Source organism: Pseudomonas sp. EMN2 (assembly GCF_009650555.1).
Lineage (GTDB): Bacteria > Pseudomonadota > Gammaproteobacteria > Pseudomonadales > Pseudomonadaceae > Aquipseudomonas > Aquipseudomonas sichuanensis.
The window spans coordinates 1-57,127 of sequence record NZ_VZZR01000054.1; the positions used below are offsets into that span (position 1 = coordinate 1).

A 57,127-nucleotide genomic window follows, 5' to 3' on the forward strand; every position below is an offset into this window, starting at 1 on the left:
GTAGCCGAAGGCGCGAGATGTAGACTTGCGTAGCAAGTCGGAGGCCGCGCGGGCCCGGAAGGCACCGGAGCGAGGGGAACCCGGAGCGCAGCGTAGGGGCCGTATGATGGGAGCGGGCGGCTTTGGTTACTTTGGCCAAGACCAAAGTAACCCGCCGTAAGGGCGGAAAGGTGACTAAAAGTCGCCATCGCCGCTGAATGCGCATACATCTATCAAAACAATCACACTGGGCCCGACCGCCGACCGCAATCTAGCTCCGATAAGCCCGAACAAACACCTCAACCGCCTCCCGCACATGCCCCTCCGCCTCATCCCCCGTAAGCGCCGGCGCACACCCAATCAGCAACCGATAATCCGGCGCCCCCTTCACCAGGCAGAAGAACTGCTCCGCCGCCTTTAACGGATTCTCGATCCGCAGCAACCCCCGCTGGTCGATCCCGCGCAGCAGCGCCTCCATTCCCGCGACCACCCGCTTGGGCCCGGCTTCATAGAAGTAATGCCCGAACCCCGGATCCTGGCTGCTCAGGGCAATGATCAGACGGCTGAGCTGGACCGACTCGTCCGCGCTGATCAGCGCCTGGAACCCACGGGCGATGTTCAGCAGCACATCCATCAGCGCCGCCCCCTCGGGGTACTCGAAGATCAAATCGGGCAATTGCGCCTGGCACGTCGCCATGACCGCCGCACCGAACAGCGTCTGCTTGTCGGTGAAGTGGCTGTAGACCGTGAGTTTCGAAACACCTGCCGCCGCAGCGACCGCATCCATGCTGGTGTTGGCATAGCCAAGGCTGAGGAACAGCGACTTGGCGGCTTGGAGGATGGCCTCGCGCTTGGCCAGATCCTTGGGCCGGCCGGGGCCGATGGGTGCGTCAGTGGGCATGTGCAATCGTTACCTGCTGGGAAAGGTGAGCATCTTACCGGGTCGTGGACGATCCGGCTGTAGCGTGCGTCGCACAGCTATTATGGTTTTTCTCTCGGTAGACCGCTTCCCGGAGCTGATGCGCTGACTTAATATACTCGCCAGTATAAATATTCGTTGCGCCCCTCTGCCAAAGGTCCTTCATCATGTTGCGTCGCACGTTGTCCCTCGCCTTGCCCGCTGCCTTCGTGCTGCTGGCCGCTTGCGGCCAGGAGGCCGCGCCACCTGCTGCGCCGCGCCCGGCCCTGGTGGTCCAGCCCCAGCCTGCGGGCGCGTCGGCAGACAGCTACCCCGGTGAGGTGCGCGCGCGCTTCGAGCCTGAGCTGGCGTTTCGCATCGGCGGCAAGGTGAGCAAGCGCCTGGTGGAGGAGGGCCAGCGGGTCAAGGCCGAACAGGCCCTGGCCGAGCTCGATCCGCAGGACGTGCGCCTGCAACTGGAGGCCAACCGTGCCCAGGTGGCCGCCGCTGAAGCCAACCTGGCGTTGGTGCGCACCGAACGTGAACGCTACCAGAAGCTGCTTGACCGCCAGATGGTCAGCCACTCCCAATTCGATAACGCCGAAAACCTCTACCGTGCCGGCCTCGCTCGCCTGAAACAGGCCAAGGCCGAATTCGAGGTGGCCGGCAACCAGGCCGAGTACGCCGTGCTGCGTGCGCCCCAGGCCGGGGTGATCGCCAAGCGCCAGGTCGAAGTCGGCCAGGTGGTGGGCGCCGGGCAAACCGTGTTCACCCTGGCAGCCGACGGTGAGCGTGAGGTGGTGATCGGCCTGCCCGAGCAACAATTCGCCCGCTTCAGCGTCGGCCAGGCCGTCAGCGTGGAACTGTGGTCGCACCCCAACGCCCGCTTCGACGGGCGTATCCGTGAGCTTTCGCCGGCCGCCGACCCGCGTTCGCGTACCTTTGCCGCTCGCATCGCCTTCACCTCCAACAACGCCCCGGCCGAACTCGGCCAGAGCGCGCGGGTGTTCATCGCCCACGCCGAACACGCGCCGCTGGCGGTGCCGCTCTCGGCGGTCAGCGCCGAAGCCGGGCAGGCCTATGTGTGGCGGGTCGGCAAGGACAACCGGCTGGAGCGCGCGGCGGTGCGCCTGGGGCCCTATGGCGCCGACAGCGTGCCAGTGCTCGAGGGCCTGCAGGCCAGCGACTGGGTGGTCGCCGCTGGCGGCCATGTGCTGCGCGAAGGGCAACAGGTGCGGCCTGTGGACCGCAGCAACCGAGATGTGAACCTGACGGCCAAGGAGTAAGTCCCGATGGGTTTCAACCTTTCCGCCTGGGCGCTGCGCAATCGCCAGATCGTATTGTTCCTGATGATCCTGCTGGCGGCCATTGGCGCCATGTCCTACACCAAGCTGGGGCAGAGCGAGGATCCGCCCTTCACCTTCAAGGCCATGGTCATCCGCACTTTGTGGCCGGGGGCGACGGCCGAAGAAGTGTCGCGCCAGGTCACCGAGCGCATCGAGAAGAAGCTGATGGAGACCGGCGAGTACGAGAAGATTGTCTCGTTCTCCCGACCAGGCGAGTCCCAGGTCACCTTCATGGCCCGCGATTCACTGCATTCCAAGGACATCCCCGAGCTGTGGTACCAGATCCGCAAGAAGGTCGCGGACATCAAGCACACCCTGCCGCCCGAGGCCCAGGGGCCGTTCTTCAACGATGAGTTCGGCACCACCTTCGGCAACATCTACGCGCTGACCGGCGAGGGCTTCGACTACGCGGTGCTCAAGGACTACGCCGACCGTATCCAGATCCAGCTGCAGCGGGTGAAGGATGTCGGCAAGGTCGAGCTGATCGGCCTGCAGGACGAGAAAATCTGGATCGAGCTGTCCAACGTCAAGCTGGCCACCCTGGGTGTGCCGCTGGCCGCGGTGCAGCAGGCACTGCGTGAGCAGAACGCGGTGAGTACCGCCGGCTTCTTCGAGACTCCCAGCGAGCGCCTGCAACTGCGGGTCAGCGGGCGTTTCGACAGTGTCGAGCAGATTCGCCAGTTCCCTATCCGCGTGGGCGACCGCACCTTCCGCATCGGCGACGTCGCCGAGGTGCAGCGTGGCTTCAACGACCCGCCCGCGCCGCGCATGCGCTTCATGGGCGAAGACGCCATCGGCCTTGCCGTGTCGATGAAGGACGGCGGTGACATCCTGGTACTGGGCAAGGCCCTGGAGGGCGAGTTCGCCCGCCTGGCCGAAGGGTTGCCGGCGGGCATGCAGTTGCGCAAGGTGTCCGACCAGCCGGCGGCGGTGAAAGCCGGCGTTGGCGAGTTCGTCCAGGTGCTGGTCGAGGCGCTGGCCATCGTCCTGCTGGTCAGCTTCTTCTCCCTCGGCCTGCGCACCGGGCTGGTGGTGGCCCTGGCGATCCCGCTGGTGCTGGCCATGACCTTCGCCCTGATGCACTACTTCGGCATCGGCCTGCACAAGATCTCGCTGGGCGCGCTGGTGCTGGCGCTGGGCCTGCTGGTGGACGACGCGATCATTGCCGTGGAAATGATGGCGATCAAGATGGAGCAGGGCTACGACCGGCTCAAGGCGGCCAGTTACGCCTGGACCAGCACGGCCTTCCCGATGCTCACCGGCACCCTGATCACGGCGGCGGGCTTCCTGCCGATCGCCACGGCGGCGTCGAGCACCGGCGAGTACACCCGTTCGATCTTCCAGGTGGTGACTATCGCCCTGCTGACCTCGTGGGTGGCGGCGGTGGTGTTCGTGCCGTACCTGGGCGAACGCCTGCTGCCGGACCTGGCCAAGCTGCATGCGGCGCGTCATGGCAGCGACGGGCATGCGCCCGACCCCTACGCCACGCCGTTCTACCAGCGCGTGCGGCGGGTGGTGGAGTGGTGCGTGCGGCGGCGCAAGACGGTCATCTTGCTGACCATCGCGGCGTTCGTCGGCAGCATCCTGCTGTTCCGCTTCGTGCCCCAGCAGTTCTTCCCGGCTTCTGGGCGTCCGGAGCTGATGGTCGACCTGAAGCTGGCCGAAGGTGCTTCGCTGAACAACACCGCCGAGCGGGTCAAACAGCTGGAAGCGCTGCTCAAGCAGCAGGACGGCATCGACAACTACGTGGCCTATGTCGGCACCGGCTCGCCACGCTTCTACCTGCCCCTGGACCAGCAACTGCCGGCGGCGAGCTTCGCCCAGTTCGTGGTGCTGGCCAAATCGCTGGAAGACCGTGAGCGCCTGCGCAGCTGGCTGATCGCCACCCTCGATGAGCAATTCCCCGACCTGCGCTCGCGGGTCACTCGCCTGGAGAACGGTCCACCCGTGGGCTACCCGGTGCAGTTCCGCATCACCGGCGAGCACATCGAGAAGGTTCGTGCACTGGCCCGCGAGGTGGCGGCCAAGGTGCGCGAGAACCCCCATGTGGTCAACGTCCACCTGGACTGGGAGGAGCCGAGCAAGGCGGTGTACCTGGACATCGACCAGGACCGCGCCCGCGCCCTGGGCGTGAGCACCGCGCACTTGTCGAGCTTCCTGCAGAGCTCGCTGACCGGCAGCACCGTCAGCCAGTACCGCGAAGACAACGAACTGATCGAGATCCTCTTGCGCGGCACCCCTGAAGAACGCCGTGAGCTGGGCAACCTGGGCAGCCTGGCGCTGCCCACCGACAACGGCCCGAGCGTGGCGCTGTCGCAGGTGGCCACGCTGGAGTATGGCTTCGAGGAAGGTATCATCTGGCACCGCAACCGCCTGCCGACGGTGACCGTGCGCGCCGACATCTACGACAAGGAACAGCCGGCCACGCTGGTGAAACAGATCCAGCCGACCCTGCAGCAGATCAAGGCCGGACTGCCGGACGGCTATCTACTGGAAGTCGGCGGCACGGTGGAGGACTCCGAGCGCGGCCAGCGTTCGGTGAATGCCGGCATGCCGCTGTTCATCGTGGTGGTGTTGAGCCTGTTGATGATCCAGCTGCGCAGCTTCTCGCGGATGTTCATGGTGTTTCTCACCGCGCCGTTGGGGCTGATCGGCGTGACCCTGTTCCTGCTGGTGTTCCGCCAGCCGTTCGGTTTCGTCGCGATGCTCGGCACCATCGCCCTGGCAGGCATGATCATGCGCAACTCGGTGATTCTGGTGGACCAGATCGAGCAGGACATTGCCGCCGGGATGGAGCGCTGGCAGGCGATCATCGAGGCCACGGTGCGGCGCTTCCGGCCGATTGTGCTGACCGCGCTGGCAGCGGTGCTGGCGATGATTCCGTTGTCGCGCAGCGTGTTCTACGGGCCGATGGCGGTGGCGATCATGGGGGGGTTGATCGTGGCGACGGTGCTGACGCTGCTGTTCCTGCCGGCGTTGTATGCGGCCTGGTTCAGGGTGAAGAAGGACTGAGTCTGGCAGGTAACTGTGATGGCGCGGCCCTGTGGGAGCGGCTTTAGCCGCGAAGCAGACGACGCGGTGGATGGCACCGACTTTGCCGGTGTTCGCGGCACAAGGCCGCTCCTACAGGCTAACTCGACCCCCTGTAGGAGCGGCCTTGTGCCGCGAATGGGCTGCGCAGCAGCCCTGTGGATCTCAGCTCAGAATCACAGCGCCCCAAACACCTTCTTGGCCAGGCTGGTAGCTGCCCCGGCCGGGTTCTGGCGAATGCTTTCTTCCTGTTTGCCGATCATTTCGAACAGGCCGTCCAGCGCCTTCTCGGTCACGTAGTTCTCGATGTTGGCGTCATCCTTGATCAGCCCCAGGCCCTTGGCCTGCCCGGCGAAGCTGTTGTACTGCTGGGCCAGGCCAACCTTGTCGGTGGCCTGCTTGACGATCGGCAGGAACTTGGCGCGGATCTGCTCGCGGCTGCTCTTGTTCAGGTACTGCGTGGCCGAATCCTGACCACCGCTGAGGATGCCCTTGGCATCGGTCACGGTCATCTTCTTCACCGCATCCACCAGGATCGCCTGGGCCTGTGGCACGGCCGCTTCGGCAGCCTTGTTCATGCTGGCTTCCAGGGCGTCCACCTGATCACCCTTGCCGAACATCTTCATGGCCTTGGCGGCCTTGCCGAGGTTGCCTGGCAGCTCGATGCGCACGTCGGGGTTGTTGCTGAAGCCGCCCGGGGTGCTCAGTTGCTTGACAGCGATCTGCGTGCCTTGGGTGAGGGCGTCCTTCAGGCCGCCGCTGGCGTCACTTTGCGACAGGTCGCCCAGCGACAGGGCCATGGCACTGGCCGACAGCAGTACGCCGGCACACAGGGTAGTGAAGCGCAGGGAGGTGCGGATCATGGATATTTCCTTATGGGCATTGAGGAACGGGGGCTCAGCGGACCTGGTCGACCTTGATCCGTACCGGCTGCGCATCGCTGCCGTCGAGCTTCACGCCGTGGTGTTCGGTGTTGATGAACAGCAGCTTGCCGTCCAGTTCGATGCGCGCGCTCACCGCGTAGCGGTGGCCGGGCTTGATCTGGGCCGGGTCGTAGGTCAGGTGGAAGGGCAGTGGCACGTTGCCTTTCACCGGGCCATTCTGGCTGGCCAGGGTGACCGCCGGGGCGTCCATCAGCGACACGTCCTGCAGGGCCACGTTCAGGGTGGCGGCTGGCGGCAGGGCGATGCGCTGCAGGTAGAAAACCTCGCCATCGAGGCTGGCGTGGTTCGACGGGGTGTTGCTGGAGCACGCTGCAAGCAGGGTGGCGCAGCACAGGGTGAAAAGCTTTTTCATGGAATCTCCGGTGTACATGGCGCTGGCTTGTGGCCAACACCGGGGACTTTAGCGGATTTTTGCCTGGCATGCGGCGTTCGGTATGGGGCCGCTGTGCGCCCTATCGCCGGCAAGCCGGCTTCCACAGGGGAGCGATGACTCCTGTGGGAGCCGGCTTGCCGGCGATGGGCTGCGCAGCGGCCCCGGACGCACCAAGGCCAGTTCACTCGGAGGGTGCAGACTCCGGCGTTTCATCGCGGTGCAGCGCCACCTGGCGAATCGACAGACGCAACTCCGCCGACAGCACACGCTTGGCCACGCCTTCGGCCAGCTCGGCCAGTTTGTCGTGGTAACCCAGCTTGCCGTTGCCGTCGGGGCGCAGCACCCCTTCGCGCACCAAGGTCTGGATGAAGTGGCGGAACAGGGTCTTGTCGAAGAACTCCGGGGCGTTGAGCCCATGCAGGATCGACAGGCGCTGGGCCATCATCACGCAAAGCTCTTCCAGCTCTTCGGCAGTCAGCGTGTGCTGCTCGCTGTTGAGCAGCAACGAGGTGGCCATGTAGAAGCGCTGCAGGGTCTGGGTGATGGTGCGCGCCAGCAGCGTCAGCAGCACGAACTGCCGCGAGCTGGGTGCCGGGCGCAGGTACACGCCGTTCTCGAAACGCAGCAGGCCTTGCTCGACCAGCGCCGCCAGCCACTGATCGATGACCTCGTCCAGTTGCTCGGGCGCCCAACGCAGGAACAGCTCGGCCTGCAGATACGGGTACAGCGCCTTGACGTACTGGCCGACCAGGTCGCGGCTCATGCGCGAGCTGCTGAGGAAGAAGCTCGCCAGCAGCGCCGGCAGGGCGAATATGTGCAGGACGTTGTTGCGGTAGTAGGTCATCAGCACCGCGTTGGCTTCGTCCAGATACAGGATGCGGCCCAGCGCGTCCTTCTGCTCGGCCAGCAGGTCCATGCCCAGCACATGCTTGATCAGCGCACTGCCGTCGCCCTCCGGCAAGGTGGTGTGGGGCGAGTAGGGCACCTGGCGCAGCAGGGCCAGGTACAGGTCGAGCACACGGGTCAGGGCGCGCTCATCGAGGGCCATGCGGCTGGTCGACAGCAGCGCCAGGGCCACCAGGTTGACCGGGTTGACCGCCGCCGCCTCGTTGAGGTGGCGGGCCACGGTTTCGCCCAGGCGCGTGGTGGTGTCGTTGAGCCAGTCCGGGCGGAACTGCGGGGCCAGTGGCTGTTCGCGCCAGCCAGGCTGCTGCTCGTCGAGGAAGCCGGCCAGGCGGATCGGTTCGCCGAAGTTGACGTACACCTGGCCAAAGCGTTGCCTGAGGGCACCGAAGACCTTGAAGATGTCGAAAATCGACTCTTTCTTCTTGCTCGCGCCACGCAGTTCACCCAGGTAGGTGCGGCCTTCCAGCACCCGCTCATAGCCGATGTACACCGGCACGAACACGATCGGCGTACGCGACGAGCGCAGGAAGCTGCGCAGGGTGATCGCCAGCATGCCGGTGCGTGGCTGCAGCATGCGCCCGGTGCGCGAACGCCCGCCCTCGACGAAGTACTCCACCGGGAAGCCCTTGGTGAACAGGGTGTGCAGGTATTCGTTGAACACCGCGGTGTACAGCGGGTTGCCCTTGAAGGTGCGGCGCATGAAGAAGGCACCGCCACGGCGCAGCAGGCCGCCGATCACCGGCATGTTGAGGTTGATGCCGGCGGCGATGTGCGGCGGTGTCAGGCCATTGCGGAACAGCAGGTAGGACAGCAGCAGGTAGTCGATGTGGCTGCGGTGGCAGGGCACGTAGATCACTTCGTGACCGGGGGCGATGCCCTGCACCTGCTCGATGTGGTTGACCTTGATGCCGTCGTAGATCTTGTTCCAGAACCAGCTGAGCACCACTTCGAGAAAGCGGATCGCGGTGTAGGTGTAGTCCGAGGCGATCTCGTTGCCGTAGTGCAGTGCCTTGGCCTCTGCCTTGGCGTAGGGGATCTTCTCGCGCTCGGCCTCGTCGCTGATGGCCTGGCGCACCAGTGGGTCGTGCACCAGGCCCTTGACCAGGTTGCGACGGTGCGAGATGTCCGGGCCGATCACCGCGGTCTTGAGGTTGCGAAAATGCACGCGCATCAGGCGCTGGGCCATGCGTACGGTGCGCTCATGGCCTTTGTTGTGGCCCACCAGCTCGCGCAGGTGGATGGGCGCGGAGAACTGCACCCGGGTCTTGCGCCCCAGGATCAGGATGCTCAGCAGCCGACGCAGGCGCCCGGTGACCGCCCAGCTGTCGGCGAACAGCAGTTTCCAGGGGCTCGACTCGCTGGCCGGGGTCTGGCCCCAGAACACACTGACCGGGATGATCTGCGCGTCTTCCTCGGCATGCTGGCTGATCGCCGCGACCAGCCGCTCCAGGGTCGGTGGGGCGCCACGTTTGTCGTGGCGGCCGAGCCAGTCCGGGTCGGGGGTCAGGTAGAAGAACCCGGCAGGCTCCTGCAGCGGGCCGACCGCCACCGGCAATACCGGGCGTGGCAGCCCCGCTTTGGTGCATTCGTGGTCGATCACGGCCAGGTCGGTCAACGATGGCGAGGGCAGGGCGTAGAACACCGGGCGGCTGCGGTCGAGCTTGAGGGTCAGCGAGGACTGGTTGATGGTCTCGGAGCGCACCCATAGGTAAAGCACGCGGCGCAGGGCGCCGAAGATCAGGCGGCGCAGGGGGGAACGGGTCATGGGGTAGTGCCCTGGGTGAAAAGTTTCGGTGTTTTTCTGGACGTTAGTCTGCCGTATCTGCGTAAGTTCAGCAAAAATCGGCAAAAATCAGGGCTGTAATGAATTTTTTTTGTTCCCTGTCATATACTCGGCCTGCCGCTTGCTTACTATTTGAGCAAGCTGCGACGGCAGGGGCGGTGAGCCCATGCCAGCAAGGCGATCTTCAAAATAAAAATCCGGAGTAGTGCAGATGTCGTCTCGTGAGACTGGGAATGTGAAGTGGTTCAACGATGCCAAAGGTTATGGCTTCATTCAGCGCGACGGTGGTGCGGATGTATTCGTCCACTATCGGGCTATCCGCGGTGAGGGGCATCGCACCCTGGTCGAAGGGCAGCAGGTGGAGTACGCACTCGTGCAGGGCCAGAAAGGCCTGCAGGCTGAAGACGTCGTCGGTCTCTGACCGCCGCCACAAGCGGTAAGCCTCAAGCTGCAAGCTGACCGTGGAGCTTGCAGCCTGATGCGCTCGAACTTGAAGCTTGCAGCTCGTAGCTTGCCGCTTCAGTGTGTGCGCCAGGTGATTTCCTCTTCACCGTCGGCGCTGATGCGGATCCAGCGATCGGCATCTTCTTCCCCTTGTTCCTCTGTCCAGCTACCCGGTGCACAACGTACTTCGACGTTGAGTGCGGCGAATGCCGCGTGGGCGCAGGCGATGTCATCGGCCCATGGGGTCTGGTCGCTTTCCAGCAGCAGGCTGTTCCATTTCCCCACAGCCTTCGGTAACCAGGTGACCGGAATGTTACCGGCCATGCACTTGAAGGTCTGGCCTTTCTGCTTCCATTCGCTGCACGGGCCCAGGGCCTCGGCCAGCCAGGCGGCGATCTGCTTGTGATCGACGTCGGCGTCCTTCAGGTAAATCTCGATATCGGGTTGGCGCATAAGGGGCTCCGGAGTGTGCTCAGGCTTGGCGCACGAAATAGTCATAACGCATGGAAACCGTGACCTCGAACGGCTCGGGCTGGTCGATCACCCGGGCGCGTTTCTCGGCGCTGGCGCGCCAGCCGTGCGGGGTCATGGCCAGCAGGTCGGCGCGGGCCTGGGGCTCGGCCAGGCTCAGGCGGAATTCAAGCACTTCACCATGGGCGTGGGCCATGCCCTCGGGGACCAGGGCCAGGTGCTTGTCATCGGCGTAGGGGCGTACTTCATCGTAGAGCACCTCGCGCAGTTCCATCAGGTGGCCGCTGGTCGGGCCGACCCGCATCAGGCCGCCGCCGGGTGCCAGCAGGCGCCGGGCCTCGTCCCAGTCGAGCGGGCTGAACACGCTGGCGATGAAGCCGCAGCTGGCGTCCTGCAGGGGCACGCGGGCCATGCTGGCGACCATCCAGGTGACCTGCGGGGCACGCCGGCAAGCACGCTTGACCGCCTCGCGGGAGATGTCCAGGGCGTAACCCTCGGCCTGTGGCAGCGCCTCGGCCAACTGGGCGGTGTAGTAACCCTCGCCGCAGCCGATGTCCAGCCAGGCGCCTGGCTGGCGCTCGGCGGCCAGTTGCGCCAGGCGGCGGGCCACCGGCGCATAGTGGCCGGCGTCGAGGAAGCCACGGCGAGCTTCGACCATGGCCTGGTTGTCGCCGGGGTCGCGGCTGTTCTTGTGCTGCACCGGCAGCAGGTTCAGGTAGCCCTGGCGGGCACGGTCGAAACGGTGGCCGGCGGGGCAGGCCACGCCGTTGTCGAGCCGCGCCAGGGGCGCCTGGCAGAGTGGGCAGGCGAGCATCAGGCGAGCAACCGCACCAGGGTCTGGTAGTAGATCTCGGTCAGCAGGTCGAGGTCGCTGGCCAGGATGCGTTCGTCCACCTGATGGATGGTGGCGTTGACCGGGCCGAGTTCGACCACCTGGGTGCCCATGGTGGCGATGAAGCGGCCATCGGAGGTGCCGCCGCTGGTCGAGGGCTGGGTGTCGCGACCGGTGGTCGCCTTGATGCTCGAGGCGACTGCGTCGAGCAGCTCGCCCGGCTCGGTAAGGAATGGCAGGCCTGACAGCGCCCAGTCGATCGACCACTCCAGCTGATGCTTGTCGAGGATCGCCGCAACGCGCTGTTGCAGGCCTTCGACGGTCGACTCGGTGGAGAAGCGGAAGTTGAACAGCGCGGTCAGTTCGCCCGGCACGACGTTGGTGGCACCGGTGCCCGAGTTGAGGTTGGAGATCTGGAAGCTGGTCGGCGGGAAGAACGCGTTGCCCTCGTCCCAGTGCTCGGCCGCCAGTTCCGCCAGGGCCGGTGCGGCCAGGTGGATTGGGTTGCGCGCCAGGTGCGGGTAGGCCACGTGGCCCTGTTTGCCGCGGATGGTCAACTTGGCGCCGAGGGAGCCACGGCGGCCGTTCTTGACCACATCGCCGAGCAGGGTGGTACTCGACGGTTCGCCGACGATGCACCAGTCCAGGCGCTCGTTGCGTGCCTTGAGCGCCTCGACCACGGCCTTGGTGCCATGGTGAGCAGGGCCTTCCTCGTCGCTGGTGATCAGGAAGGCGACCTTGCCGCGATGGTTCGGGTAGTCCCGCACGAAGCGCTCGCTGGCCACCACCATCGACGCCAGGCTGCCTTTCATGTCGGCCGCGCCACGGCCGCAGAGCATGCCGTCGGCATCGATCAGCGCCTCGAACGGCTCATGCTGCCACTGCTGCACCGGGCCGGTAGGCACTACGTCGGTGTGGCCGGCGAAGCACAGCACCGGGCCGTCCTGGGTACCGTGGGTGGCCCAGAAGTTGTCGACGTCTTCGAAACGCATCGGCTCGAGCTGGAAGCCGACGGCGCCCAGGCGATTCATCATTTGCGCCTGGCAGTCGGCGTCGACCGGGGTGACCGACGGGCGGCGGATCAGGTCGCAGGCCAGTTGAAGGGTAGGCGAGAGGTCGGCTGGGGCCGTCATGGGGACTCCGAAGGGCAAGGCAAGGCGGGCATTGTAGGGGCGACAGTCTAATGCAAAAAGCGTCAGGGCTGTGGGACGGGGGCGGCGTGTGGCTTGGGAAAAGTTCAAGTTTCAGTAGGAAATTTCCGTGTCTCGCTGGGAAATAGCCAGTGATGTGGCCCAAGGCCGGGTCCCTACCATGAGCCCTGTGTTTCCTTCCACCACTTCACTGGCTCGATTGGGTTACAAAATGAAAAATCTCGTCCCCCTGCTTACCTTGTGCGCGACTTTGGTTACCAGTGCATCTGCCCTGGCGGCTTCGTCCACCGATGTATCTGTCACCGGCATGATCACCCCCGCCGCCTGTACCCCCTCCCTGAGCGGGGCGGGCAGCTTCGATTTCGGCAAGATCTCGGCGCAGGATCTGAACCAGGACAGAAACACCTCGTTCGAATCCCCCATGCAGCGCCTTACCGTTGCGTGCAGTTCCCCCACGCGCTTCGCCGTCGATGCCATCGACAACCGGGCGGGAACCGCGCACTCGGTCAGCGCATCGATGTTCGGCCTCGGTTTGAACGGGACTGAAAAGATCGGTGGCTACTGGATGGGGGTGCAAGGTGATGGCATCAACGCTGACGGCAACACCAACGTGACTCGCCTGAGCTCCAGCAATGGCGGTGCCTGGGCGCCGGTGGCCGGCGCCATCAGCTACCTGACCCATCGAAACGCCGCCGCCTCCCTGCTGGGCTTCGCGACGCAAGGTGACAGCGAGCCTAGCGCGATCAGCACGCTCTCGGCTGATCTGCAGGTCTTCATGGAAATCACCAAGGCCCGCGACCTGACCTTGACCAATGACATCGCCATCGATGGTTCGTCCAGCATCGAGGTGACCTACCTGTGATCGGGCGCGGGCAGAGAGCCATCGCTGTCTGTCCGCTGCGCTCATGTCGCGCGCCCTGACGTTTGATGCCGCTGTGTTTCCTGTCACCTTTCAATTGCTGGATGAGTTCGATGATGAAATTGTATGTCCCCTTTCTTGCACTGTGCGTGACCTTGGCCGGTAGTGCCAATGTCCTGGCTGCTTCCTCCACCGATGTCAGCGTGACGGGCACGATCACCCCTGCCGCCTGTACGCCCGCGCTCAGTGGCAGTGGCAACTTCGATTTCGGCAAGATTTCCGTGCAGGATCTTCAGCCGATCGGCAACAATTATTTTGAATCCAAGCCGCAGCGTTTCACGGTGACCTGCGATGCGGCGACACGTTTTGCCGTGCGTGGTATCGATGGGCGTTCCGGGAGTGCGGCGGCGCCGATTAACTATTTCTTCGGCCTGGGCATGAGTGGCAACGAGAAGATTGGCGGCTATCGCCTCGCCCTGATGCGCGATGGCCTGGTCGCCGACGGTGATACTGCCGTGACCCGCTTGCGTACGGCCGATGGTGGTTTGAATTGGGCCAGCGAGACCGGGACTTACTCCGCCCTGTACAACGGCAGTGATGCTTCTTTCCATGGGTTCTCCTTGCAAGCCGCCAGTGAGCCGAGTCCGATTACCACGCTGGCGGGGGATCTGAAAGTCATCATGAGCGTGCGCGGCACGATCCCCTACCTCGAAGACACTGCGATCGACGGTGCTTCGACCATCGAAGTCTCCTATCTCTGAAGGCGCTTGCGGGCAGGCAGATACCTGCCCGGTTTCGACCCGTTATCACGTTCGAATGGACCCCAAAAATGAAAAAAGTTGCCGCCTTGATCGCCCTGTACACAGCCACGAGCTTCAGCCTGTCTGCATTGGCTGCCTCCAGCACCGATGTCAGTGTCACTGGCACCATCACGCCCGCCGCCTGTACTCCATCGCTGAGCGGTGCAGGTGATTTCGACTTCGGCAAGATCTCCGCGCAGGATCTGAACCAGGATGCGATCACCCAGTTCGAGTCTGGCATGCAACGCTTGACCATCGCTTGCAGCGCACCCACGCGATTCGCCCTCGACGGCATCGACAACCGGGCAGGCACTGCCCACCTGGCAAACGCCATGTACTTTGGCCTGGGACTCAATGGCACCGAGAAGATCGGCGGTTTCAGAATGGGCATCCAGCCGACCGGTCTCAACGCAGACGGCGCCACCGACGTTACACGCATGCGCTCGGTCAATGGCAGTGCCTGGATGCCGGTGACCAGTGGTGTCGTCTACCTGGCCAGTCGAGGTGTTGGCTCGCCAGTGCTCTACGGTTTCGCCCTGCAAGGCGCAAGTGAGCCAAGCCCGATCAGCACCCTCTCGGCGGATCTGCAGGTGACCATGAGCATCGTCAAGGCCACCGATCTCACGTTGACCAATGACATCAGCATCGACGGTGCCGCCAGCATCGAGGTGACCTACCTGTAATCAGCGGGGGGGCGAGACGTGATTCCCGTCCTCCCGTTGCACCGCCTGGCATCGCTCAGGGAGAGCGCCTCATGAAACCTTCACGCCTGTTACTGCTGGTGGTGTGCACTGCCTCGGCGTCGCTGTCGTCGGCACGATCGACGACCGAAGTCAGTGTCACCGGCTCGATCACCCCGGCCGCCTGCGTACCCACGCTCAGCGGCGATGGCAGTTTCGAATACGGCAAGATCGGCTCGATCGAGCTGCATCCGGTACAACGCACGCAGTTCGTGTCCACTCGGCAACGGCTGTCGATCACCTGCTCGGCACCCACCCGCTTCGCTTTGCGCGGTGTCGACGGGCGTGCGGGCTCGGCTGAGTGGCCCGTGCATGATCGGCACTTCGGCCTGGGCATGCACGGCGTGCAGAAAGTGGGCACCTACTTCGTGCTGTTCAAGTCCGAAGGGCTGACCCTTGACGGCAACACCCAGGTCGCCCGCCTACACAGCAGTGACAACGGCGTCAGCTGGCAATTGGTTTCCACCGTCGACAGCCCGTTGCCCAACGAGGGTAGCGCGGGGCTGATCGGCTTTGCGCCGGCAGGAGGTGCGCAGCCGTCGGCGATCCGCACCCTCGAAGCGCTGATCGAGGTGGACATGCACCTGGCGCCCGGCCAGTCGTTGACCCTGACCGACGAGGTGCCCATCGACGGTGCCTCGACCTTGGAAGTGTCGTACCTCTGAGGTCCGCTTCGGCCTGACGGCCCTCGCATTCCCCGAGCCGCGCAAGACGGAGGGGGAGAGCCCTTTTTCCCCAACTGAACTTTCACCCGGTTGCCGCGGGCGGCCGGGTCATGCCTGGAGTTTGCCATGCCCTACATCCCACGTTGCCTGTCCCGCCCCTTGCTGGCCAGCCTGCTGGCCCTGGCCTTGCCGCTGCCCTCCTGGGCCGACGGCATGATCCCGGAAACCTCCGTGGTCATCGTCAAGGAAGAAGACGGCGAAGCCTCGATCAAGGTACGCAACAGCGACGGCGCCGCCGCCTTGCTGCATGTCACCCTGCAGGACTTGCCCGAGGACACCGAGCCGCTGTTGTTCCTGTCGCAGCCGGTGTGGCGGGTGGAGGCTGGCAAGGAGCAACTGGTGCGCTTCATCCTGCGCGGCGACAAGCCACTGACCACCCAACGGCTCAAGCGGGTGATCTTCGAAGGCATCCCGCACTCCGCCGATACCAAGGCGCAAGGCTTGGCGAAGGTCGGCGTGAGCCTGCGCCAGAACCTGCCGGTGATCATCCACCCCAAGGGCCTGGCACCCAACCGCACGCCCTGGACCGCACTGCGCTGGCAGATGGCAGAAGGCAAGCTGAGCGTGCGCAACGACTCGCCCTACGTGGTGCGCCTGGCCCAGGAGCTGAAGCTGCTGCCCAGTGGCCAGGCCGCGCGGTTGGCACGCAGTTATGTGTTGCCCGGCGATACCTTGGAGATCGCCGTCGATGGCGCCCTGCAAGGCACGCCGGAAAAGGTCAGGCTGTTCCCGGCGACGGTCTACGGCTTTGCCGTGGATGCCCATGAGGCCGCGGTAGTGGCGGGTGGTGCCTGAGATGCGTTGGCGATCTGCTGGCCGCTGTGTCGGCCTGCTGGCGCTCGGCGCCGCCGAAGCGATGGCCGAGGCACCGATGAGCTTCGATGCCGAGCTGTTGCGCCTGCGTGGCATCGACCCGGGCCTGGTCGACTACCTGAGCCAATCGGCGCGCTTCACGCCAGGTACGCATCGGGTGAGCCTGAGTGTCAACGACCAGTCCCGTGGGCGGGTCGAGGTACGTTTCGATGCCGCTGGGCAACTGTGTTTCGACCGGCACCTGCTCGACGCCGCCCGCTTGTTGGCGCCTGAGGAGGCAGGCACGGATGACGGCCATTGCCAGGATTTCCTTGGCCGCTACGGTCAGACTCAGATCATTCTGGAGCCCGAGTCGGCACGTGTCGGTCTGGTGGTGCCGACCCAGGCGCTGCGCCCGGTCGAGACCACTCAGGACCTGTCCGCCTACCACACCGGCGGGCTCGCGGGGGTGCTCAATTACGAACTCTCGGGCCTGCGCAACCGGTTCGAGGGCAGCAACAGCGACTACTGGTCGGCCAGCACCGAGCTGGGCTTCAACGCCGGCGACTGGATCGTGCGCAGCCACCAGATCCATACCGCGATGGACGGCGTGCGCCGCAGTGAATTCCTCGATGCCTATGCCCAGCGCACCTTTGCCGAATTGGGCACGGTGTTCCAGGCCGGGCAGATCAACCTGGTCAACCCGGTGCTGGCCGGCGCGCGGGTCGATGGCATGCAGTTGAGCACCGAACAGGCACTCGACGGCCCCGTGAGCCGCAGCGCCATCGAAGGGATCGCGCAAACCCAGGCACGGGTAGAGGTACGCCAGGCCGGCGCGCTGATCTATTCCACCGTGGTGCCGGCCGGGCCGTTCGCATTGGCCGACCTGCCGCACCTGGATCGCCTGACCGACCTGGAGGTCACGGTGATCGAGGCCGATGGCGCACAGCGTAGTTTCACCGTGCCGGCAGCCTTGGTGGCCCTGGACATCCCCGCGCCGGGATTCACCCTGGGTGCGGGCCGCGTGCGCGAGAATGCCGACGTGGCCGCCGACCCTTGGGTACTCAGCGCGGGCTGGACCCAGGCCCTGGACCGCTCGACCACTTTGAGCAGCGGCGCGCTGATGGCCAGCGGTTATCAGGCCGCGGGCCTCGGGGTGGGCGTGCAGCCATGGCTGGGCTCGCAGATCCAGTGGATGATTCAGGCGGCCAAGGCCAGTGACCTGGACACCCAAGGCCTGCAGAGCCAGCTGTCGCTGTCCCAGCAATTGACCGAGCAATGGGCCGTCAACGGCGCCTACACGCAACAGACCCAGGGCTACCGAGACTTGCTGGACAGTTTTTCCGTGGACGACGAGGCCGGGGCCCGTGGCCGTGCGAAACGCCAGTACAGCATCGGCTTGTCCTGGGTCCAGCCCTGGGTGGGCAGCCTCAGCGGCGGGTTCTCCCGCGCCGCGTTGCATGACGGGGGCGAGTCGAGCCGTGCCTATGCCTCATGGAGCCGGCGTTTCGGTGAGGTCTCGCTGTCGGCCAGCGCCGAATGGAACCTCGGTGGCAGCAGCAACCTGGGCAATGCCGCCTACCTCAGCTTGAGCATGCCGTTGGGGCGCGAACGGCGCCTGCGCGCCTCGCTGCGCGAAAGTGGCGGCGATCACCGCCTGGGCCTGTCGATGCAGGAACGTGTAAGCGACACCTTCAGTTATCGCCTCGGCGCCGAGCGCGACAGCCGCGACCGCTTGGTGGACCTCAGCGCCGGCATGTCCGCGCTGCCTCGCTACACCCAGCTCGACGTCAACTATGCCGGCTACGGCAGGGGCAACCGCAGCCTTGGGCTGGGCATGCGCGGTGGGATCGCCGCCCATGCCGAGGGCATCACCTTCGCCCCGTACGCGGTGCAGGACACCTTCGCCCTGGTCTCGGTGGGCGAGTTGCCGGGGGTGAAGCTGACGACGCCGGCAGGCCCGGTGTGGACCGACGACGACGGTCAGGCGCTGGTGGCGCAACTGGCGCCCTATGGCAGCAGCACGGTGGAAGTGCAGCCACGCTCGTTGCCGCGCAACGTCGACCTGGTCAACGGCGTGGAGCTGGTCCAGGCCGGGCGCGGCGCCGTGGCCAAGGTCGATTTCCAGGTGAACAGCACCCGCCGCGCGTTGCTCCAGGCCAGCGACGATGCCGGGCAGCCGCTTCCGGGAGGGGCGATGGTCACCGACGAGCAAGGCCAGTTCGTCACCCTGGTACAGGAGGGCGGGCTGGTGTTCGTCCACAACCTGCAGGACCAACGGCGACTCTGGGTTAAACCGGCCGACCGGCCCGCGTGCGAGCTGCACTACAGCTTGCCCGACGCCAGCGACCTTGACGCTTACTTCGAATCCACCACGGCCTCGTGCCGGACCCTGTGACGGAGCCTGCCATGCACTCTCTTTTTCGCGGCATCGCGCTGCTCTTCGGTGGCCTGTGCCTGCTGCCGTCCTACAGCCACGCCGAGGACTGCCAGGTGTCCGTCAGCCAGCCTGTGGTGGACTTCGGCCGGTTCAATCGCACCACATTGAAGGCGCAAGCGCAGCAGCTGATGCTGGGCACGCGCAACCTGGGGCTGACGGTGAGCTGCCCACGACCGCAGGACCTGACGCTGTTCTTCCGCGCCCCCATGCTCGATGGCACGCGTTTCGGCCTGGGCGACCAGGGCAGCTATAGCCTGCGCCTGGAACAAGCCCAGCTCGATGGCCTGCCAGTCGAGTTGGGCCGGCTCAAAGCCCCCGGACAAGCACCGGTCGCCAGCGGGCCGGTGCTGGACTGGTTGCCGCAGACTCCTTTGGCCCCCCTTCGCGATGGCCGGTTGGCCCAGGGGCGTCTGTTCAGCGCGCGCCTTGAGGTTCAAGGCCGGGCCGATGCCGCCGTACTGGGCAAGGGCGATGCGCTGCTCTGGCAGGGTGGTGGCGTTATCGAGGCAGCAGGCGCCAGCCGACCTCTGGAGCTGCAGGCGGCATTCGCCCCGGTGGCCTGTACGCCCCAACTGGGCAATGGCGGGCTGGTGGATTTCGGGCGCATTCCCGCCCGGCAACTGGGCCAGGACGCAGGGCGCAGTTGGCACCGCGCCGTTTCGTTGAATGTGCGCTGCGACGCGCCGACGCGCTTCGCCATCAGTGCCCGGGACAATCGTCCAGCCAGCGTAAGAGCCTTCCCGGGCCTGGTGAATGGGGCGCTGTTGTTCGGCGTCGGTAATACCCGCGCGGGCCAGGCGCTGGGCGGCTATGCGGTGTCCATCGATTCTGGTGCCCAGGGCGATGGTGTGTCGCTCGCGGTGCTGCAGGCCCAGGCCAATGCCCGGGCATGGCAGGCGCCCTCGGGGCCGGCTTATCTGGCCCCGGACCGACGCCTGCTGGGGTTTGCCAAGGCGGCAGGCAGCGACCGCGATCCATCGGCGATCAGCCACCTGAGCGGCCTGCTCAATATCGACCTGTTCCTGGCACCCGCCGGGGCATTGACCCTCGACGAGGAAGCGCCGATCGACGGCGCGGCCACCCTCGAAATCATCTACCTCTAGTGACCCGATGTGAAACCAAGGAGTGACTTCTCATGAAAATCGCTGCGGCAACGCTACTGGCCGTGATAGCGGCACCCTGCGCCCAGGCGCAATCGACCGTGGAGCTGAATGTGCGGGGCAGCGTCACGCCGGCCTCGTGCACGCCCGCCTTGACCGGCGGCGGGGTGGTGGACTTCGGCCGCATCTCGGTGCAGGACCTGAGCCAGACCCAGCGCACGCAGCTCAAGCCCAGGCCCATCGGCCTGAGCATCAGCTGCGACGCGGCCACCCGTTTCGCCCTGCGCATGAAGGACAACCGTGATGGCACCGCGCTGGTGAACAGTGGCATCTACTACGGCCTGGGGCTGGACCGGCGCGGCAACCGTATCGGTCTGTACGAGGTGCAGTTCGACCCGAGGCGCATCCAGGCCGATGCGCTCACCCAGGTCTACATCACCGATTCGACCAGCGCCGGGCAGGGCTGGCACGCGGCCGACCTGCAGGTCGACCGGATCGGTGCCAACGACATGCTGCTGGGCTTCAGCGATACCCTGGGCAGTGTCGCCGGCCCTGTGCCTATCCGTGACCTCACCGCCACCTTGATGGTCCAGGTGGTGGTGGCACCGACCGATTCGCTGGATACCAGCGATGACATCGCCTTCGATGGCGAAGGGACGATGGAGGTGGTGTACCTGTAGCGGCGCAGAGTCCCTCGCGGGGCTCGACGCCGCAGGTTCAGGCCTGGCCTGCGGTTGCCGGTTCGCTGGCGTGCGCAGGTTTGGGCAGCGACGACAGGAAAGCCATGATCAGCGCTGCCAGGTACGGCAGCGACTGCACCAGCAGCATGGCCACCCAGAAGCGCATGTCCGAGCTCGGCAGGCCCTGTACCAGATAGATCCCGGCAGCGGCGCCCCACAGCAGCAACATGATGAACAGCTCTTCCCGCGCTTCGGAAATTGCCACCAGCAGGCCATGGCTGTCGGCGTTCTTCGGCGTGCGGAAGAACGGCATGCTGCTGGTGAAGAAGCCGTACAGCACCGCCTTGGCGATGGTGTGCGACAGCGCAAGCCCCGCCAGCGCGGCGGCGAAGGCGTCCTTCAGGTCCACCCCCACCGCGCGCCGGTACAGGAACACGATCTTGCCGACCTTGAAGAAGAACAGCGCCAGCGGCGGGATGGCGAACATCATCAGTGGCGGGTCGACCCGGTGCGGCACGATGATCATCGCCGCCGACCACAGCAGTGCACCGACGGTGAAGAAGATGTTCATGCCATCGGCGATCCACGGCAGCCAGCCGGCCAGGAAGTGATAGCGCTGGCCGCGGGTCAGCTCGCTGTCCTTGCCGCGCAGCAGGGCGCCGGCATGGTGCTTGATGATCTGGATGGCGCCGTACGCCCAGCGGAAGCGCTGCTTCTTGAAGTCGATGAAGGTGTCGGGCATCAGGCCCTTGCCGTAGCTGTTGTGGGCGTAGGCGGCCGACAGGCCTTTCTCGAACACCCGCAGGCCCAGCTCGGCATCCTCGCAGATGCACCATTCGGCCCAGCCCAGCTCTTCGAGCACCGAACGCCGGGTCATGGTCATGGTGCCGTGCTGGATGATCGCGTCACGGTCGTTGCGGGTGACCATGCCGATGTGGAAGAAGCCCTTGTACTCGCTGTAGCACAGCTTCTTGAAGGCGCTTTCGTGCTGGTCGCGGTAGTCCTGGGGCGACTGCACCACGGCGATCTTCGGATCGGCGAAGTGCGGCACCATGTGCTTGAGCCAGTTGCGGTCGACGCAGTAGTCCGAGTCGATCACCGCGATCACTTCGGCGTCCTTGGCGGTGTGCGGGATCAGGTAGTTGAGCGCGCCGCCCTTGAAACCGGCCAGGGGCGCGACATGGAAGAACTTGAAGCGCTCGCCCAGCTTTTCACAGTGGGCCTTGAGCGGCTCCCACACGGCCGGGTCCTTGGTGTTGTTGTCGATCACCAGCACTTCGTAGTCGGGGTAGTCCAGCGCGGCGAGGGCGTCGAGGGTCTGCTTGACCATCTCGGGCGGCTCGTTGTAGCACGGCACATGCACCGACACCTTCGGGCGATAGGCGCTGTCGGCGTGCACCGGCAGGAATTCCCGCCGCCTTTTGTGTATCCATACCGCCTCGGCCAGTTCGTGGGCCTCGGTGAGCAGGACGATGAATACACCCAACGCACCAAGCGCCAGCAGTATGCCCACGGTCAGGCTGAACCAGGTGCTGTACTGCTGGCTGTAGTCGTAGGCGATCCACACCAGCACCGACCCGCACAGGAAGGTGATGAAGGTGAGGAAGGTGCGCCCACGCTGGCGCAGAGCCGAGCCATCGATGAACAGCACCATGAGCGCGATCATCGCCAGCACCACCGAGGCCACGGCCAAGGCGCGCCACTGCGGGATGGCGACGATCGGGCCTTCGAAGTTGAACTTCTGCTGGCGCTCGGCGTTGAACACGCCCCAGTACGCACCCACCGAGCCTTCGTCGCTGGCTTTCCACGGCTGGTCGTAGGCTTCGATGACGAAGTAGTTGTAGCCGCGGCGGTTGAGGGTATTGACCAGGGTGCGCAGGTAGATGGCCTGGTCGGCCTGGGTGGCGTCGGCGCCGCCGCGCATGCGGCCATTGCTCGGCCAGCCGACCTCCGAGAGCAGCAGCGGCTTGCGCGGGAACTGCTTGCGCAGCTCGCGGGCGCGGTCGAGGACGAACTGCACCGAGTCCTGCATCGGCACGAACTCCCAGTACGGCAGGATGTGCGCGGCGATCAGGTCGACATGCTTGGCAAGCTCGGGATGTTCCTTCCAGATGTGCCACTGCTCACTGGTGGTCACCGGCACTTTCACCGCCTTGCGCACGCGGTCGAGGTAGGCGATCAGTTCCTCGGGGGTGACTTCTTCGCGGAACAGCGCTTCGTTGCCCACCACCACCCGCACGACGCTGCGCGAGGTGTTGGCCAGGCCGATGGCTTTTTCGATCTCACGCTCGTTGCGCTCCAGGTCCTTGCTGATCCAGATGCCCAGGGTAACCCGCAGGCCCAGTTCCTCGGCCAGGCGCGGCACCTCGGCCTGGGTGCCTTCGACGGTATAGATGCGGATGTTGTCGGTCAGCTTGTTCAGCTGTTCCAGATCCTGGCGAATCTCGTCCTCGCTCGGGTACTGGCCCTTTTGCGGGCTTTCACCGAGGCGGAACGGCGAATAGGAAAAACCGGAGATCTGCTCCGGCCAGGCAGGGGCGGACACCGGGCGGTTGATGAGCGCCCAGAACCCGGTGAACAGCGCGGCGATGGCCAGGACCACCACCAGGTTGAGGCCGAATTTGCGTGATGACATAAGGGTTCGAGGTTCCGAAACTGAGGGCGGGGCGCTGTCTTCGGTGCGTCGGTCCTACGCTTGCCGAAGAAGGCAGTCCGTTGGATTTTCGACAGAGGATGAAGTTCTGTAGCCGCCTGATTGTCGTGCAGATCTTTTTGTCTGATAGGACATTAAAGCAGGCTTGGCAGGACACTTGCCAACGGCAGCCCTTAATCCAGGCGCTTGGCTTATACTGCGCGCCGATTTTTGAGGTATTGGCCTGGGGTACGAACATGAGCACAGAAGATCCACGCTTTGCCGGTGTCGCCCGGCTGTACGGCGATGACGGGCTGCAACGCCTGCGCCAGGCCCATGTGGCCATCGTCGGCATCGGCGGAGTGGGCTCGTGGGCGGCCGAGGCCCTGGCACGCAGCGGCGTGGGTGAAATCAGCCTGTTCGACCTCGACGATGTCTGTGTCAGCAACACCAACCGCCAGGCCCATGCGCTGGACGGCCAGGTGGGGCGTCCCAAGGTCGAGGTGATGGCCGAACGCCTGCGGGCGATCAACCCGGCCTGCACGGTGCATGCGGTGGCCGACTTCGTCACCCGCGAGACCATGGCCGAGTACATCACCGAACAGATGGATTGCGTGATCGACTGCATCGACAGCGTGATGGCCAAGGCCGCACTGATCGCTTGGTGCAAGCGGCGCAAGATCGCCATCACCACCACCGGCGGCGCGGGTGGGCAGATCGATCCGACGCGCATCCAGGTTGGCGACCTGAACAAGACCTTCAACGATCCGCTGGCCTCGCGGGTGCGCTCGACCCTGCGCCGGGATTACAACTTCTCGCGCAATACCAGCCGCAATTACCAGGTGCCTTGCGTGTTTTCCAGCGAGCAGCTGCGCTACCCCAAGGGCGATGGCAGCGTGTGCCTGCAGAAGAGCTTCGTCGGTGAGGGCGTGCGGCTGGATTGTTCGGGCGGTTTTGGCGCGGTGATGATGGTGACCGCGACGTTCGGCATGGTGGCGGCGAGCAAGGCGGTGGAGAAGCTGGTTGCCGGCGCGCGGCGGCCGTCGGAGCGGGTCAAGCCTGAGTAAGTCATCGCGGGGCAAGCCCGCTCCCACGTTGCCTTGGTGTCCAACTTCTTGGGGGCAGTCCAGCTTTGTGGGAGCGGGCTTGCCCCGCGATGGTTTTAGCGCTGGAGCTCAGCCATCCGCTGCAACACCGCATGCAGCCCATTGCTGCGCGATGGCGACAGCTGGCGCTCCAGTCCCAGTTGGTTGAACCAGTCGCCCAGATCCACCTCGGCCAATTCATCGCTGGCCAGCCCCTGCACCCTGACCAGCAACAGCGCCAGCAACCCGCGCAACAACCGCGCATCGCTGCTGGCCTTGAACCGCCACTGACCGTCCATCTGCGCGGCCACCAGCCACACCAGGCTCTCGCACCCATGCACCCGGTTGGCCTCGGTTTTCTCACTGTCGTCCAGCGCTTGCAGCCGATCCCCCCACTGCATCAGCAGCCGTGCCCGTTGCTCCCAGCCGCGTGCCTGCTGGAAACTCTCCAGCGCCTGACTGGCTTCTGGCGACAGGCTCATCGCAGCAGCTCCAGGCCTTGGTCGAGCGCGTCGAAGAAGCGCTGCAGGTCATCGCTGTCGCTGTACAGCCCCAGCGATACGCGGATCGCGCCCTCCAGTCCCATGCCCTTGAGCAGCGGCATGGCGCAATGATGCCCGGCGCGTACGGCAATGCCCTGTTCGGTCAGCAGGTGGGCGATATCGGCGTTGTGCACACCTTCGATGATGAAGCTGGCCAGCGCTGCCTGTGGTGAACCCAGCAGGCGAATGCCTTCGCGATCCCCCAGGCCCCGCAGCAGTTGCTGGTGCAGGCTGGCCTCATGACGGGCAACGGCCTCGCCATCGAGGCTGGCCAGGTAATCCAGGGTCGCCCCCAAGGCGATCACGCTGGCGATTGGTGGTGTGCCGGCCTCGAAGCCCAGCGGCGCGGGACGGAAACTGGCGCTCTGGTACTCGGCCAACTGCACCATTTCGCCACCGAACTGCCAGTGGCGCAGCAGCGCCAGGGCCTGCTGCCGGCCATACAGCACGCCGACACCGTCGGGGCCATACAGCTTGTGGCTGGAGAACACGTAGAAGTCGCAGCCCAGTTGCTGCATATCGTGCCGGCCATGCACCACGCCCTGGGCGCCGTCGACCACGGTCAGCGCGCCTTGGGCCTGGGCGTGCGCCAGCAGGGGAGCCAGGGGTTGCCAGGTGCCGAGCACGTTGGACAGCTGGCTGATGGCGAGCAGGCGAGTCCGTGGGCCGATCAACTGCAGGGCCTGGTCCAGATCGACATGGCCCTGTTCATTCACCGGCAACACCACCAGGCGCAGTTGACGCCGTTGCGCCAGCTGCTGCCATGGCAACAGATTGGCGTGGTGTTCCAGGGCGCTGACGGCGATTTCGTCGCCGGCCTCGAAGCGGTGTTCCAGGCCATAGGCCAGCAGGTTAAGCGCTGAAGTGGCGCCATGAGTGAAGACGATCTGCCGCGAGTCGGCGCCATTGAGCCAGGCGCAGGCTTTGTCACGGCTGGCTTCGAAGGCTTGGGTGGCGAGGGCGCCCGGCAGGTGCTGGGCACGGTGCACGTTGGCCGCGCCATGGCCGTAATAGTGGCTCAGGGCGTCGAGCAGGGCCTGCGGTTTCTGCGTGGTGGCGGCGCTGTCCAGGTAGGTCTGGTGCTGGCGTTGCAGGGCGGCGATGGCGGGGAAGTCGGCACGCCAGGGGGAGGGCTGGAACATGTTCGCGGGGCCTGGAATGAAAAATCGGGGCGGGCCTTGCGGCCAGCCCCGATCTTATCACTTCGAACCCGCAGGTTCTCAGTTGTGGGCGTGCAGCGCCTCGTTCAGCTCGATGGCCGACTTGTGGGTCTTGCACTCCACCGCGCCGTTGAGCGAATTGCGACGGAACAGCAGGTCGGTCTGGCCGGCCAGGTCACGGGCCTTGACCACCTTGACCAGCTGGTTGTTCTCGTCCAGCAGGTTCACCTTGGTACCGGCGGTGATGTACAGGCCGGCTTCCACGGTGTTGCGGTCGCCCAGCGGGATGCCGATACCGGCGTTGGCGCCGATCAGGCAGCCTTCGCCGACCTTGATGACGATGTTGCCGCCACCGGACAGGGTGCCCATGGTCGAGCAGCCGCCGCCGAGGTCCGAGCCCTTGCCGACGAATACGCCAGCGGAGACGCGGCCTTCGATCATGCCCGGGCCTTCGGTGCCGGCGTTAAAGTTGACGAAGCCTTCGTGCATGATGGTGGTGGCTTCGCCGATGTAGGCGCCCAGGCGCACGCGGGCGGCATCGGCGATGCGCACACCGGCCGGCACGACGTAGTCGGTCATCTTCGGGAACTTGTCCACCGAGAACACTTCCAGCAGTTCGCCCTTCAGGCGCGCTTCCAGTTGCAGTTCGGCCAGTTCGGCCAGGTCGACCGCGCCCTGGTTGGTCCAGGCCACGTTCGGCAGCAGCGGGAAGATGCCGGCCAGCGAAACGCCGTGTGGCTTGACCAGGCGGTGCGACAGCAGGTGCAGCTTGAGGTACGCCTCTGGGGTGGACGCCAGGGCACCGTCTTCGGCCAGCACGGTGGCGACCAGCGGCTTGTGGCTCTCGGCCAGGCGAGTCAGCAGGGCGGCCTGGGCGGCATCGACGCCTTTCAGGGCCTCGGCCAGCTGCGCGGCCTGGGCGTTGCTGAAGGCGATGGCCTGGTTGCCACCTTCATAGCCAAGGATCGGCGCGATGGCGGCGACCAGCTCGGCGGATGGGTTGAGCAAAGGCTGCGCGTAGAAGACTTCCAGCCAGGCGCCCTGGCGGTTCTGGGTGCCGACGCCGAAGGCCAGGCTGAACAGGGTATTGGACATGTGATTACCTCGTGCGAAATAGGGTAGGGGCTCAGGCCAGGGCAGCGGCGTACAGGTCGGGCTTGAAGCCGACCAGGGTACGCGCGCCAAGGTCCAGCACCGGGCGTTTGATCATCGACGGCTGGGCCAGCATCAGCTCGACGGCCTTGGCCTGGTCGAGGTCTGCCTTGCTGGCGTCGTCCAGCTTGCGGAAGGTGGTGCCGGCACGGTTGAGGATGACTTCCCAGCCGTGTTCGTCGCACCAGCGGTTCAGGCTGTCACGGTCGATGCCTTGGGTTTTGTAATCGTGGAATTGGTAGGCGATGGCCTTGTCTTCGAGCCAGGTACGCGCCTTTTTCATGGTGTCGCAGGCTTTGATGCCGTAGAGAGTGTAAGCCATTGAATGCCTGGGGCTGCCGGGCCTGGCCGGGCGTCCCCGATGCTCCTTGAAGACTGGGTGGGGGCGATTATGCGATATCAAGGGTGCTGGCGCCACGGCTGCGGGCCAGAAGGTACGGCTTGAGGTGTGTCATTCGCGTGCGGGTAGCATTGTGTTACATATTCTGGGTCTGGTTGCGACTATCGTGGAGCGGTCCAGCCTAGCCGGTCGCCGCTAACATATTGTTTCAAAGGCGATGTTTCGCCCCCGCTGTCGTTGTTTCGATTACACAGGAAGCTTGCCGATGCAGTCAGCCTATACCGTCCTAATCCTGCTGATGCTGGTGAGCCTGTCGAAACTGGTGGGGCGCGTGGTGCCGCTGCCGTTGCCGTTGGTGCAGATCGGCGCAGGCGCCTTGCTGGCCTGGCCGACCCTGGGCCTGCATGTGGCGCTGGACCCGGAACTGTTCCTGTTCCTGTTCTTGCCGCCGCTGCTGTTCGCCGATGGCTGGCGCATGCCCAAGCGCGAACTGTGGCGCATCCGCGGGCCTGTGGTGGCGCTGGCGGTGGGGCTGGTGTTGTTCACCGTGGTCGGCGCCGGTTACTTCATCCACTGGTTGCTGCCGAGTATCCCGTTGGCCGTCGCCTTCGCCCTGGCGGCGGTGTTGTCGCCCACCGATGCCGTGGCGGTCTCGGCCATCGCCCAGGACCGCTTGCCTACCCCGCTGATGCACATGCTCCAGGGCGAAGCGCTGATGAACGACGCCTCGGGCCTGGTGACCTTCAAGTTCGCTCTGGTCGCGGCCATCACCGGGGTGTTCTCCCTGACCGAAGCCAGCCTCACCTTCGTTGTTGTCGCCCTGGGCGGCCTGGCGGTGGGGGTGGTCCTGAGCTGGCTGGTGGGGCGCCTGCGCATGTGGATGATCACCCGCGGCTGGGACGACCCGGCCACCCACGTGGTGTTCATGTTGCTGTTGCCGTTCGCTGCCTACGTGCTGGCCGAGCGCCTTGGGGTGTCGGGCATTCTTTCGGCGGTGGCCGCCGGCATGATGCAGAGCTGGCTTGACCTGCTACCACGCCAGACCAGCACGCGCCTGCTCAACCGCAGTGTCTGGTCGTTGCTCGAATTCGCCTTCAATGGCCTGATCTTCCTGCTGCTGGGCCTGCAGTTGCCGGACATCATCAAGGCGGTGGTCAGTCACGAGCCGGCCGTCTGGCCGGCGTTGGCCTGGCGTTGTCTGGACGTGCTGGCGATTTTCGCCGCGCTGGTGTTGCTGCGCTTCGTCTGGGTGCAGAGCATCTGGCGTGCCATCGGCGTGGTGCGGCGCTGGCGCGGCAAGCCGGCGCTGGTGCTGATGCCGACTGCGCGGTCGTGCTGGCTGTTGACCCTGGGTGGGGTACGCGGTGCGGTGACCCTGGCCGGCGTGATGTCGATCCCGTTGCTGATCGGGGCTGGCCAGGCCTTTCCTGAGCGTGACCTGCTGATCTTCATTGCCGCTGGGGTGATCCTGTTGTCGCTGGTCAGTGCCGTGATCGCCTTGCCGATCCTGCTGCGCGGCGTTACCCGCAGCCCGGATGAGCGTCTGCGCCAGGAAGTTCAGGAAGCCTGGCGACGCACGGCGGAGGCTGCGATCCATGCCTTGGAGGCAGAAGAGGTGACCGACGCCAATGCACCGCAGGATGCCGCCCAGGCCACCTTGGCGGCCGAGCTCAAGGCGCGGTTGATGGCTGAGTACCGCGATGAGCTCGACAGTTACAACGACAGCGCCGAGGCCCGGGCGCTGGCCGAACAGATGGACTTGCTGGAGCGCCGTTTGCGGCAGAGGGCGCTGCGGGCGCAGCGGTTGGAACTGTACAACCTGCATCGCCAGCATCTGGTGGGCGACGAAGTGGTTCGCCAGGTACTGGGCGAGCTGGACATGAGTGAGGCGAACCTGGGGCAGGTCAGGTAGGGCGCCGAAACCGGGGAGAGCCCGTGCCCACCAGGAGCACGGGCGTTGCCTTGCTTACTCGCAGGCGGCAGAGCGATCGAGGCGTAGCAGGGTTTCGCCCGTCTCGATGAAGCCATTGTCGTTCACATCCATCAGGGCCAGGATTCGTTCCATGTCCTCGCTGGTGTGGTAGTCCTCGAAGCGCTTCCTGAATTCTTCGAGCGAAACCTTGCCGTCGCCGTTGTCATCCATTTCGAGGAGCCAGGTCTTGGCATCCTGACATATATCGTTACTGATCAGGGGCATGGGTATTACCTCGTCTGCGGTAGAGGAGGCGTGACTCTAGTGCCGGTCTGGCCGAGGCCGATATTGGCGTTTTCACCCTGGCCGGTAGGGCAATTCGATTTCGTCGAATTGCCCTGCTGGTCGGTACTGGTTTCTGGGTGGGTCAGCGGGTCAGGAAGGCACGAATACGCTCGGCGGCCTCGATGCACTCGGCCAACGGCGCGACCAATGCCATGCGCACACGGCCAGCGCCTGGGTTGACGCCATCCACTTCACGGGACAGGTACGAGCCCGGCACCACGGTCACGTGTTCGGCCTCGAACAGGTCGCGGGTGAAGGCGGCGTCGTCGTTGCCCGGTACCTTGGCCCACAGGTAGAAACTGCCGTCCGGGCGCTGAACGTCCATTACCGGTTGCAGGATGTCGAGCACCGCATCGTACTTGGCGCGGTAAAGGTCGCGGTTCTCGCGCACATGGGCCTCGTCCTGCCAGGCGGCGACGCTGGCCAGCTGGGTTTGCACCGGCATGGCGCAGCCGTGGTAGGTGCGGTACAGCAGGAACGGCTTGATGATGCTGGCGTCGCCAGCGACGAACCCCGAGCGCAGGCCAGGCAGGTTGGAGCGCTTGGACAGGCTGTGGAACACCACGCAGCGCTTGAAGTCACTGCGGCCAAGCTCGGCGCAGGCGCTCAGCAGGCCCGGAGGCGGTGCGTCTTCGTCGAAATACAGCTCGCTGTAGCACTCGTCGGCGGCGATCACGAAATCGTGCTCGTCGGCCAGGGCGATCAGCTTCTTCAGGGTGTCCATCGGCACCAGCGCGCCGGTGGGGTTGCCCGGCGAGCACAGGAACAGGATCTGGCAGCGCTTCCACACTTCGGCCGGCACGGCGTCGAAGTCGGGGTTGAAGCCGTTGCTTTCCAGGCACGGCAGGTAATGCGGGGTGGCGCCGGCCAGCAGCGCCGCGCCTTCGTAGATCTGGTAGAACGGGTTGGGGCTGACCACCAGGCCGTCATCGGCACGGTTGACCACGGCCTGGGTGAAGGCGAACAGTGCCTCGCGGGTGCCGTTGACCGGCAGGATATGGCGCTCGGCATCGAGCCAGCCGGCCGGCACGCCGAAACGCCGCTCGCACCACTGGCCGATGGCCTGGCGCAGGGTCGGCAGGCCGATTGTGCTCGGGTACACCGCCAGCTTGTCGAGGTTGTCGGCCATGGCCTGGGCGACGAATGCCGGCGATGCATGCTTTGGCTCACCGATCGACAGGGCGATGGCGCGTTTGTCCGCTGCCGGTTGTACGGTGCCCAGCAGGGCGCGCAGTTTCTCGAACGGGTAGGGCTGAAGGTGGGTCAAGGCATGGTTCATCGGCGCAAGGTCTCGTAATCGTCAAAAGGTCATGCGGGTAGGGCTGGCGTCGCTGGCCTGGCCGGCCTGCAGCTGCTGGACGATGGCTTCCTGCAGGCGGCTGCACAGCTGCGGGTCGGACAGCGGCTGGTTGTCGGCATCGGTGATGAAGAACACGTCTTCCACGCGTTCGCCCAGGGTGGCGATCTTGGCGTTCTGCAGCGACAGGTCGAACTCCAGGAAGATCCGCCCGATCCGCGCCAGCAGGCCGGGGCGGTCGGGGGCGGTGATCTCGAGGATGGTCACCGGGCGCTGGGCGTCGTTGAGGATGGTCACCTGGGGTGGGAAGTCGAAATGCTTGAGCTGGCGCGGCACCCGGCGCTGGATGATGGTCGGGTAGTCCTCGGGGTTGCGCAGGGCTTCGGTCAGGCCGTCGCGGATCTGTTTGACCCGCTGCGGGTTGTCGCCGATCGAACCGCCGTCGTTGTCGAGCACGATGTAGGTGTCGAGGGTGAACTGGCTGCTCGAGGTGATGATGCGCGCGTCGTGGATGTTCAGGTTGAGCTGCGACATCGCGGCGACGGTCACGGCGAAGAAGTCGTGCTGGTCGGGGGCGTAGATGAAGATCTGCGTGCCGCCCTCGAACTCGCGCTGGGTGGTCTCCTTGATCAGCACCAGCGGGCCGCCATCGGCCGGCTGCTGGAGGATCGCGTCGGAGTGCCAGGCCACGTCGGCGGCGTTGTGCTTGAGGAAATAGTCATCGCCCAGCTGCGACCAGAGCTGCTCGACGTCGTCCGGGTCGGTGCCTTCGCGCACCAGGATGTCCAGTGCCGCGGTTTGCGTCTGGCGAATCTGCTCTTCGCGGTCCAGCGGGTTTTCCAGGCCGCGACGCAGCGCACGCTTGGTCTCGGTGTAGAGCTGGCGCAGCAGGCTGGCGCGCCAGGAGTTCCACAGGCTGGGGTTGGTGGCATTGATGTCGGCCACGGTCAGCACGTAGAGGTAGTCCAGGCGTGTCTCGTCGCCGACATGCAGGGCGAAATCGTTGATCACCTGTGGGTCGGAGAGGTCCTTGCGCTGGGCGGTGGTCGACATCACCAGGTGGTTCAGCACCAGCCAGACGATCAGGCGGCTGTCCCAGGCCGGCAGCTGGTGGCGCTCGCAGAACGCCTGCGCGTCGACGGCGCCCAGCTCCGAGTGGTCGCCCTGGCGGCCCTTGCCGATGTCATGGTACAGCCCGGCCAGGTAGATCAGCTCGGGTTTGGGCAGGCGACCCATGAGCTTGCTGGCCAGCGGGAATTTTTCCGATACCGGGGTGTACTGCAGTTTGCGCAGGTGCTTGATCAGGTTGAGGGTGTGGGCATCGACCGTATAGATGTGGAACAGGTCGTGCTGCATCTGCCCGACGATCAGGCCGAACTCCGGCAGGTAGCGGCCAAGAATGCCGTAGCGATTCATCCGTCGCAGGTTACGGTGGATGCCGATCTCGCACTTGAACAGCTCGATGAACAGGCTGGTGTTGCGAATGTCGTGGCGGAACTTGTCGTCGATCAGGTGGCGGTGTTCGCGCAGCAGGCGCACGGTGTCGGCGCGTACCCCCTTGATTTCGGGGTGCTGGGCCATCAGCACGAAGATCTCGAGCATGGCGAACGGTGTGCGGCGGAACACGTTGGGGCTTACCGCTTCTATATAGCCGTCGTGCAGGCGGAAGCGGGCATTGAGCGGTGTGGTGCTGCCACTGTCGTCATCGGCGAGGATCACTTCCTCGAAGTGCTGGATGATCAGGTCGCACAACTGGCTGATGCTCATCACCACCCGGTAGTACTGCTGCATGAACTGCTCGATGGCGCGCTTGGGGTTTTCGTCGCTGTAGCCCAGCAAGGTGGCGATGCTGCGCTGGTGGTCGAACAGCAGGCGATCTTCGGCGCGGCCGGCGAGCATGTGCAGGGCGTAGCGCACGCGCCAGAGGAAGGCCTGCGAAGAGGCCAGCAACTCGTTCTCGCTCTCCAGCAGGAAGCCTTCGCCGGCCAGCGCGTGCAGGTTCAGGGTGCCGTACTGGCGGCGAGCCACCCACAGTACGGTCTGGATGTCGCGCAGGCCGCCGGGCCCACCTTTGACATTGGGCTCGAGGTTGTACTCGGTGTCGTTGTACTTGTGGTGGCGGGCCTTGAGTTCGGCGCGCTTGGCCAGGAAGAACTCCTTGCTCGGCCACATGTGCGCGGTGCTGGTGACTTCCAGCATGCGCTGGCGCAGCGGCTCGGGGCCGGCAATGGTGCGGCTTTCCATCAGGTTGGTGATGACCGTGAGGTCGGCCCGGGCCTGCTCGGCGCACTCGTCCACGGTGCGCACGCTCTGGCCGACTTCCAGGCCGATGTCCCACAGCAGGGTAAGGAAACGTTCGATGGCGTCGCGGTACTGCTCGTGCTCGGCGGCGTCGAGCAGGATCAGCAGGTCGATGTCCGACCAGGGGTGCAACTCGCCACGCCCGTAGCCGCCGACCGCCACCAGGGCGATGCCGTGCGCCTGGCCCCAGGTGAACTGGTGCCAGGCCTGCTGCAGGATGTTGTCGACGAACCAGGCGCGGTCCTCGATCAGCCGACGGATCTCGCGGCCTTCACGGAAACGCTTGTCGAGCACCTCGCCGGCCATGCGAATGGCTTTCTTGAAAGCGGCGATGGGGCTTGCCTTGAGGGCCAGTTCCGCCTGGAACTGGCCACGGTCGAACAGCTCGGGATCCACCTGGGGCATCGAGTCGCGTTCCTGTGTATGAAGATCAGGCCGAGGTGCGCGGCAGGGTGTCGTCCTTGCGCAGGGTGAACACCTCGTAGCCGGTGGCGGTCACCACCAGGGTGTGTTCCCACTGGGCGGAGAGCTTGCGGTCCTTGGTGATGGCGGTCCAGCCGTCGCCCAGTACCTTGGTGTCGGCCTTGCCCTGGTTGATCATCGGTTCGATGGTGAAGGTCATGCCTTCCTTGAGTTCCATGCCGGTGCCGGCGCGGCCGTAGTGCAGGATCTGCGGCTCTTCGTGGAACACCTTGCCGATGCCGTGGCCGCAGAACTCACGAACCACCGAGAAACCGTTCTTCTCGGCGTGTTTCTGGATCACTTCGCCGATATCGCCCAGGCGGCAGCCCGGCTTGACCAGCTCGATGGCCTTGTACAGGCACTCCTGGGTGACCTGCGACAGGCGCTCGGCCCAGGGCGCGACGGTGCCGACGTGGAACATGCGGCTGGTGTCGCCGTGGTAGCCGTCCTTGATCACGGTGACATCGATGTTGATGGTGTCACCGTCCTTGAGCGGCTTCTCGTTGGGGATGCCGTGGCACACCACATGGTTGATCGAGGTGCAGATCGACTTGGGGAAGCCTTTGTAGTTGAGCGGCGCCGGGATCGCCTGCTGGACGTTGACGATGTAGTCGTGGCACAGGCGGTCGAGCTCTTCGGTGGTGACACCGGGCTTGACGTGCGCTTCGATCATTTCCAGCACTTCGGCGGCCAGGCGGCCGGCAATGCGCATCTTTTCGATGTCTTCTGCAGTCTTGATGGTAACGGTCATGAACAGGCTCTCTACGGCACCGCGTACGGCGCAAACAAACGGGAAAGGCCGGATTCTAACAGAGCGCGGCGGCGATCTGTCGGGATAAACCGGTAGTTCCGGCGGTCTATTGAAGGCATTCTGGCCCCAAAGCGGGGCTGCTGCAAAAGCCGCTGACGGACGAAGCATCATGCGGGTTCCGTTCGTTCGTACTCTGTGGTATAAAATGCGCCGCTTTCGGGGGATGACCTCCGTAAGCTCAAACCCACACACGTGTCGACACGATGACCTGGGTGCCCCGAATCCACGGATTCGCGGGTTGGTCATTGGGATGCGTGGAGGCCCAACCCGACTTATCAAGGAACTATCATGTCCCAAGTCAACATGCGCGATATGCTGAAGGCCGGTGTGCACTTCGGCCACCAGACCCGTTACTGGAACCCGAAAATGGGCAAGTACATTTTCGGCGCGCGTAACAAGATCCACATCATCAACCTGGAAAAAACCCTGCCGATGTTCAACGACGCTCTGTCGTTCGTCGAGCGCCTGGCCCAGGGCAAGAACAAGATCATGTTCGTCGGCACCAAGCGTTCCGCCGGCAAGATCGTCGCCGAGCAAGCTGCTCGTTGCGGTTCGCCATACGTTGACCACCGCTGGTTGGGCGGCATGCTGACCAACTACAAAACCATCCGTGCTTCGATCAAGCGTCTGCGCGACCTGGAAGTCCAGGCCGAAGATGGCACCTTCGCCAAGCTGACCAAGAAAGAAGCCCTGATGCGTTCGCGCGATCTGGAAAAACTGGACCGCAGCCTGGGTGGTATCAAGGACATGGGCGGTCTGCCTGACGCACTGTTCGTTATCGACGTTGATCACGAGCGCATCGCGATCACCGAAGCCAACAAGCTGGGCATCCCGGTTATCGGCGTTGTCGATACCAACAGCAGCCCAGAAGGCGTTGACTACGTCATTCCAGGTAACGACGACGCCATCCGCGCCATCGAGCTGTACATGACTTCGATGGCTGACGCCGTCATCCGCGGCCGCAACAACGTTGCTGGCGGCACCGAAGTCTACGTTGAAGAAGCGGCTGCACCTGCTGCTGAGTAATTGACGCTTAGCGTCTACTTGGCACGCAAAAAGGGGGCTAGGCCCCCTTTTTGCCACCTTGAAATCCTGCTGTCAGCAACGCCCCCGCATCATGGGCGCGCTGATACATAAAGGCAGCGGATTTGCAGAATTTAACGCCCGTGAAGAACGGGTGGAATGGTTGAAAAACTTTCCAAGAGGATTTTGAAATGGCAGCAATTACTGCAGCGCTGGTCAAAGAACTGCGCGAGCGTACCGGCGAAGGCATGATGGATTGCAAGAAGGCCCTGGAAAAGGCCGGCGGCGACATCGAAAAAGCCATCGACGACATGCGTGCTTCGGGCGCCATCAAGGCCGCCAAGAAAGCCGGCAACGTTGCCGCTGAAGGCGCTATCGCCGTCAAGACCGACGGTAAAGCCGCCGTTCTGCTGGAAGTGAACTCGCAGACCGACTTCCTGGCCCTGCAAGACGACTTCAAGAACTTCGTCGCTGAAAGCGTTGAAGAAGCCTTCTCCCAGAAGCTGACCGAAGCCGCTCCGCTGATCGCTTCCCGCGAAGCCGCTCGCGAAGCCCTGGTTGCCAAGTGCGGCGAGAACGTCAACATCCGTCGCCTGGTGCGCGTTGAGGGTGACGTTGTCGGTGCCTACCTGCACGGCAACAAGATCGGTGCTGTCGTTGTCCTGAAAGGCGGCGACGTCGAGCTGGCCAAGAACATCGCCATGCACGTTGCAGCTTCGAACCCAGAGTTCCTGCTGCCGTCGGAAGTTTCGGCCGAAGCCATCGAGCGCGAGAAGGGCGTCTTCATGCAGCTGAACGCTGACAAGATCGCCGGCAAGCCAGAAAACATCGTCGAGAACATGGTCAAGGGCCGTATCTCGAAGTTCCTGGCCGAAGCTTCGCTGGTCGAGCAAGCCTTCGTCATGAACCCGGAAATCAAGGTCGGCGAGCTGGCCAAGAAAGCCGGTGCTGAAATCGTTTCCTTCACCTACTTCAAAGTAGGCGAAGGCATCGAGAAGCCAGTCGACAACTTCGCTGAAGAAGTTGCTGCTCAGCTGGCTGCTGCCAAGCAGTAAGACAGACTCGTCTGTCGCCCCAAAGAGGCTGCCCGCTCACGCGCGCAGCCTCTTTGTCAAAGCGGCAGCGGTTTACCCAACCGCTGCTCGCTGACGCACAAGCGTGCGTCACGCTAGAGTTACGCGCAGGCTGAAACAGCCCGCCAGAATTTTACAAACGCCGCAGGAGAGATTCGCAATGGCTCAGCAGGGCAGTGGTTATCAGGCTCGCTATAAACGCATTCTACTCAAACTGAGCGGCGAGGCCCTGATGGGCTCGGAAGAGTTCGGGATCGACCCCAAGGTCCTGGATCGCATGGCGCTGGAAGTTGGCCAACTGGTCGGTATCGGTGTTCAGGTCGGTCTGGTGATCGGTGGTGGCAACCTGTTCCGTGGCGCGGCGCTCAGTGCAGCCGGCATGGACCGTGTCACCGGCGACCACATGGGCATGCTGGCAACCGTGATGAACGCCCTGGCCATGCGCGACGCGCTGGAGCGTGCGAACATCACCGCCATCGTCATGTCGGCCATCTCCATGGTCGGTGTGACCGATCACTATGATCGCCGCAAAGCCATGCGTCACCTGAACGCGAAAGAAGTCGTGATCTTCGCGGCCGGTACCGGCAATCCGTTCTTTACCACCGACTCCGCCGCTTGCCTGCGCGCCATCGAAATCGATGCCGACGTAGTATTGAAAGCAACCAAGGTCGATGGTGTATACACTGCAGATCCATTCAAAGACCCGCATGCCGAGAAGTTCGATCATCTGACCTACGATGAAGTGCTGGATCGCAAGCTGGGTGTAATGGACCTGACGGCAATTTGTCTGTGCCGCGACCACAAGATGCCGCTGCGCGTCTTCAACATGAATAAGCCTGGCGCCCTGCTGAACATCGTGCACGGCGGCGCTGAAGGAACCCTGATCGAGGAAGTTCAGAAATGATCAACGACATCAAGAAAGACGCCCAGGACCGCATGGGCAAGTCCATCGAGGCGCTGGGTCGCCACCTGGCTGCCATCCGCACCGGCCGTGCCCACCCAAGCATCCTGGATAGCGTCAAGGTTCCGGCCTGGGGTAGCGACATGCCGCTGAACCAGGTGGCCGCGATCACCGTCGAAGATGCCCGCACCCTGAAGATCGTCGCCCACGACAAGAACCTCAGTGCAGCCATCGAGAAGGCCATCCTGACCTCCGACCTGGGCCTGAACCCGTCCAGCGCCGGTACCACCATCCGTGTACCGATGCCGGCCCTGACCGAGGAAACTCGCAAGGGTTACACCAAGCAGGCCAGCGGCGTTGCCGAAGATGCCAAGGTTGCCGTGCGCAACGTGCGTCGCGATGCCCTTGCCGACCTGAAGAAGCTGACCAAGGACAAGGAAATCAGCGAAGACGAAGAGCGTCGCGCCGCTGACGAAATCCAGAAGCTGACCGACAAGTTCGTCGCCGAAGTCGACGCCGCGTACAAAGCCAAGGAAAAGGACCTGTTGGCCGTCTAAGGCCGAGGTTTTTTAATGGAAAAGACCAAGCTGGCGGCACCGTCTTCGGTGCCGCGTCACGTCGCGATCATCATGGATGGCAACAATCGCTGGGCGAAGAAGCGCCTGTTGCCCGGCGTTGCCGGGCACAAGGCGGGTGTCGATGCCGTGCGTGCGGTCATCGAAGTCTGCGCCGAGTCTGGGGTCGAAGTACTGACCCTGTTCGCCTTCTCCAGCGAGAACTGGCAGCGCCCGGCCGAAGAGGTCGGTGCGTTGATGGAGTTGTTCTTCTCGGCACTGCGCCGCGAGGCCAAGCGGCTGAATGACAACAACATCAGCCTGCGCATCATTGGTGACCGTTCGCGCTTCCACCCTGAGCTGCAAGCAGCGATGCGCGAGGCCGAGGCGGCCACTGCCGGCAGCAATAGGTTCATTCTGCAGATTGCCGCCAACTACGGTGGTCAGTGGGATATCGCCCAGGCGGCCCAACGCCTGGCGCGGGAAGTCCAGGCCGGTCATCTGCGTCCGGACGACATCACCCCCGAGCTGTTGCAGACCTGCCTGGCCACCGGCGACCTGCCGCTGCCCGACCTGTGCATCCGTACCGGTGGCGAGCGGCGCATCAGCAACTTCCTGCTGTGGCAGCTGGCCTACGCCGAGCTGTACTTCTCCGACCTGTTCTGGCCGGACTTCAAACACGAGGCCATGCGTAACGCGCTGGCCGATTTCGCTTCGCGCCAGCGCCGCTTCGGTAAGACCAGCGAGCAGGTCGAAGCCGGAGCCCGTGCTTAATGCTTAAACAACGCATCATTACTGCGCTGATCCTGTTGCCGGTCGCGCTGGGCGGTTTCTTCCTGCTCAACGGTGGGGATTTCGCCTTGTTCATCGGCTTCGTGGTCACGCTGGGTGCCTGGGAGTGGGCGCGCTTGGCCGGGCTGGTGGCCCAGCCGCTGCGCATTGCCTATGCCGCGGTGGTCGCTGGCGCGCTGATGCTGCTCTACCTGATGCCCGACCTCGCGCCCTGGGTGCTGGGTGCCTCGGTCATCTGGTGGGCGCTGGCCACCTGGCTGGTGCTGACCTACCCGCGCAGCAACGAGTTGTGGGCCAGCGCCGCCTGTCGTTTGCTGATCGGCCTGCTGATCCTGTTGCCGGCCTGGCAGGGGTTGGTGCTGCTCAAGCACTGGCCGCAGGGCAACTGGCTGATCCTGGCGGTCATGGTGCTGGTCTGGGCCGCTGACATCGGCGCCTACTTCTCGGGGCGTGCCTTCGGCAAGCGCAAGCTGGCGCCGCAGGTCAGCCCGGGCAAGAGCTGGGAAGGTGTCTACGGTGGGCTGGCCGTCAGCCTGCTGATCAGCCTGGGCGTCGCCCTGTACCGCGACTGGAGCCTTGGCCAGTTGCTGCTGGGCCTGCTGGGTGCAGTGGTAGTGGTCATGTCCTCGGTGGTCGGTGACCTGACCGAGAGCATGTTCAAGCGCCGTGAAGGGATCAAGGACAGCAGCAACCTGCTGCCCGGCCACGGTGGCGTGCTCGACCGTATCGACAGCCTGACCGCGGCCATTCCGATGTTCGCCGTGCTGCTGTGGGCCGCCGAGTGGGGTGTGCTGTGAGTGCCGTGCAGCGCATAACGGTGCTGGGCGCCACCGGCTCCATCGGCCTGAGTACCCTGGATGTCATTGCTCGACACCCCGAGCGCTACCAGGTGTTCGCCCTGACCGGCTACTCCCGTGTCGACGAGTTGCTGGCGCTGTGCGAACGCCATCGTCCGGCGTTCGCCGTGGTGCCGAGCGCCGAAGCGGCCATCCGTCTGCGTGAAGGCCTGGCTGCTGCGGGCTGCGCCACCGAAGTGCTCGAGGGCGAGGCGGGGTTGTGCCAGGTTGCGGCCGCGCCGGAAGTGGACGCGGTGATGGCGGCCATCGTTGGCGCCGCAGGCTTGCGTCCAACCCTGGCGGCCGTCGAGGCGGGCAAGAAGGTACTGCTGGCCAATAAGGAAGCGCTGGTGATGTCCGGCGCGCTGTTCATGGACGCCGTGCGTCGCAGTGGCGCTGTGCTGTTGCCGATCGACAGCGAGCACAATGCGATCTTCCAGTGCATGCCCGGCGACTACGCCCGCGGCCTGAGCGCGGTGGGGGTGCGACGCATCCTGCTCACCGCCTCGGGCGGCCCGTTCCGCGAAATGCCTGCGGCGGCGCTGGTGGATGTCACGCCTGAACAAGCCTGTGCCCATCCCAACTGGTCCATGGGGCGCAAGATTTCGGTCGATTCGGCCAGCATGATGAACAAGGGCCTGGAGCTGATCGAGGCCTGCTGGCTGTTCGATACGACGCCTGCGACCGTGGAGGTGGTGGTGCACCCGCAAAGCGTGATCCACTCGCTGGTCGACTATATCGATGGCTCGGTGCTCGCCCAGCTGGGCAACCCGGACATGCGCACCCCGATTGCCAACGCCTTGGCCTGGCCGGAGCGTATCGATTCGGGGGTTGCACCACTTGACCTGTTCGCCATCGCCCGTCTGGATTTCCAGGCCCCCGACGAACAGCGCTTCCCTTGCCTGCGCCTGGCGCGTCAGGCTGCCGAGGCGGGCAATAGTGCGCCAGCGGTGCTCAACGCCGCCAACGAAGTGGCGGTGGACGCGTTCCTGGCGCGGCGTATCCGCTTCCCGGAGATCGCGGGTATGATCGAACAGGTGCTCGAACAAGAGCCTGTGGTGCCGGTTGCCACGCTCGATGCGGTGTTCGCCGCCGACCAGCGTGCGCGGGAGCTGTCCCGTGAGTGGCTCAGGCGCCACGGCCGCTGAGCGGCAGCACCGAACGTCTTGCGGAGATAGCACATGACTGCGCTGTACATGATTGTTGGCACCCTGGTGGCATTGGGTGTGCTGGTCACCTTTCACGAGTTCGGTCACTTCTGGGTGGCGCGGCGCTGTGGCGTCAAGGTTCTGCGCTTCTCGGTAGGCTTCGGCACGCCATTATTGCGGTGGCATGACAAGCAGGGTACCGAGTTCGTGGTGGCAGCCATCCCTCTGGGTGGCTACGTCAAAATGCTCGACGAGCGCGAAGGCGAGGTTCCGCCAGCGCTGATCGAGCAATCGTTCAACCGCAAGTCGGTGCGCCAGCGCATCGCCATCGTTGCCGCCGGCCCTATCGCCAACTTCCTGCTCGCCATCCTGTTCTTCTGGGTCATTGCCATGCTCGGCACCCAGCAAGTGCGCCCGGTTATCGGCACTGTCGAGTCGGGCAGCCTGGCGGCTGTGGCCGGCTTGAGCGCGGGTCAGGAAATTGTCTCGATTGATGGTGAGCCGACCAATGGCTGGTCGGCGGTCAACCTGCAACTGGTGCGTCGCCTCGGCGAGAGCGGCACCCTGCGCGTGGGGGTGCTCGATGCAGGTGCAACGGCCCCGCAGCAGCGTGATATCCAGCTGAGCCATTGGCTCAAGGGCGTCGATGAGCCCGACCCGATCCAGTCTCTGGGCCTGCGCCCGTGGCGCCCGGCAGTGACGCCGGTACTGGCCGAGATCGATCCGAAGGGCCCTGCCGCAGCGGCAGGGCTCAAGACCGGCGACAAGCTGTTGGCCCTCGATGGCGTGGCGTTGGCTGACTGGCAGCAGGTGGTCGATGCCGTTCGCGCCCGCCCTGAACAAAAGGTCGATGTGCGCATCGAACGTGACGGCGCGCAGCTGGAGCTGCCGGTAACGCTGGCGCGCAAGGGCGAAGGCCAGGCCACCGGTGGTTATCTGGGTGCCGGTGTGAAAGGTGCGCAATGGCCGCCAGAGATGCTCCGCGAAGTCAGCTACGGCCCGCTCGAGGCCGTGGGCGAGGGCCTTTCGCGGACCTGGAGCATGAGCGTCCTGACCCTTGAATCGTTGAAGAAAATGCTGTTCGGGGAGCTCTCGGTAAAAAACTTGAGCGGACCGATAACCATTGCTAAAGTGGCGGGCGCTTCAGCCCAGTCGGGCGTTGGGGATTTCCTGAATTTCCTGGCCTACCTGAGCATAAGCCTGGGGGTTCTGAATTTGCTGCCAATTCCAGTACTGGATGGGGGGCATTTGCTGTTCTACCTGATCGAGTGGGCGCGCGGTCGTCCGCTCTCGGATCGGGTGCAGGGTTGGGGGGTCCAGATCGGTATCAGTTTGGTCATAGGGGTGATGTTGCTCGCCCTGATCAACGATCTGGGTCGACTATAAAAGCTTCGCTCAATCGCGAAACCTGCTGCCTCATCGCGGCGGGTAGTTTATTGCCAGTTGGAATAAAAGGACTTCATGAAACGTCTGCTGCTAACTGCGGTCCTCTCCGCACTGATGATCGCTGAAGTTCACGCCGAGTCCTTCACCATCTCCGATATTCGTGTCAACGGCCTGCAGCGGGTTTCCGCCGGCAGCGTGTTCGGCGCCCTGCCGCTGAACGTCGGCGATCAGGTCGATGACCGCCGTCTGGTCGACTCCACCCGCTCGCTGTTCAAGACCGGTTTCTTCCAGGACATCCAGCTGAATCGCGACGGCAATGTCCTGATCATCAATGTGGTCGAGCGCCCGTCGGTCGCCAGCATCGAGATCGAAGGCAACAAGGCCATCAGCACCGAAGACCTGATGAAGGGCCTGAAACAGTCGGGCCTGGCCGAAGGCGAGATCTTCCAGCGTGCGACGCTCGAAGGCGTGCGTAACGAACTGCAGCGCCAGTATGTGGCCCAGGGCCGCTACTCGGCCGAAGTCGACGCCGAAGTCGTGCCACAGCCGCGCAACCGGGTCGGCCTGAAGATCAAGATCAACGAAGGCACCGTCGCTGCGATCCAGCACATCAACGTGGTCGGCAACACGGTGTTCGACGACGAAACCCTGGGCCAGCTGTTCGAGCTGAAAACCACCAACTGGCTGTCGTTCTTCAAGAACGACGACAAGTACGCCCGCGAAAAGCTGTCCGGTGACCTCGAGCGCCTGCGCTCCTACTACCTGGACCGCGGCTACATCAACATGGACATCGCCTCCACCCAGGTGTCCATCACTCCGGACAAGAAGCACGTCTACATCACCGTCAACATCAATGAAGGCGAGAAGTACACCGTCCGTGACGTGAAGCTCTCCGGCGACCTCAAGGTCCCGGAAGACCAGGTCAAGTCGCTGCTGCTGGTACAGCCTGGCCAGGTGTTCTCGCGCAAGGTGATGACCACCAGTTCCGACCTCATCACCCGTCGCCTGGGTAACGAGGGCTACACCTTCGCCAACGTCAACGGCGTGCCACAGCCCAACGACCAGGATCACACCGTCGACATCATGTTCGTCGTCGATCCGGGCAAGCGTGCCTACGTCAACCGCATCAACTACCGCGGCAACACCAAGACCGAAGACGAAGTGCTGCGTCGCGAAATGCGCCAGATGGAAGGTGGCTGGGCTTCGACCTACCTGATCGACCAGTCCAAGACCCGCCTCGAGCGCCTGGGCTTCTTCAAGGAAGTCAACGTCGAGACTCCGGCGGTGCCAGGCACCGACGACCAGGTCGACGTCAACTACAGCGTCGAAGAGCAGGCCTCCGGCTCGATCACCGCCAGCGTCGGTTTCGCCCAGAGTGCCGGTTTGATCCTGGGTGGCTCGATCAGCCAGACCAACTTCCTGGGTACCGGTAACAAGGTGTCCATCGGCCTGACCCGTTCGGAATACCAGACCCGCTACAACTTCGGCTTCGTCGACCCCTACTTCACTGCCGACGGTGTGAGCCTGGGCTACAACGCCTTCTACCGCAGCACCAACTACGACGACCTCGACGTCGACGTGGCCAGCTATGCGGTCGACAGCCTCGGCGCCGGCGTCAGCCTCGGTTACCCGATCAGCGAGACGTCGCGCCTGACCTACGGCCTGACCGTGCAGCAGGACAAGCTCAAGACCGGCCGTTACACCGTGGACGAGATCTTCGACTTCCTCAAAGAGGAGGGCGACAGCTTCCTGAACTTCAAGGCCTCGGTCGGCTGGTCCGAATCGACCCTGAACAAAGGCGTGCTGGCTACCCGTGGTCACTCGCAGAGCCTGACCCTGGAAACCACCGTGCCGGGCAGCGACCTGTCGTTCTACAAGCTCGACTACCGCGGCCAGCTGTTCAAGCCGATCAACAACGACTACACCCTGCGCCTGCACACTGAACTGGGCTATGGTGATGGCTTCGGCGGTACCTCCGGCCTGCCGTTCTATGAAAACTACTACGCGGGTGGTTTCAACTCGGTACGTGGCTTCAAGGACAGCAGCCTCGGTCCGCGCAGTACCCCAAGTACCGGCAAGAACCCAGGCACCATCGCCGACCCGGACCAGGATCCACTGCCGTTCGGTGGCAACGTGCTGGTGCAGGGCGGTGTAGAACTTCTGTTCCCGCTGCCGTTCGTCAAGGACCAGCGCTCCCTGCGTACTTCGGTGTTCTGGGATGTGGGTAACGTGTTCGACACCAATTGCGGCTCCAAGCCGGATTGCGCCAAGGTCGGTTTCTCCGACATGGCCAGCTCCGTTGGTCTGGGTGTGACCTGGATCACCGCGCTGGGCCCGTTGAGCTTCAGCCTGGCGATGCCGATCAAGAAGCCGGACGACGCCGACACCCAGGTGTTCCAATTCTCTCTGGGCCAGACCTTCTAAGGTCGGCCCTTGCATAACGACAACGGTTTATCCAGGAGTGCATCGTGCGTAAGTTGACCCAACTGGCCCTCGTGGCTGCGGCGCTGGTCGCCACCCCGGCTTTCGCCGAAATGAAGGTTGCCGTGCTGAACTATCAGATGGCCCTGCTCGAATCCGACGCGGCCAAGAAGTACGCCGTTGACGCCGAGAAGAAATTCGGCCCGCAACTGACCAAGCTCAAGGGCCTGGAAAGCAGCGCCAAAGGCATCCAGGACCGCCTGATCAAGGGCGGCGATAAAATGGCCCAGCCTGAGCGTGAGCGCCTGGAGCTCGAATTCAAGCAGAAGGCCCGTGACTTCCAGTTCCAGTCCAAGGAGCTGAACGAAGCCAAGGCCGTAGCCGACCGCGACATGCTCAAACAGCTCAAGCCCAAGCTGGACGGCGCTGTTGAAGAAGTGATCAAGAAGGGTGGCTTTGATCTGGTGCTCGAGCGTGGCGCGGTCATCGATGTCAAACCGCAGTACGACATCACCCGCCAGGTCATCGAGCGCATGAACCAAGCCCGTTGATATGACCGTGACCATGACGCTCGGCCAGCTGGCCGAGGCCCTCGGGGCTGAGCTCAAGGGCCCCGAGGCGCTGCAGATCAGTGGGCTGGCCACCTTGCAGGAGGCCGGGCCCGGGCAGCTGAGCTTCCTCGCCAACAAGCAGTACCGCAAGTACCTGGACAATGCCCAGGCAGGTGCGGTGCTGCTCAAGGCCGAGGACGCCGAAGCATACGCCGGTAACGCACTGATCGTGCCCGACCCATATCTTGCCTATGCGCGCATTTCGCACCTGTTCGACCCCAAGCCCAAGGCTGTGGCGGGAATTCATCCCAGCGCCGTGGTAGCCGAGGACGCACAGGTGGATGCCAGCGCCAGCATCGGCCCGTTCGCGGTGATCGAAGCCGGTGCGCGTATTGGCGCGAACGTCACGGTCGGCGCGCACTGCTTCATTGGCGCCCGTTGCGTCATCGGTGAGGGTGGCTGGCTTGCGCCGCGTGTCACGCTGTATCACGACGTGACCATCGGCAAGCGTGTGGTCATCCAGTCGGGCGCCGTGATCGGTGGCGAGGGCTTCGGTTTCGCCAACGAGAAGGGTGTGTGGCAGAAGATTGCCCAGATCGGTGGCGTGACCCTGGGCGATGACGTGGAGATTGGCGTGAACACCGCCGTCGACCGCGGCGCGCTGTCGGACACCCTGATCGGCAATGGCGTCAAGCTCGACAACCAGATCCAGATCGCCCACAACGTGCAGGTCGGTGACCACACGGCGATGGCGGCCTGCGTCGGTATTTCCGGCAGCACCAAGATCGGCAAGCATTGCATGATCGCGGGCGGCGTCGGCATGGTTGGGCATATCGATGTGTGCGACAACGTATTCGTTTCCGGCATGACCATGGTTACCCGTTCGATCACCGAGCCGGGCGGCTATTCTTCTGGCACGGCCATGCAACCACTGGCCGAATGGCGCAAGAGTGCCGCGCGGATTCGCCAGTTGGACGAGACGGCCAAGCGCCTGCAGCAGCTGGAAAAACGTGTCGATACAGTGACCTCAGGTGGCCAGCCGACATCAGAAGGCTAATACCGCTTTCTGAGCAAGCGTTCAAAATCGCTAGCTGGCTCCTCTTTGGATCTGCAAAAGGAGCGTGTGGTCAGCACCTGCGCTCCCTATTCTTATTACAGGCTTCCCCCCGAAATGATGGACATCAACGAGATTCGCGAATACCTGCCTCACCGTTACCCGTTCCTGCTGGTGGACCGGGTGACGGATCTGGACTTCGAGGCCCAGAGCATTCGTGCCTACAAGAATGTCAGCATCAACGAGCCGTTCTTCAACGGCCATTTCCCGGCGCACCCGATCATGCCGGGCGTGCTGATCATCGAGGCAATGGCCCAGGCTGCCGGGATTCTCGGTTTCAAGATGCTCGATGCCAAACCGGCTGATGGCACCCTGTACTACTTCGTCGGCTCCGACAAGCTGCGCTTCCGCCAGCCTGTGCTGCCGGGCGACCAGTTGGTGCTGGAAGCCAAGTTCATCAGCCGCAAGCGCATGATCTGGAAGTTCGAATGCCGTGCACTGGTTGACGGCAAGGCCGTCTGCTCGGCAGAAATCACTTGCGCGGAACAGTCCCTATGAATTCGATTGACCCTCGGGCGATCATCGATCCTTCGGCCAAGCTGGCCGACGGCGTCGAGGTCGGCCCTTGGTCGATCGTAGGCCCTGACGTGGAAATCGGCGAGGGTACCGTCATCGGTCCCCATGTGGTGCTCAAGGGCCCGACCCGCATTGGCAAACACAACCGTATCTACCAGTTCAGCTCCATCGGTGAAGACACCCCGGACCTGAAGTACAAGGGTGAACTCACTCGCCTGGTGATCGGTGATCACAATGTGATTCGCGAGGGTGTCACCATCCATCGCGGTACCGTGCAGGACCGTTCGGAAACCACCCTGGGCGACCACAACCTGATCATGGCCTACGCGCACATCGGCCACGACAGCGTGATCGGCAACCACTGCATCCTGGTCAACAACACTGCGTTGGCTGGCCATGTGCACGTGGGTGATTGGGCGATCCTCTCCGGCTACACGCTGGTCCACCAGTATTGCCACATTGGTGCCCACGCCTTCTCCGGCATGGGCACGGCGATCGGCAAGGACGTCCCGGCTTTCGTCACGGTATTCGGCAGCCCAGCCGAAGCACGCAGCATGAACTTCGAAGGTTTGCGCCGTCGCGGTTTCAGCGACGAAGTGCTGCACGCTCTGCGCCGCGCCTACAAGGTGGTCTATCGCCAGGGTCTGACGGTCGAGGAAGCGCTGAAGGAACTCGAGGATTTGGCCAGCCAGTTCCCTGAAGTCGAAGTGTTCCGCAAATCGATCGTCGATTCCGCCCGCGGCATCACCCGCTGATATGGCCCAACTCTGTGTTGCGTTGGTCGCGGGTGAGGCCAGCGGCGATATCCTTGGCTCCGGTCTGATGCGCGCCATCAAGGCCCGCCACCCCGATGTGCGCTTCATCGGCGTCGGCGGGCCCTTGATGGAAGCCGAAGGCATGACCTCCTACTTCCCCATGGAGCGCCTGGCGGTGATGGGCCTGGTCGAAGTGCTGGGGCGCCTGCGTGAGTTGCTCAAGCGGCGCAAGCTACTGATCCAGGCGCTGATCGACGAAAAGCCCGACGTTTTCATCGGTATCGACGCGCCGGACTTCACCCTCAACATCGAACTCAAGCTGCGTCAGGCCGGGATCAAGACCGTGCACTATGTCAGCCCATCGGTATGGGCGTGGCGGCAGAAGCGCGTGTTGAAGATTCGCGAAGGCTGCGACCTGATGCTGACCCTGCTGCCGTTCGAGGCGCGCTTCTATGAAGAGCAGGGCGTGCCGGTGCGGTTCGTCGGCCACCCGTTGGCTGACACCATACCTTTGGAGGCCGATCGCGCCAGCGCCCGCAGCGAGCTTGGGCTTGCCGCCGGACCGGTGGTGGCGCTGATGCCAGGCAGCCGTGGCGGCGAAGTAGGGCGCCTGGGCGCACTGTTCCTGGATGCTGCCCAGCGTCTGGTCGAGCTGGTGCCAGGCGTGCGCTTCGTGCTGCCCTGCGCGAATGCCGCGCGGCGTGCCCAGCTTGAGCAGATGCTCGCAGGGCGCGAGCTGCCGTTGACCCTGCTGGACGGCCAGTCGCACACAGCCCTGGCGGCGTGCGATGCGGTGCTGATCGCATCCGGTACCGCCACGTTGGAGGCGATGTTGTACAAGCGGCCGATGGTGGTGGCCTATCGCCTGGCACCGCTGACGTACTGGATCCTCAAGCGCATGGTCAAGAGCCCCTACGTGTCGCTGCCCAATCTGCTGGCCCAACGCCTGCTGGTGCCGGAGCTGCTGCAGGACGCCGCCACCAGTGAAGCCCTGGCCCAGACCTTGGCGCCGCTGGTCGAGGACGGCTCGCAGCAGACCGAGAGTTTCGACCAGATCCACCGTACCTTGCGCCGAGACGCCTCCAATCAGGCGGCTGACGCGGTGCTTGCCCTGTTGAAGGATCGCTGACATGCAGATGGGACTGGATTTCAACCTGGTCGAGGATCTGGTCGCCGGCGTCGACGAAGTTGGTCGCGGCCCGCTGTGCGGCGCGGTCGTTACTGCGGCGGTGATCCTCGACCCCCTGCGCCCGATCCTTGGCCTGAACGACTCGAAGAAGCTCACCGAAGCCAAGCGCGAGGCGTTGTTCGACGAGATCTGCGAGAAAGCCCTGAGCTTTTGCATCGCCCGCGCCGAGGTCGAGGAAATCGACCGCCTGAACATCCTGCAAGCCACCATGCTGGCCATGCAGCGCGCGGTCGAAGGGCTGCACGTCACCCCCAAATTGGCACTGATCGATGGCAACCGTTGCCCGAAACTGTCGGTGCCAGCGGCGCCGGTGGTCAAGGGGGATTCCCAGGTGCCGGCCATTGCCGCAGCGTCGATCCTGGCCAAGGTGACCCGTGACCGCGAGATGAGCGCGTTCGAGCTGATCTACCCGGGCTACGGGATCGGCGGGCACAAGGGCTACCCGACGCCGGTGCACCTGGAGGCGCTGGCACGGCTTGGGCCGACGCCGATTCACCGGCGCTCGTTCGCACCGGTGCGGGCTGCCTGGGAAGCCCGTGAGGGGCTGCCCACTTCCTTGATCTGATTCATTGGGGCCGCTGCGCGGCCCTTCGCGGGTAAACCCGCTCCCACAGGGCGCCATAGAGCCTGTGGGAGCGGGTTTACCCGCGAAGGGGCACGCAGCGGCCCCAAACTTTTTGCCCGTTTACGCTACAATCCCGCCCTTGTCGTTCAGCACTGCTACAGGACTTTCCATGTCGGTCTCCTTCATTCACCTTCGCGTGCATTCCGAATTCTCCCTGGTCGACGGCCTGGTGCGGATCAAGCCGCTGGCCAAGGCCCTGGCCGGGATGAACATGCCGGCGGTGGCGATCACCGACCAGAGCAACATGTGCTCGCTGGTGAAGTTCTACAAGACCGCCATGGGCGCCGGTATCAAGCCGATCTGTGGCGCGGACCTGTGGCTGGCGGGCAGCGATCCCGAGGCACCGCTGTCGCGGATCTGTTTCCTGGCCATGAACCCCCAGGGCTATCGCAACCTCACCGAGCTGATCTCCCGTGGCTGGACCGACGGCCAGCGCAACGGCCTGGTGATCATCCAGCGCGACTGGATCGCCCCGGCCAGCGAGGGCCTGATCGCCCTGTCCGCAGGCAAGGAAGGCGATATCGGCGCGGCGTTGATGGCGGGTCGCGAGAGTGAGGCCGAGGCCCTGCTCGGCGACTGGATGGGCATGTTCCCGGAGCGCTTCTACGTCGAGGTGCAGCGCACCAACCGCGCCGGTGACGAAGAATACGTGCACGCCGCCGTGGCCCTGGCCGACAAGCTCGGCGCGCCGCTGGTGGCGACCAACGACGTGCGTTTCATCAAGCAGTCGGACTTCGACGCCCATGAAACCCGGGTCTGCATCGGCGAAGGCTGGACCCTCGACGATCCGCGTCGGCCACGTGGCTACAGCGACCAGCAGTACCTCAAGTCCGCCGAAGAGATGGCCGAGCTGTTCAGCGACCTGCCCGACGCCATCGCCAACACCGTGGAAATCGCCAAGCGCTGCAACATCACCGTGCAGTTGGGCAAGTACTTCCTGCCCGATTTCCCCACGCCCAATGGCATGGGCATCGACGACTACCTGCGCCATGTCTCCCACGAAGGCCTGGAAGAGCGCCTGGCGGTGCTCTGGCCGAAAGAGACCACGCCAAACTACGAAGAGAAGCGCCAGGTCTACCTGGACCGCCTGAAGTTCGAACTGGACATCATCATCCAGATGGGCTTCCCCGGTTACTTCCTGATCGTTATGGACTTCATCAAGTGGGCCAAGAACAACGACGTGCCGGTTGGCCCGGGCCGGGGCTCGGGTGCCGGCTCGCTGGTAGCCTATGTACTGAAGATTACCGACCTCGACCCGCTGGCCTACGACCTGCTGTTCGAACGTTTCCTCAACCCTGAACGTATTTCCATGCCCGACTTCGACGTCGACTTCTGCATGGATGGCCGCGACCGGGTGATCGACTACGTGGCCGAGGCCTATGGCCGCAATGCGGTCAGCCAGATCATCACCTTCGGCACCATGGCCGCCAAGGCGGTGGTGCGCGACGTGGCGCGGGTACAGGGCAAGTCCTACGGCCTGGCCGACCGGCTGTCGAAGATGATCCCGTTCGAAGTGGGCATGACCCTGGAGAAGGCCTACGAGCAGGAAGAAATCCTGCGCGACTTCCTCAAGAGTGACGAGGACGGCCGCGAGATCTGGGACATGGCCCTCAAGCTCGAGGGTGTCACCCGTGGTACCGGCAAGCACGCCGGTGGTGTGGTAATCGCCCCGACCAAGCTCACCGACTTCTCGCCGATCGCCTGTGACGAAGAGGGCGGCGGCCTGGTGACCCAGTTCGACAAGGACGACGTCGAGGCTGCTGGCCTGGTGAAGTTCGACTTCCTCGGCCTGCGTACGCTGACCATCATCAAATGGGCGATGGAGATCATCAATCGCGAGCAGAAGAAGAACAATCTGCCCGACGTGAACATCGACTTCATCCCGCTGGATGACCGCAAGACCTACGAGCTGCTGCAAAAGGCCGAGACCACGGCGGTGTTCCAGCTCGAATCCCGCGGCATGAAAGAGCTGATCAAGAAGCTCAAGCCCGACTGCCTGGAAGACCTGATCGCACTGGTGGCGTTGTTCCGTCCCGGCCCGCTGCAGTCGGGCATGGTGGACGACTTCATCAACCGCAAGCACGGCCGCGCCGAGCTGGCCTACCCGCACGCCGACTACCAGTACGAAGGCCTCAAGCCGGTACTGGCGCCCACCTACGGCATCATCCTGTACCAGGAACAGGTGATGCAGATCGCCCAGGTGATGGCCGGCTACACCCTCGGCGGCGCCGACATGCTTCGCCGGGCGATGGGTAAGAAAAAGCCCGAGGAGATGGCCAAGCAGCGTGGCGGTTTCATCGAGGGTTGCGTTGGCAACAACATCGATGCGGACCTGGCCGGTAACATCTTCGACCTGGTAGAGAAATTCGCCGGTTACGGCTTCAACAAGTCCCACTCCGCGGCCTATGGCCTGGTTTCCTACCAGACCGCCTGGCTGAAGACTCACTACCCGGCGCCGTTCATGGCCGCGGTACTGTCGGCGGACATGCACAACACCGACAAGGTGGTGGTGCTGGTCGAGGAAGTGCGCAGCATGAAGCTGCGTCTCGATGCGCCGGACGTGAACTTCTCCGACTTCAAGTTCGCCGTCAACGACGATGGCCGCATCGTCTATGGCCTGGGTGCGATCAAGGGCGTGGGCGAGGGGCCGGTGGAGGCGATTGTCGAGGCGCGGGCGCAAGGTGGCCCGTTCAAGGACCTGTTCGACTTCTGCGAACGCATCGACCTCAAGCGGGTCAACAAGCGTACCCTCGACGCGCTGATCCGCAGCGGTGCGCTGGACCGCCTGGGCCCGCACTTCCATGACGAGATCAAGGCCTACCAGGCCAACATCGACATCAACCGCGCCACCTTGCTGTCGGCGCTGGGCGAGGCCGTCAAGGCTGCCGAGCAGGCGGCGCATACCGCCGACAGTGGCCACGTCGACCTGTTCGGCAGCATGTTCGACGCGGCGGATGTCGACGTCTACGCCAACCACCGCAAGGTGCGCGAGCTGACGCTCAAGGAGCGCCTCAAGGGCGAAAAGGACACCCTCGGGCTGTATCTTACCGGCCACCCGATCGACGAATACGAGACCGAGATCCGCCGCTTCGCCCGCCAGCGCATCGTCGACCTCAAGCCGGCGCGTGACACCCAGACCATTGCCGGGATGATCATTGCCCTGCGGGTGATGAAGAACAAGAAAGGCGACAAGATGGGCTTCGTGACCCTGGACGACCGCTCCGGGCGCATCGAAGCCTCGCTGTTCGCCGACGCCTTCATGGCCGCGCAGGCGCTGCTGCAGACCGACGCCATGGTGGTGGTGGAAGGGGAGGTCAGCAACGATGACTTCTCCGGCGGCCTGCGCCTGCGGGTCAAGACCGTGATGACCATGGAGGATGCACGCACCAAGCTGGCCGAGAGCCTGCGCCTGAAAGTCGCCCATGAGGCGCTCAAGGGCGATCGGCTGAAGTGGCTGGGCGAGCTGATCACCCGTCATCGCGGGGGCTGCCCGATCACCCTGGAGTACACCGGCAGCGACGCCAAAGCCATGCTGCAGTTCGGCGACCAGTGGTGTATCGACCCGGCCGATGGCTTGATTCAGGCACTGCGTGACCAGTTCGGGCGTGAGAACGTCTTCCTGCAATACCGTTGAAACGACGAATTTTAATCTCGACCTTTATGCGCCTGATCCCTTAAGGTAGGGCGCCACACGGATCAACCGGCCGGCCGCCTGGCCGTAGACCCAAGACGGAAGCCTATGAACCCGAATTTCCTCGATTTCGAACAGCCGATTGCCGACCTGCAAGCCAAGATCGAAGAGCTGCGCCTGGTGGGCAACGACAACTCGCTGAACATCAGCGATGAAATTGCCCGTCTGCAGGACAAGAGCAGCACTCTGACCGAGAGCATCTTCGGCAACCTGACCAGCTGGCAGATCGCGCGCCTGGCCCGTCACCCGCGCCGCCCGTATACCCTCGACTACATCGACCACATCTTCACCGAGTTCGAAGAGCTGCACGGCGACCGTCACTTCGCCGACGACGCCGCCATCGTCGGTGGTACTGCGCGCCTCAACGACAAGCCGGTGATGGTCATCGGTCATCAGAAAGGCCGCGAAGTGCGCGAGAAGGTTCGCCGCAACTTCGGAATGCCGCGCCCTGAGGGCTACCGCAAGGCGTGCCGCCTGATGGAAATGGCCGAGCGCTTCAAGATGCCGATCCTGACCTTCATCGATACCCCGGGCGCCTACCCGGGCATCGACGCCGAAGAGCGCAACCAGAGCGAAGCCATCGCCTGGAACCTGCGTGTCATGGCGCGCCTGAAGACCCCGATCATCGCCACCGTGATCGGTGAAGGTGGTTCCGGCGGTGCACTGGCCATTGGCGTGTGCGACCAGCTGAACATGCTGCAGTACTCGACCTACTCGGTGATCTCGCCGGAAGGCTGTGCCTCGATCCTGTGGAAGACCGCCGACCGTGCCGCCGACGCTGCCGAGGCCATGGGCGTGACCGCCGATCGCCTGAAGAGCCTGAACATCGTCGACAAGGTCATCCAGGAGCCGCTGGGCGGCGCCCACCGTGATCCGGCCAAGGTCTCTGCAAGCATCCGTGCCGACCTGATCGAACAGCTGGACATGCTCGGCAAGCTCGACAACGATGCGCTGCTCAAGCGCCGTTACGATCGCCTGATGAGCTACGGCCTCTGATCGTAGTCTGACGCCCTCGATCGCGGGGCTAGCCCGCTCCCACGTTCTGTAGCGTGGGAGCGGGCTAGCCCCGCGATGCGATTTGAAGAGGGACTACTATGCTCGACCTCGCTGCGCAACTCTCTCCCTGGCTCAACGCCCCCGCGTGGTACATCGCCTTCTCCGGCGGCCTCGATTCCACCGTCCTCCTGCACCTGCTGGCCGACTACGCCCGCCACCACCCCGCGCCGCCGCTGCGTGCCGTCCATGTGCATCATGGTCTGCAGGCTGCCGCCGATGCATGGCCCGCCCATTGCAAAACCGTCTGTGATGCCCTGGGCATCGAGTTGGAAGTCATTTGCGTGCAGGTAGCCCCGGGTGCCAGCCTCGAGCAGGCTGCCCGCGATGCGCGCTACACCGCCTTCGAAAAGCTGCTCGCCCCGGGCGCCGTGCTGTTCACCGGCCAGCACCGTGATGATCAGGCCGAGACCCTGCTGTTCCGCCTGCTGCGCGGCGCCGGATTGCGTGGCCTGTCGGCCATGCCCGAGGCGCGGCCGCTGGGGCAGGGTGGGCTCGTTCGCCCAATGCTCAAACTGTCGCGCGAGCAATTGCAGGCCTATGCCCGGAGCAAGGGGCTGGTGTGGGTCGATGATCCCAGCAATACCGACACCACCTACGCCCGCAACTACCTGCGTGGTGAGGTGTTGCCGCTGCTCAGGCAGCGCTGGCCCCAGGCCGAAGCCAATCTGGCGCGCAGCGCCGAGCACTTGGGCGAGGCATTGGGCTTGCTGGACGAGCTGGCCGCAGCCGACCTGGCGACGGCCTGCGGCAATGCGCCGCTGCCCTGGCTCGGGCTGGACTCCCTCGACCTCGCCACCCTCGCGGCGTTGTCGCCGGCGCGCCAGCGCAATGCCCTGCAATACTGGCTTGGCCGGCGCACCCGGTTGCCCGACAGCCGCCACTGGGCGGGCTGGAACGATCTGCGCGACGCCGCAGCCGACGCCCGGCCGGTGTGGCGCCTGACTGATGGCGAGCTGCAGCGCAGCCATGGACGCATCTGGTGGTTGAGTGGCGAGTGGCAGCGCACGCCATCGGCGCAGCCGGCCTGGCAGGATCCGACCCAGCCGCTGGCATTGCCGGGCAACGGCCATGTGCGCTTGGCCGCGCAATCAACCGCTGCGGGCCTGCGCATTGCCTATCGCCAGGGCGGCGAAGTGCTGGAGCTTCCCGGCCGTGGCCGACGCGACCTCAAGCGCCTGCTCAACGAGCTGCAGGTCCCGCATTTCGTGCGTCCGCGTCTGCCGCTGCTGTATCAGGGCGAGCGCTTGCTGGCGGTGGCCAACCTGCCCGAGCTGGGGGCGGCAAATTGCCAGTTGCACTGGCAGCCGCCGACCAGCGTGCAAGGTTTGAGCTGAAGGGTACATTCCGGTAGACTACCCTCCCTTCTTGATACAACTTCTGTGGGTTCCTCGAAAACACAGGGGTTGCCGATTACCAAGCAGTTTTTTGCTGGGCTGATTCTTAAAATGACGAGCGAGCTCCATGCCGGGGATACCCCTGGTCTGTACAGACGCGGCAGTTGTTCGAGATGCACTGTGATTGACGCAGGTGATCGGGGGCTTCGGCCTTCCTTCGCTTTCTCCGGCGGCCCATGCCGCCTTAACGCAGACTTCTAGGGTTTTTCATGACGCGCTACATATTCGTCACGGGCGGTGTTGTTTCTTCATTGGGGAAAGGCATTGCCTCGGCTTCCCTGGCGGCCATCCTGGAAGCGCGGGGGCTCAAAGTCACCATGCTCAAGCTGGACCCGTACATCAACGTCGACCCGGGCACCATGAGCCCGTTCCAGCACGGTGAAGTATTCGTCACCCACGACGGCGCCGAGACCGACCTCGACCTGGGCCACTACGAGCGGTTCATCCGCACCACGATGACCCAGAACAACAACTTCACCACCGGCCGTATCTACGAGCACGTGCTGCGCAAGGAGCGCCGTGGTGACTACCTGGGCGCGACCATCCAGGTCATCCCGCACATCACCGACGAAATCAAGCGCCGCATCATCAAGGGCGCCGGCGATGCCGACGTCGCGCTGGTCGAGATCGGCGGCACCGTGGGTGACATCGAGTCGCAGCCGTTCCTCGAGGCCATCCGCCAGCTGCGCGTCGAAGTGGGCTCCAAGCGTGCCATGCTGATGCACCTGACGCTGGTGCCGTACATCGCCACCGCCGGTGAGACCAAGACCAAGCCGACCCAGCACTCGGTCAAGGAGCTGCGCTCCATCGGCCTGCAGCCTGACGTGCTGATCTGCCGTTCCGACCACCCGGTCGACGCCTCGTCGCGCCGCAAGATCGCGCTGTTCACCAACGTTGAAGAGCGTGCGGTGATTTCGCTGGAAGACGTCGACACCATCTACAAGATCCCTGGCGTACTGCACGCACAAGGCCTGGACGACTTCGTCGTCGAGCGCTTCGCCCTGCAGTGCAACAGCGCCGACCTGTCCGAGTGGGACAAGGTGGTCGATGCCAAGCTCAATCCTGAGCAGGAAGTGACCATCGCCATGGTCGGCAAGTACATGGAGCTGCTGGACGCGTACAAGTCGCTGATCGAAGCGATGAGCCACGCCGGCATCACCAACCGCACCAAGGTCAACCTGCGCTACATCGACTCCGAAGACATCGAGAACCAGGGCACCAGCCTGCTTGAAGGCGCTGATGCCATCCTGGTCCCGGGCGGTTTCGGCCTGCGCGGTGTGGAAGGCAAGATCACCGCGGTGCAGTACGCCCGTGAGAACAAGGTCCCGTACCTGGGCATCTGCCTCGGCATGCAGGTGGCCGTGATCGAATTCGCCCGTAACGTGATGGGCTGGAAAGACGCCAACTCCACCGAGTTCGACCGCAACAGCGGCCACCCGGTCGTCGGCCTGATCACCGAATGGGCAGACGCCACCGGCGCGGTCGAGACCCGTACCGAAGCCTCCGACCTGGGCGGCACCATGCGCCTGGGCGCACAGGACTGCCAGCTGGCATCGGGCTCGAAAGTGCACGACTGCTACGGCAAGGACATCATCACCGAGCGTCACCGTCACCGCTACGAAGTGAACAACAACCTGCTGCCGCAACTGGTCGACGCCGGCCTGGTGGTCTCGGGTCGTTCCGAAGACGGCGCGCTGGTGGAAGTGGTCGAGTCCAAGGACCACCCATGGTTCGTCGCCTGCCAGTTCCACCCGGAGTTCACCTCGACGC

General features: G+C 64.3%; 48 protein-coding genes (1 of these 48 cut by a window edge). 32 read left to right on the forward strand and 16 right to left on the reverse strand.

Going from position 1 to position 57,127, the window contains the following annotated elements:
* Positions 1-250: 250 nt before the first annotated feature.
* Entirely contained in the window at positions 251-880 is a 630-nt protein-coding gene (locus tag F6X61_RS16680; RefSeq protein ID WP_153787540.1) for a TetR/AcrR family transcriptional regulator, read from the reverse strand.
* A gap of 185 nt (positions 881-1,065) precedes the next feature.
* Between F6X61_RS16680 and F6X61_RS16685 the strand changes: the two genes are divergently transcribed.
* Together F6X61_RS16685 and F6X61_RS16690 are read left to right on the forward strand one after the other, a co-directional pair.
* A complete protein-coding gene (locus F6X61_RS16685) occupies positions 1,066-2,163 on the forward strand; it encodes an efflux RND transporter periplasmic adaptor subunit (RefSeq protein ID WP_153787541.1) in 1,098 nt (365 codons plus the stop codon).
* A gap of 6 nt (positions 2,164-2,169) precedes the next feature.
* Entirely contained in the window at positions 2,170-5,235 is a 3,066-nt protein-coding gene (locus tag F6X61_RS16690; protein ID WP_153787542.1) for an efflux RND transporter permease subunit, read from the forward strand.
* A 194-nt stretch (positions 5,236-5,429) separates the two neighbouring features.
* Here the strand turns inward: F6X61_RS16690 and F6X61_RS16695 are convergent, their stop codons facing one another.
* The 3 genes from F6X61_RS16695 to plsB form a co-directional block, all read right to left on the reverse strand.
* The gene (locus tag F6X61_RS16695; RefSeq protein WP_153787543.1) at positions 5,430-6,116 is read right to left on the reverse strand and encodes a DUF4197 domain-containing protein; all 687 of its coding nucleotides are present in this window, start codon (positions 6,114-6,116) and stop codon (positions 5,430-5,432) included.
* Positions 6,117-6,150: 34 nt separating this feature from the next.
* Entirely contained in the window at positions 6,151-6,549 is a 399-nt protein-coding gene (locus tag F6X61_RS16700; protein ID WP_153787544.1) for a YbaY family lipoprotein, read from the reverse strand.
* A gap of 202 nt (positions 6,550-6,751) precedes the next feature.
* Positions 6,752-9,241: a glycerol-3-phosphate 1-O-acyltransferase PlsB gene (plsB, locus tag F6X61_RS16705; protein WP_153787545.1), complete on the reverse strand. Its 2,490-nt coding sequence runs from the start codon at positions 9,239-9,241 to the stop codon at positions 6,752-6,754.
* A gap of 229 nt (positions 9,242-9,470) precedes the next feature.
* On the opposite strand from plsB, the gene F6X61_RS16710 reads away from it, so the two are divergent.
* Complete coding sequence (locus F6X61_RS16710) at positions 9,471-9,680, forward strand: cold-shock protein (RefSeq protein WP_110992443.1); 210 nt, start codon at positions 9,471-9,473, stop codon at positions 9,678-9,680.
* Positions 9,681-9,778: 98 nt separating this feature from the next.
* Here the strand turns inward: F6X61_RS16710 and F6X61_RS16715 are convergent, their stop codons facing one another.
* From F6X61_RS16715 to dapE, 3 genes are read right to left on the reverse strand one after another with little or no spacing between them, the layout of a single operon-like run.
* Positions 9,779-10,156, reverse strand: coding sequence for a hypothetical protein (locus F6X61_RS16715; RefSeq protein ID WP_125465232.1), 378 nt, complete (start codon positions 10,154-10,156; stop codon positions 9,779-9,781).
* 19 nt (positions 10,157-10,175) lie between these two features.
* A complete protein-coding gene (locus tag F6X61_RS16720) occupies positions 10,176-10,988 on the reverse strand; it encodes a putative RNA methyltransferase (protein ID WP_153787546.1) in 813 nt (270 codons plus the stop codon).
* Positions 10,988-12,139 (reverse strand): succinyl-diaminopimelate desuccinylase, encoded by a 1,152-nt coding sequence (gene dapE, locus F6X61_RS16725; protein ID WP_153787547.1) that lies wholly within the window; start codon positions 12,137-12,139, stop codon positions 10,988-10,990. Before dapE ends, F6X61_RS16720 begins: the two co-directional genes overlap by 1 nt.
* Before the next feature lie 178 nt (positions 12,140-12,317).
* On the opposite strand from dapE, the gene F6X61_RS16730 reads away from it, so the two are divergent.
* The 8 genes from F6X61_RS16730 to F6X61_RS16765 all read left to right on the forward strand — a co-directional run bounded on the left by F6X61_RS16730 (position 12,318) and on the right by F6X61_RS16765 (position 20,293).
* Positions 12,318-13,019 (forward strand): DUF1120 domain-containing protein, encoded by a 702-nt coding sequence (locus F6X61_RS16730; protein WP_153787548.1) that lies wholly within the window; start codon positions 12,318-12,320, stop codon positions 13,017-13,019.
* 110 nt (positions 13,020-13,129) lie between these two features.
* The gene (locus F6X61_RS16735; RefSeq protein ID WP_178125835.1) at positions 13,130-13,777 is read left to right on the forward strand and encodes a DUF1120 domain-containing protein; all 648 of its coding nucleotides are present in this window, start codon (positions 13,130-13,132) and stop codon (positions 13,775-13,777) included.
* A gap of 68 nt (positions 13,778-13,845) precedes the next feature.
* Positions 13,846-14,499 carry a DUF1120 domain-containing protein gene (locus tag F6X61_RS16740; RefSeq protein WP_153787550.1) on the forward strand — a complete coding sequence of 218 codons (654 nt, stop codon included), beginning with the start codon at positions 13,846-13,848 and terminating at the stop codon, positions 14,497-14,499.
* A 71-nt stretch (positions 14,500-14,570) separates the two neighbouring features.
* Positions 14,571-15,221 carry a DUF1120 domain-containing protein gene (locus F6X61_RS16745; protein WP_153787551.1) on the forward strand — a complete coding sequence of 217 codons (651 nt, stop codon included), beginning with the start codon at positions 14,571-14,573 and terminating at the stop codon, positions 15,219-15,221.
* A gap of 126 nt (positions 15,222-15,347) precedes the next feature.
* Entirely contained in the window at positions 15,348-16,076 is a 729-nt protein-coding gene (locus tag F6X61_RS16750; protein WP_153787552.1) for a fimbria/pilus chaperone family protein, read from the forward strand.
* 1 nt (position 16,077) lies between these two features.
* On the forward strand, positions 16,078-18,471 hold the full coding sequence (locus tag F6X61_RS16755; protein ID WP_153787553.1) for a fimbria/pilus outer membrane usher protein: 2,394 nt from the start codon (positions 16,078-16,080) through the stop codon (positions 18,469-18,471).
* Positions 18,472-18,482: 11 nt separating this feature from the next.
* Positions 18,483-19,616: a DUF1120 domain-containing protein gene (locus F6X61_RS16760; protein ID WP_153787554.1), complete on the forward strand. Its 1,134-nt coding sequence runs from the start codon at positions 18,483-18,485 to the stop codon at positions 19,614-19,616.
* 32 nt (positions 19,617-19,648) lie between these two features.
* Positions 19,649-20,293, forward strand: a complete 645-nt coding sequence (locus F6X61_RS16765) for a DUF1120 domain-containing protein (RefSeq protein ID WP_153787555.1) — start codon at positions 19,649-19,651, stop codon at positions 20,291-20,293.
* Between the two features lie 37 nt (positions 20,294-20,330).
* On the opposite strand, the gene F6X61_RS16770 is transcribed toward F6X61_RS16765, so the two are convergent.
* The gene (locus F6X61_RS16770) at positions 20,331-22,928 is read right to left on the reverse strand and encodes a glycosyltransferase (RefSeq protein WP_153787556.1); all 2,598 of its coding nucleotides are present in this window, start codon (positions 22,926-22,928) and stop codon (positions 20,331-20,333) included.
* Between the two features lie 254 nt (positions 22,929-23,182).
* On the opposite strand from F6X61_RS16770, the gene tcdA reads away from it, so the two are divergent.
* Entirely contained in the window at positions 23,183-23,992 is an 810-nt protein-coding gene (gene tcdA, locus F6X61_RS16775) for a tRNA cyclic N6-threonylcarbamoyladenosine(37) synthase TcdA (RefSeq protein WP_153787557.1), read from the forward strand.
* Between the two features lie 95 nt (positions 23,993-24,087).
* Here the strand turns inward: tcdA and F6X61_RS16780 are convergent, their stop codons facing one another.
* The 4 genes from F6X61_RS16780 to F6X61_RS16795 form a co-directional block, all read right to left on the reverse strand.
* Positions 24,088-24,492, reverse strand: coding sequence for a SufE family protein (locus F6X61_RS16780; RefSeq protein ID WP_153787558.1), 405 nt, complete (start codon positions 24,490-24,492; stop codon positions 24,088-24,090).
* Positions 24,489-25,694: a cysteine desulfurase gene (locus F6X61_RS16785; RefSeq protein WP_153787559.1), complete on the reverse strand. Its 1,206-nt coding sequence runs from the start codon at positions 25,692-25,694 to the stop codon at positions 24,489-24,491. The genes F6X61_RS16780 and F6X61_RS16785 overlap by 4 nt, the downstream gene beginning before the upstream one ends.
* Positions 25,695-25,772: 78 nt before the next feature.
* Positions 25,773-26,807 carry a 2,3,4,5-tetrahydropyridine-2,6-dicarboxylate N-succinyltransferase gene (gene dapD, locus F6X61_RS16790; RefSeq protein WP_125465222.1) on the reverse strand — a complete coding sequence of 345 codons (1,035 nt, stop codon included), beginning with the start codon at positions 26,805-26,807 and terminating at the stop codon, positions 25,773-25,775.
* Between the two features lie 31 nt (positions 26,808-26,838).
* A complete protein-coding gene (locus F6X61_RS16795) occupies positions 26,839-27,186 on the reverse strand; it encodes an ArsC family reductase (protein WP_153787560.1) in 348 nt (115 codons plus the stop codon).
* 283 nt (positions 27,187-27,469) lie between these two features.
* Between F6X61_RS16795 and F6X61_RS16800 the strand changes: the two genes are divergently transcribed.
* Complete coding sequence (locus F6X61_RS16800) at positions 27,470-29,116, forward strand: Na+/H+ antiporter (RefSeq protein WP_153787561.1); 1,647 nt, start codon at positions 27,470-27,472, stop codon at positions 29,114-29,116.
* A 54-nt stretch (positions 29,117-29,170) separates the two neighbouring features.
* Here F6X61_RS16800 and F6X61_RS16805 read toward each other — a convergent pair whose 3' ends face one another.
* The 4 genes from F6X61_RS16805 to map form a co-directional block, all read right to left on the reverse strand.
* Positions 29,171-29,401 (reverse strand): hypothetical protein, encoded by a 231-nt coding sequence (locus F6X61_RS16805; RefSeq protein ID WP_153787562.1) that lies wholly within the window; start codon positions 29,399-29,401, stop codon positions 29,171-29,173.
* A gap of 142 nt (positions 29,402-29,543) precedes the next feature.
* On the reverse strand, positions 29,544-30,740 hold the full coding sequence (dapC, locus tag F6X61_RS16810; protein ID WP_153787563.1) for a succinyldiaminopimelate transaminase: 1,197 nt from the start codon (positions 30,738-30,740) through the stop codon (positions 29,544-29,546).
* Positions 30,741-30,761: 21 nt separating this feature from the next.
* Positions 30,762-33,464: a [protein-PII] uridylyltransferase gene (locus tag F6X61_RS16815; protein WP_153787564.1), complete on the reverse strand. Its 2,703-nt coding sequence runs from the start codon at positions 33,462-33,464 to the stop codon at positions 30,762-30,764.
* Between the two features lie 25 nt (positions 33,465-33,489).
* Positions 33,490-34,272, reverse strand: a complete 783-nt coding sequence (gene map / locus F6X61_RS16820; protein ID WP_110992424.1) for a type I methionyl aminopeptidase — start codon at positions 34,270-34,272, stop codon at positions 33,490-33,492.
* A gap of 348 nt (positions 34,273-34,620) precedes the next feature.
* On the opposite strand from map, the gene rpsB reads away from it, so the two are divergent.
* From rpsB to F6X61_RS16915, 19 genes are all read left to right on the forward strand, one after another.
* Positions 34,621-35,358, forward strand: coding sequence for a 30S ribosomal protein S2 (gene rpsB / locus F6X61_RS16825; protein ID WP_110992423.1), 738 nt, complete (start codon positions 34,621-34,623; stop codon positions 35,356-35,358).
* 188 nt (positions 35,359-35,546) lie between these two features.
* Positions 35,547-36,410, forward strand: a complete 864-nt coding sequence (tsf, locus tag F6X61_RS16830; protein WP_153787565.1) for a translation elongation factor Ts — start codon at positions 35,547-35,549, stop codon at positions 36,408-36,410.
* 178 nt (positions 36,411-36,588) lie between these two features.
* Entirely contained in the window at positions 36,589-37,332 is a 744-nt protein-coding gene (gene pyrH / locus F6X61_RS16835; protein ID WP_016392310.1) for a UMP kinase, read from the forward strand.
* On the forward strand, positions 37,329-37,886 hold the full coding sequence (frr, locus tag F6X61_RS16840) for a ribosome recycling factor (RefSeq protein WP_110992421.1): 558 nt from the start codon (positions 37,329-37,331) through the stop codon (positions 37,884-37,886). The genes pyrH and frr overlap by 4 nt, the downstream gene beginning before the upstream one ends.
* Positions 37,887-37,901: 15 nt before the next feature.
* Positions 37,902-38,657, forward strand: a complete 756-nt coding sequence (gene uppS / locus F6X61_RS16845; protein ID WP_153787566.1) for a polyprenyl diphosphate synthase — start codon at positions 37,902-37,904, stop codon at positions 38,655-38,657.
* Positions 38,657-39,472 (forward strand): phosphatidate cytidylyltransferase, encoded by an 816-nt coding sequence (locus F6X61_RS16850; protein ID WP_153787567.1) that lies wholly within the window; start codon positions 38,657-38,659, stop codon positions 39,470-39,472. Before uppS ends, F6X61_RS16850 begins: the two co-directional genes overlap by 1 nt.
* Positions 39,469-40,659: a 1-deoxy-D-xylulose-5-phosphate reductoisomerase gene (gene ispC / locus F6X61_RS16855; RefSeq protein WP_153787568.1), complete on the forward strand. Its 1,191-nt coding sequence runs from the start codon at positions 39,469-39,471 to the stop codon at positions 40,657-40,659. Before F6X61_RS16850 ends, ispC begins: the two co-directional genes overlap by 4 nt.
* A 33-nt stretch (positions 40,660-40,692) precedes the next feature.
* Positions 40,693-42,045: a sigma E protease regulator RseP gene (gene rseP, locus F6X61_RS16860; RefSeq protein ID WP_153787569.1), complete on the forward strand. Its 1,353-nt coding sequence runs from the start codon at positions 40,693-40,695 to the stop codon at positions 42,043-42,045.
* Between the two features lie 75 nt (positions 42,046-42,120).
* Positions 42,121-44,469 (forward strand): outer membrane protein assembly factor BamA, encoded by a 2,349-nt coding sequence (gene bamA, locus F6X61_RS16865; RefSeq protein WP_153787570.1) that lies wholly within the window; start codon positions 42,121-42,123, stop codon positions 44,467-44,469.
* Positions 44,470-44,513: 44 nt separating this feature from the next.
* Entirely contained in the window at positions 44,514-45,017 is a 504-nt protein-coding gene (locus F6X61_RS16870; RefSeq protein ID WP_110992415.1) for an OmpH family outer membrane protein, read from the forward strand.
* A gap of 1 nt (position 45,018) precedes the next feature.
* Positions 45,019-46,074, forward strand: a complete 1,056-nt coding sequence (gene lpxD, locus F6X61_RS16875; protein ID WP_153787571.1) for a UDP-3-O-(3-hydroxymyristoyl)glucosamine N-acyltransferase — start codon at positions 45,019-45,021, stop codon at positions 46,072-46,074.
* A 114-nt stretch (positions 46,075-46,188) separates the two neighbouring features.
* Positions 46,189-46,629: a 3-hydroxyacyl-ACP dehydratase FabZ gene (fabZ, locus tag F6X61_RS16880; protein ID WP_125465208.1), complete on the forward strand. Its 441-nt coding sequence runs from the start codon at positions 46,189-46,191 to the stop codon at positions 46,627-46,629.
* Positions 46,626-47,402, forward strand: coding sequence for an acyl-ACP--UDP-N-acetylglucosamine O-acyltransferase (gene lpxA, locus F6X61_RS16885; protein WP_153787572.1), 777 nt, complete (start codon positions 46,626-46,628; stop codon positions 47,400-47,402). The genes fabZ and lpxA overlap by 4 nt, the downstream gene beginning before the upstream one ends.
* 1 nt (position 47,403) lies before the next feature.
* Positions 47,404-48,531, forward strand: a complete 1,128-nt coding sequence (lpxB, locus tag F6X61_RS16890) for a lipid-A-disaccharide synthase (protein WP_153787573.1) — start codon at positions 47,404-47,406, stop codon at positions 48,529-48,531.
* Position 48,532: 1 nt separating this feature from the next.
* The gene (rnhB, locus tag F6X61_RS16895) at positions 48,533-49,156 is read left to right on the forward strand and encodes a ribonuclease HII (RefSeq protein ID WP_153787574.1); all 624 of its coding nucleotides are present in this window, start codon (positions 48,533-48,535) and stop codon (positions 49,154-49,156) included.
* Positions 49,157-49,325: 169 nt separating this feature from the next.
* Positions 49,326-52,850: a DNA polymerase III subunit alpha gene (gene dnaE / locus F6X61_RS16900; RefSeq protein WP_153787575.1), complete on the forward strand. Its 3,525-nt coding sequence runs from the start codon at positions 49,326-49,328 to the stop codon at positions 52,848-52,850.
* Positions 52,851-52,955: 105 nt separating this feature from the next.
* Positions 52,956-53,903 carry an acetyl-CoA carboxylase carboxyltransferase subunit alpha gene (locus F6X61_RS16905; RefSeq protein WP_153787576.1) on the forward strand — a complete coding sequence of 316 codons (948 nt, stop codon included), beginning with the start codon at positions 52,956-52,958 and terminating at the stop codon, positions 53,901-53,903.
* A gap of 98 nt (positions 53,904-54,001) precedes the next feature.
* On the forward strand, positions 54,002-55,297 hold the full coding sequence (gene tilS / locus F6X61_RS16910) for a tRNA lysidine(34) synthetase TilS (protein ID WP_153787577.1): 1,296 nt from the start codon (positions 54,002-54,004) through the stop codon (positions 55,295-55,297).
* Positions 55,298-55,566: 269 nt separating this feature from the next.
* Positions 55,567-57,127, forward strand: the 5' portion of a protein-coding gene (locus tag F6X61_RS16915) for a CTP synthase (protein ID WP_110992406.1). 68 nt of this gene lie beyond the right edge of the window; the window shows 1,561 of its 1,629 coding nt (coding positions 1-1,561); it begins with the start codon at positions 55,567-55,569; its stop codon lies beyond the right edge, outside the window.

What these genes read in the sequence shown, in the direction of transcription:
- F6X61_RS16680 (WP_153787540.1), bottom strand. Translation starts at nt 880, where the DNA reads ATGCCCACTGACGCACCCATCGGCCCCGGCCGGCCCAAGGATCTGGCC.
- F6X61_RS16685 (WP_153787541.1), top strand. Translation starts at nt 1,066, where the DNA reads ATGTTGCGTCGCACGTTGTCCCTCGCCTTGCCCGCTGCCTTCGTGCTG.
- F6X61_RS16690 (WP_153787542.1), top strand. Translation starts at nt 2,170, where the DNA reads ATGGGTTTCAACCTTTCCGCCTGGGCGCTGCGCAATCGCCAGATCGTA.
- F6X61_RS16695 (WP_153787543.1), bottom strand. Translation starts at nt 6,116, where the DNA reads ATGATCCGCACCTCCCTGCGCTTCACTACCCTGTGTGCCGGCGTACTG.
- F6X61_RS16700 (WP_153787544.1), bottom strand. Translation starts at nt 6,549, where the DNA reads ATGAAAAAGCTTTTCACCCTGTGCTGCGCCACCCTGCTTGCAGCGTGC.
- plsB (WP_153787545.1), bottom strand. Translation starts at nt 9,241, where the DNA reads ATGACCCGTTCCCCCCTGCGCCGCCTGATCTTCGGCGCCCTGCGCCGC.
- F6X61_RS16710 (WP_110992443.1), top strand. Translation starts at nt 9,471, where the DNA reads ATGTCGTCTCGTGAGACTGGGAATGTGAAGTGGTTCAACGATGCCAAA.
- F6X61_RS16715 (WP_125465232.1), bottom strand. Translation starts at nt 10,156, where the DNA reads ATGCGCCAACCCGATATCGAGATTTACCTGAAGGACGCCGACGTCGAT.
- F6X61_RS16720 (WP_153787546.1), bottom strand. Translation starts at nt 10,988, where the DNA reads ATGCTCGCCTGCCCACTCTGCCAGGCGCCCCTGGCGCGGCTCGACAAC.
- dapE (WP_153787547.1), bottom strand. Translation starts at nt 12,139, where the DNA reads ATGACGGCCCCAGCCGACCTCTCGCCTACCCTTCAACTGGCCTGCGAC.
- F6X61_RS16730 (WP_153787548.1), top strand. Translation starts at nt 12,318, where the DNA reads ATGAGCCCTGTGTTTCCTTCCACCACTTCACTGGCTCGATTGGGTTAC.
- F6X61_RS16735 (WP_178125835.1), top strand. Translation starts at nt 13,130, where the DNA reads ATGATGAAATTGTATGTCCCCTTTCTTGCACTGTGCGTGACCTTGGCC.
- F6X61_RS16740 (WP_153787550.1), top strand. Translation starts at nt 13,846, where the DNA reads ATGAAAAAAGTTGCCGCCTTGATCGCCCTGTACACAGCCACGAGCTTC.
- F6X61_RS16745 (WP_153787551.1), top strand. Translation starts at nt 14,571, where the DNA reads ATGAAACCTTCACGCCTGTTACTGCTGGTGGTGTGCACTGCCTCGGCG.
- F6X61_RS16750 (WP_153787552.1), top strand. Translation starts at nt 15,348, where the DNA reads ATGCCCTACATCCCACGTTGCCTGTCCCGCCCCTTGCTGGCCAGCCTG.
- F6X61_RS16755 (WP_153787553.1), top strand. Translation starts at nt 16,078, where the DNA reads ATGCGTTGGCGATCTGCTGGCCGCTGTGTCGGCCTGCTGGCGCTCGGC.
- F6X61_RS16760 (WP_153787554.1), top strand. Translation starts at nt 18,483, where the DNA reads ATGCACTCTCTTTTTCGCGGCATCGCGCTGCTCTTCGGTGGCCTGTGC.
- F6X61_RS16765 (WP_153787555.1), top strand. Translation starts at nt 19,649, where the DNA reads ATGAAAATCGCTGCGGCAACGCTACTGGCCGTGATAGCGGCACCCTGC.
- F6X61_RS16770 (WP_153787556.1), bottom strand. Translation starts at nt 22,928, where the DNA reads ATGTCATCACGCAAATTCGGCCTCAACCTGGTGGTGGTCCTGGCCATC.
- tcdA (WP_153787557.1), top strand. Translation starts at nt 23,183, where the DNA reads ATGAGCACAGAAGATCCACGCTTTGCCGGTGTCGCCCGGCTGTACGGC.
- F6X61_RS16780 (WP_153787558.1), bottom strand. Translation starts at nt 24,492, where the DNA reads ATGAGCCTGTCGCCAGAAGCCAGTCAGGCGCTGGAGAGTTTCCAGCAG.
- F6X61_RS16785 (WP_153787559.1), bottom strand. Translation starts at nt 25,694, where the DNA reads ATGTTCCAGCCCTCCCCCTGGCGTGCCGACTTCCCCGCCATCGCCGCC.
- dapD (WP_125465222.1), bottom strand. Translation starts at nt 26,807, where the DNA reads ATGTCCAATACCCTGTTCAGCCTGGCCTTCGGCGTCGGCACCCAGAAC.
- F6X61_RS16795 (WP_153787560.1), bottom strand. Translation starts at nt 27,186, where the DNA reads ATGGCTTACACTCTCTACGGCATCAAAGCCTGCGACACCATGAAAAAG.
- F6X61_RS16800 (WP_153787561.1), top strand. Translation starts at nt 27,470, where the DNA reads ATGCAGTCAGCCTATACCGTCCTAATCCTGCTGATGCTGGTGAGCCTG.
- F6X61_RS16805 (WP_153787562.1), bottom strand. Translation starts at nt 29,401, where the DNA reads ATGCCCCTGATCAGTAACGATATATGTCAGGATGCCAAGACCTGGCTC.
- dapC (WP_153787563.1), bottom strand. Translation starts at nt 30,740, where the DNA reads ATGAACCATGCCTTGACCCACCTTCAGCCCTACCCGTTCGAGAAACTG.
- F6X61_RS16815 (WP_153787564.1), bottom strand. Translation starts at nt 33,464, where the DNA reads ATGCCCCAGGTGGATCCCGAGCTGTTCGACCGTGGCCAGTTCCAGGCG.
- map (WP_110992424.1), bottom strand. Translation starts at nt 34,272, where the DNA reads ATGACCGTTACCATCAAGACTGCAGAAGACATCGAAAAGATGCGCATT.
- rpsB (WP_110992423.1), top strand. Translation starts at nt 34,621, where the DNA reads ATGTCCCAAGTCAACATGCGCGATATGCTGAAGGCCGGTGTGCACTTC.
- tsf (WP_153787565.1), top strand. Translation starts at nt 35,547, where the DNA reads ATGGCAGCAATTACTGCAGCGCTGGTCAAAGAACTGCGCGAGCGTACC.
- pyrH (WP_016392310.1), top strand. Translation starts at nt 36,589, where the DNA reads ATGGCTCAGCAGGGCAGTGGTTATCAGGCTCGCTATAAACGCATTCTA.
- frr (WP_110992421.1), top strand. Translation starts at nt 37,329, where the DNA reads ATGATCAACGACATCAAGAAAGACGCCCAGGACCGCATGGGCAAGTCC.
- uppS (WP_153787566.1), top strand. Translation starts at nt 37,902, where the DNA reads ATGGAAAAGACCAAGCTGGCGGCACCGTCTTCGGTGCCGCGTCACGTC.
- F6X61_RS16850 (WP_153787567.1), top strand. Translation starts at nt 38,657, where the DNA reads ATGCTTAAACAACGCATCATTACTGCGCTGATCCTGTTGCCGGTCGCG.
- rseP (WP_153787569.1), top strand. Translation starts at nt 40,693, where the DNA reads ATGACTGCGCTGTACATGATTGTTGGCACCCTGGTGGCATTGGGTGTG.
- bamA (WP_153787570.1), top strand. Translation starts at nt 42,121, where the DNA reads ATGAAACGTCTGCTGCTAACTGCGGTCCTCTCCGCACTGATGATCGCT.
- lpxD (WP_153787571.1), top strand. Translation starts at nt 45,019, where the DNA reads ATGACCGTGACCATGACGCTCGGCCAGCTGGCCGAGGCCCTCGGGGCT.
- fabZ (WP_125465208.1), top strand. Translation starts at nt 46,189, where the DNA reads ATGATGGACATCAACGAGATTCGCGAATACCTGCCTCACCGTTACCCG.
- lpxA (WP_153787572.1), top strand. Translation starts at nt 46,626, where the DNA reads ATGAATTCGATTGACCCTCGGGCGATCATCGATCCTTCGGCCAAGCTG.
- lpxB (WP_153787573.1), top strand. Translation starts at nt 47,404, where the DNA reads ATGGCCCAACTCTGTGTTGCGTTGGTCGCGGGTGAGGCCAGCGGCGAT.
- rnhB (WP_153787574.1), top strand. Translation starts at nt 48,533, where the DNA reads ATGCAGATGGGACTGGATTTCAACCTGGTCGAGGATCTGGTCGCCGGC.
- dnaE (WP_153787575.1), top strand. Translation starts at nt 49,326, where the DNA reads ATGTCGGTCTCCTTCATTCACCTTCGCGTGCATTCCGAATTCTCCCTG.
- F6X61_RS16905 (WP_153787576.1), top strand. Translation starts at nt 52,956, where the DNA reads ATGAACCCGAATTTCCTCGATTTCGAACAGCCGATTGCCGACCTGCAA.
- tilS (WP_153787577.1), top strand. Translation starts at nt 54,002, where the DNA reads ATGCTCGACCTCGCTGCGCAACTCTCTCCCTGGCTCAACGCCCCCGCG.